Annotated in this window: 55 protein-coding genes; 36 read left to right on the top strand and 19 right to left on the bottom strand. The window is 63.2% G+C overall.

What is annotated here, in order from left to right; all coding sequences use genetic code 11:
• The coding region (gene glnS, locus IV091_RS02275) for a glutamine--tRNA ligase (protein ID WP_293464529.1) at nt 1–1,106 on the bottom strand (1,106 nt) is incomplete at its 3' end.
• Between the two features lie 126 nt (nt 1,107–1,232).
• On the opposite strand from glnS, the gene IV091_RS02270 reads away from it, so the two are divergent.
• Nucleotides 1,233–1,694: a hypothetical protein gene (locus tag IV091_RS02270; RefSeq protein WP_293464527.1), complete on the top strand. Its 462-nt coding sequence runs from the start codon at nt 1,233–1,235 to the stop codon at nt 1,692–1,694.
• A 239-nt stretch (nt 1,695–1,933) separates the two neighbouring features.
• Here IV091_RS02270 and prpR read toward each other — a convergent pair whose 3' ends face one another.
• A complete protein-coding gene (gene prpR / locus IV091_RS02265) occupies nt 1,934–3,877 on the bottom strand; it encodes a propionate catabolism operon regulatory protein PrpR (RefSeq protein WP_293464525.1) in 1,944 nt (647 codons plus the stop codon).
• A 225-nt stretch (nt 3,878–4,102) separates the two neighbouring features.
• Here prpR and IV091_RS02260 point away from each other — a divergent pair, with 225 nt between their 5' ends.
• The 4 genes from IV091_RS02260 to IV091_RS02245 are packed head-to-tail and all read left to right on the top strand — an operon-like array spanning nt 4,103 to nt 7,874.
• Complete coding sequence (locus tag IV091_RS02260) at nt 4,103–5,095, top strand: tripartite tricarboxylate transporter substrate binding protein (RefSeq protein WP_293464523.1); 993 nt, start codon at nt 4,103–4,105, stop codon at nt 5,093–5,095.
• Nucleotides 5,096–5,144: 49 nt separating this feature from the next.
• Nucleotides 5,145–6,431 (top strand): aconitase/3-isopropylmalate dehydratase large subunit family protein, encoded by a 1,287-nt coding sequence (locus IV091_RS02255; protein ID WP_293464521.1) that lies wholly within the window; start codon nt 5,145–5,147, stop codon nt 6,429–6,431.
• Nucleotides 6,424–6,939, top strand: a complete 516-nt coding sequence (locus IV091_RS02250) for a 3-isopropylmalate dehydratase (protein ID WP_293464519.1) — start codon at nt 6,424–6,426, stop codon at nt 6,937–6,939. The genes IV091_RS02255 and IV091_RS02250 overlap by 8 nt, the downstream gene beginning before the upstream one ends.
• The gene (locus IV091_RS02245; protein WP_293464517.1) at nt 6,936–7,874 is read left to right on the top strand and encodes an isocitrate lyase/phosphoenolpyruvate mutase family protein; all 939 of its coding nucleotides are present in this window, start codon (nt 6,936–6,938) and stop codon (nt 7,872–7,874) included. Before IV091_RS02250 ends, IV091_RS02245 begins: the two co-directional genes overlap by 4 nt.
• A gap of 127 nt (nt 7,875–8,001) precedes the next feature.
• On the opposite strand, the gene IV091_RS02240 is transcribed toward IV091_RS02245, so the two are convergent.
• The 3 genes from IV091_RS02240 to IV091_RS02230 form a co-directional block, all read right to left on the bottom strand.
• Complete coding sequence (locus IV091_RS02240) at nt 8,002–8,586, bottom strand: DUF3455 domain-containing protein (protein ID WP_293464515.1); 585 nt, start codon at nt 8,584–8,586, stop codon at nt 8,002–8,004.
• 297 nt (nt 8,587–8,883) lie between these two features.
• The gene (locus tag IV091_RS02235; RefSeq protein WP_293464513.1) at nt 8,884–9,438 is read right to left on the bottom strand and encodes a DUF3455 domain-containing protein; all 555 of its coding nucleotides are present in this window, start codon (nt 9,436–9,438) and stop codon (nt 8,884–8,886) included.
• Nucleotides 9,439–9,723: 285 nt separating this feature from the next.
• Nucleotides 9,724–10,362, bottom strand: coding sequence for a DUF2726 domain-containing protein (locus IV091_RS02230; RefSeq protein ID WP_293464511.1), 639 nt, complete (start codon nt 10,360–10,362; stop codon nt 9,724–9,726).
• Nucleotides 10,363–10,523: 161 nt separating this feature from the next.
• On the opposite strand from IV091_RS02230, the gene IV091_RS02225 reads away from it, so the two are divergent.
• Entirely contained in the window at nt 10,524–11,249 is a 726-nt protein-coding gene (locus IV091_RS02225; protein ID WP_293464509.1) for a 16S rRNA pseudouridine(516) synthase, read from the top strand.
• Between the two features lie 71 nt (nt 11,250–11,320).
• Here the strand turns inward: IV091_RS02225 and IV091_RS02220 are convergent, their stop codons facing one another.
• Nucleotides 11,321–12,100, bottom strand: coding sequence for an alpha/beta hydrolase (locus tag IV091_RS02220; protein ID WP_293464507.1), 780 nt, complete (start codon nt 12,098–12,100; stop codon nt 11,321–11,323).
• Nucleotides 12,101–12,271: 171 nt separating this feature from the next.
• On the opposite strand from IV091_RS02220, the gene IV091_RS02215 reads away from it, so the two are divergent.
• The 9 genes from IV091_RS02215 (at nt 12,272) to ntrC (ending at nt 21,953) form a co-directional block, all read left to right on the top strand.
• Nucleotides 12,272–13,243, top strand: coding sequence for a beta-propeller fold lactonase family protein (locus IV091_RS02215; protein ID WP_366806973.1), 972 nt, complete (start codon nt 12,272–12,274; stop codon nt 13,241–13,243).
• Nucleotides 13,227–14,042, top strand: a complete 816-nt coding sequence (locus IV091_RS02210; RefSeq protein ID WP_293464506.1) for a polysaccharide deacetylase family protein — start codon at nt 13,227–13,229, stop codon at nt 14,040–14,042. The genes IV091_RS02215 and IV091_RS02210 overlap by 17 nt, the downstream gene beginning before the upstream one ends.
• A 20-nt stretch (nt 14,043–14,062) precedes the next feature.
• Nucleotides 14,063–15,022 (top strand): sterol desaturase family protein, encoded by a 960-nt coding sequence (locus IV091_RS02205; protein WP_293464504.1) that lies wholly within the window; start codon nt 14,063–14,065, stop codon nt 15,020–15,022.
• Between the two features lie 49 nt (nt 15,023–15,071).
• Complete coding sequence (locus IV091_RS02200) at nt 15,072–15,998, top strand: EI24 domain-containing protein (RefSeq protein ID WP_293464502.1); 927 nt, start codon at nt 15,072–15,074, stop codon at nt 15,996–15,998.
• A 26-nt stretch (nt 15,999–16,024) separates the two neighbouring features.
• Nucleotides 16,025–16,849, top strand: a complete 825-nt coding sequence (locus tag IV091_RS02195) for a molybdopterin-binding protein (RefSeq protein WP_293464500.1) — start codon at nt 16,025–16,027, stop codon at nt 16,847–16,849.
• Between the two features lie 231 nt (nt 16,850–17,080).
• A complete protein-coding gene (gene glnA, locus IV091_RS02190) occupies nt 17,081–18,496 on the top strand; it encodes a type I glutamate--ammonia ligase (protein WP_293464498.1) in 1,416 nt (471 codons plus the stop codon).
• Between the two features lie 197 nt (nt 18,497–18,693).
• On the top strand, nt 18,694–19,209 hold the full coding sequence (locus tag IV091_RS02185) for a hypothetical protein (RefSeq protein ID WP_293464496.1): 516 nt from the start codon (nt 18,694–18,696) through the stop codon (nt 19,207–19,209).
• Between the two features lie 51 nt (nt 19,210–19,260).
• The gene (gene glnL, locus IV091_RS02180) at nt 19,261–20,358 is read left to right on the top strand and encodes a nitrogen regulation protein NR(II) (RefSeq protein ID WP_293464531.1); all 1,098 of its coding nucleotides are present in this window, start codon (nt 19,261–19,263) and stop codon (nt 20,356–20,358) included.
• Between the two features lie 59 nt (nt 20,359–20,417).
• Nucleotides 20,418–21,953, top strand: coding sequence for a nitrogen regulation protein NR(I) (gene ntrC / locus IV091_RS02175; protein WP_293464494.1), 1,536 nt, complete (start codon nt 20,418–20,420; stop codon nt 21,951–21,953).
• Between the two features lie 45 nt (nt 21,954–21,998).
• On the opposite strand, the gene IV091_RS02170 is transcribed toward ntrC, so the two are convergent.
• Entirely contained in the window at nt 21,999–22,139 is a 141-nt protein-coding gene (locus tag IV091_RS02170) for a hypothetical protein (RefSeq protein ID WP_293464492.1), read from the bottom strand.
• On the opposite strand from IV091_RS02170, the gene IV091_RS02165 reads away from it, so the two are divergent.
• From IV091_RS02165 to IV091_RS02150, 4 genes are all read left to right on the top strand, one after another.
• The gene (locus IV091_RS02165) at nt 22,138–23,094 is read left to right on the top strand and encodes a LysR family transcriptional regulator (RefSeq protein ID WP_293464490.1); all 957 of its coding nucleotides are present in this window, start codon (nt 22,138–22,140) and stop codon (nt 23,092–23,094) included. The two genes, IV091_RS02170 and IV091_RS02165, sit on opposite strands and share 2 nt — an antisense overlap.
• Nucleotides 23,095–23,285: 191 nt before the next feature.
• Nucleotides 23,286–24,266 carry a tripartite tricarboxylate transporter substrate binding protein gene (locus IV091_RS02160; protein ID WP_293464488.1) on the top strand — a complete coding sequence of 327 codons (981 nt, stop codon included), beginning with the start codon at nt 23,286–23,288 and terminating at the stop codon, nt 24,264–24,266.
• Nucleotides 24,267–24,277: 11 nt separating this feature from the next.
• Nucleotides 24,278–25,882, top strand: coding sequence for a gamma-glutamyltransferase family protein (locus tag IV091_RS02155; protein WP_293464486.1), 1,605 nt, complete (start codon nt 24,278–24,280; stop codon nt 25,880–25,882).
• Between the two features lie 2 nt (nt 25,883–25,884).
• Complete coding sequence (locus tag IV091_RS02150) at nt 25,885–26,697, top strand: sulfite exporter TauE/SafE family protein (RefSeq protein ID WP_293464484.1); 813 nt, start codon at nt 25,885–25,887, stop codon at nt 26,695–26,697.
• Between the two features lie 63 nt (nt 26,698–26,760).
• On the opposite strand, the gene xth is transcribed toward IV091_RS02150, so the two are convergent.
• From xth to IV091_RS02115, 7 genes are all read right to left on the bottom strand, one after another.
• Complete coding sequence (gene xth, locus IV091_RS02145) at nt 26,761–27,543, bottom strand: exodeoxyribonuclease III (RefSeq protein WP_293464482.1); 783 nt, start codon at nt 27,541–27,543, stop codon at nt 26,761–26,763.
• An 88-nt stretch (nt 27,544–27,631) separates the two neighbouring features.
• The gene (locus IV091_RS02140; protein WP_293464480.1) at nt 27,632–28,129 is read right to left on the bottom strand and encodes a dihydrofolate reductase; all 498 of its coding nucleotides are present in this window, start codon (nt 28,127–28,129) and stop codon (nt 27,632–27,634) included.
• A complete protein-coding gene (locus tag IV091_RS02135) occupies nt 28,129–28,962 on the bottom strand; it encodes a thymidylate synthase (protein WP_293464478.1) in 834 nt (277 codons plus the stop codon). The genes IV091_RS02140 and IV091_RS02135 overlap by 1 nt, the downstream gene beginning before the upstream one ends.
• A gap of 1 nt (nt 28,963) precedes the next feature.
• On the bottom strand, nt 28,964–29,278 hold the full coding sequence (locus tag IV091_RS02130) for a CcdB family protein (RefSeq protein ID WP_293464476.1): 315 nt from the start codon (nt 29,276–29,278) through the stop codon (nt 28,964–28,966).
• Nucleotides 29,279–29,280: 2 nt separating this feature from the next.
• A complete protein-coding gene (locus tag IV091_RS02125) occupies nt 29,281–29,520 on the bottom strand; it encodes a type II toxin-antitoxin system CcdA family antitoxin (RefSeq protein WP_293464475.1) in 240 nt (79 codons plus the stop codon).
• Between the two features lie 27 nt (nt 29,521–29,547).
• Nucleotides 29,548–30,969: an FAD-binding oxidoreductase gene (locus tag IV091_RS02120; RefSeq protein WP_293464473.1), complete on the bottom strand. Its 1,422-nt coding sequence runs from the start codon at nt 30,967–30,969 to the stop codon at nt 29,548–29,550.
• Entirely contained in the window at nt 30,966–31,361 is a 396-nt protein-coding gene (locus tag IV091_RS02115) for a DUF2069 domain-containing protein (RefSeq protein ID WP_293464471.1), read from the bottom strand. The genes IV091_RS02120 and IV091_RS02115 overlap by 4 nt, the downstream gene beginning before the upstream one ends.
• Nucleotides 31,362–31,395: 34 nt before the next feature.
• Here IV091_RS02115 and IV091_RS02110 point away from each other — a divergent pair, with 34 nt between their 5' ends.
• The 5 genes from IV091_RS02110 (at nt 31,396) to IV091_RS02090 (ending at nt 35,408) form a co-directional block, all read left to right on the top strand.
• On the top strand, nt 31,396–32,610 hold the full coding sequence (locus IV091_RS02110) for a YihY family inner membrane protein (protein ID WP_293464469.1): 1,215 nt from the start codon (nt 31,396–31,398) through the stop codon (nt 32,608–32,610).
• A gap of 93 nt (nt 32,611–32,703) precedes the next feature.
• Nucleotides 32,704–33,096 (top strand): thioredoxin family protein, encoded by a 393-nt coding sequence (locus IV091_RS02105; RefSeq protein WP_293464467.1) that lies wholly within the window; start codon nt 32,704–32,706, stop codon nt 33,094–33,096.
• 185 nt (nt 33,097–33,281) lie between these two features.
• The gene (locus IV091_RS02100) at nt 33,282–34,667 is read left to right on the top strand and encodes an FAD-binding oxidoreductase (RefSeq protein ID WP_293464465.1); all 1,386 of its coding nucleotides are present in this window, start codon (nt 33,282–33,284) and stop codon (nt 34,665–34,667) included.
• A gap of 90 nt (nt 34,668–34,757) precedes the next feature.
• Nucleotides 34,758–35,051 (top strand): GYD domain-containing protein, encoded by a 294-nt coding sequence (locus tag IV091_RS02095; RefSeq protein WP_293464463.1) that lies wholly within the window; start codon nt 34,758–34,760, stop codon nt 35,049–35,051.
• Between the two features lie 87 nt (nt 35,052–35,138).
• Nucleotides 35,139–35,408, top strand: coding sequence for a hypothetical protein (locus IV091_RS02090; protein ID WP_293464461.1), 270 nt, complete (start codon nt 35,139–35,141; stop codon nt 35,406–35,408).
• 45 nt (nt 35,409–35,453) lie between these two features.
• Here the strand turns inward: IV091_RS02090 and IV091_RS02085 are convergent, their stop codons facing one another.
• Entirely contained in the window at nt 35,454–36,272 is an 819-nt protein-coding gene (locus IV091_RS02085; RefSeq protein ID WP_293464459.1) for an alpha/beta hydrolase, read from the bottom strand.
• Nucleotides 36,272–37,582, bottom strand: coding sequence for an O-acetylhomoserine aminocarboxypropyltransferase (locus IV091_RS02080; RefSeq protein ID WP_293464457.1), 1,311 nt, complete (start codon nt 37,580–37,582; stop codon nt 36,272–36,274). Before IV091_RS02080 ends, IV091_RS02085 begins: the two co-directional genes overlap by 1 nt.
• Before the next feature lie 189 nt (nt 37,583–37,771).
• On the opposite strand from IV091_RS02080, the gene IV091_RS02075 reads away from it, so the two are divergent.
• Both IV091_RS02075 and aroC read left to right on the top strand, forming a co-directional pair.
• Nucleotides 37,772–38,227, top strand: coding sequence for a CBS domain-containing protein (locus IV091_RS02075; RefSeq protein WP_293464455.1), 456 nt, complete (start codon nt 37,772–37,774; stop codon nt 38,225–38,227).
• A 30-nt stretch (nt 38,228–38,257) separates the two neighbouring features.
• A complete protein-coding gene (aroC, locus tag IV091_RS02070) occupies nt 38,258–39,355 on the top strand; it encodes a chorismate synthase (RefSeq protein ID WP_293464453.1) in 1,098 nt (365 codons plus the stop codon).
• A gap of 20 nt (nt 39,356–39,375) precedes the next feature.
• On the opposite strand, the gene IV091_RS02065 is transcribed toward aroC, so the two are convergent.
• Nucleotides 39,376–40,260: a DMT family transporter gene (locus IV091_RS02065; protein WP_293464451.1), complete on the bottom strand. Its 885-nt coding sequence runs from the start codon at nt 40,258–40,260 to the stop codon at nt 39,376–39,378.
• A 141-nt stretch (nt 40,261–40,401) separates the two neighbouring features.
• On the bottom strand, nt 40,402–41,199 hold the full coding sequence (locus IV091_RS02060) for an IclR family transcriptional regulator C-terminal domain-containing protein (RefSeq protein WP_293464449.1): 798 nt from the start codon (nt 41,197–41,199) through the stop codon (nt 40,402–40,404).
• 159 nt (nt 41,200–41,358) lie between these two features.
• Here IV091_RS02060 and IV091_RS02055 point away from each other — a divergent pair, with 159 nt between their 5' ends.
• The 10 genes from IV091_RS02055 (at nt 41,359) to arfB (ending at nt 49,568) form a co-directional block, all read left to right on the top strand.
• Complete coding sequence (locus IV091_RS02055; protein WP_293464447.1) at nt 41,359–42,318, top strand: shikimate dehydrogenase; 960 nt, start codon at nt 41,359–41,361, stop codon at nt 42,316–42,318.
• Nucleotides 42,319–42,358: 40 nt separating this feature from the next.
• Entirely contained in the window at nt 42,359–43,348 is a 990-nt protein-coding gene (locus IV091_RS02050; RefSeq protein WP_293464445.1) for a tripartite tricarboxylate transporter substrate binding protein, read from the top strand.
• Nucleotides 43,349–43,416: 68 nt separating this feature from the next.
• Entirely contained in the window at nt 43,417–43,917 is a 501-nt protein-coding gene (locus tag IV091_RS02045) for a tripartite tricarboxylate transporter TctB family protein (protein WP_293464443.1), read from the top strand.
• Nucleotides 43,914–45,407: a tripartite tricarboxylate transporter permease gene (locus tag IV091_RS02040; RefSeq protein ID WP_293464441.1), complete on the top strand. Its 1,494-nt coding sequence runs from the start codon at nt 43,914–43,916 to the stop codon at nt 45,405–45,407. The genes IV091_RS02045 and IV091_RS02040 overlap by 4 nt, the downstream gene beginning before the upstream one ends.
• Nucleotides 45,408–45,459: 52 nt before the next feature.
• Nucleotides 45,460–46,353: a 4-hydroxyphenylpyruvate dioxygenase gene (locus IV091_RS02035; RefSeq protein ID WP_293464439.1), complete on the top strand. Its 894-nt coding sequence runs from the start codon at nt 45,460–45,462 to the stop codon at nt 46,351–46,353.
• 16 nt (nt 46,354–46,369) lie between these two features.
• Entirely contained in the window at nt 46,370–47,263 is an 894-nt protein-coding gene (locus IV091_RS02030) for a sugar phosphate isomerase/epimerase family protein (protein WP_293464437.1), read from the top strand.
• A gap of 48 nt (nt 47,264–47,311) precedes the next feature.
• On the top strand, nt 47,312–48,451 hold the full coding sequence (locus IV091_RS02025; RefSeq protein ID WP_293464436.1) for a lyase family protein: 1,140 nt from the start codon (nt 47,312–47,314) through the stop codon (nt 48,449–48,451).
• 23 nt (nt 48,452–48,474) lie between these two features.
• On the top strand, nt 48,475–48,642 hold the full coding sequence (locus IV091_RS02020) for a hypothetical protein (RefSeq protein ID WP_293464434.1): 168 nt from the start codon (nt 48,475–48,477) through the stop codon (nt 48,640–48,642).
• Between the two features lie 39 nt (nt 48,643–48,681).
• The gene (aroQ, locus tag IV091_RS02015) at nt 48,682–49,137 is read left to right on the top strand and encodes a type II 3-dehydroquinate dehydratase (protein ID WP_293464432.1); all 456 of its coding nucleotides are present in this window, start codon (nt 48,682–48,684) and stop codon (nt 49,135–49,137) included.
• 23 nt (nt 49,138–49,160) lie between these two features.
• A complete protein-coding gene (gene arfB / locus IV091_RS02010; RefSeq protein ID WP_293464430.1) occupies nt 49,161–49,568 on the top strand; it encodes an alternative ribosome rescue aminoacyl-tRNA hydrolase ArfB in 408 nt (135 codons plus the stop codon).
• Here the strand turns inward: arfB and IV091_RS02005 are convergent.
• On the bottom strand, nt 49,565–49,895 hold a 331-nt coding region (locus IV091_RS02005), incomplete at its 5' end, for a LysR substrate-binding domain-containing protein (RefSeq protein WP_293464428.1). The two genes, arfB and IV091_RS02005, sit on opposite strands and share 4 nt — an antisense overlap.

Here is a 49,895-nt window from a genome sequence, read left to right as displayed (position 1 = left end):
TCGGCAAACAGCTGAATCGCCTCGGGCGTGTAGCCGCGGCGGCGCAGGCCGACGATGGTGGGCATGCGCGGGTCGTCCCAGCCGCTGACTTTGTGGTCGTACACCAGCTGCGCGAGCTTGCGCTTGCTGGTGACCACATAGGTGAGGTTGAGGCGGGCAAATTCGTACTGCCTGGGGGGCGGGGCGCTCAGCAGGCCGCCGATGACACGTCCATCGGAAAGCGTGACCGTTTCCGAGAGGCGCTCCAGCAGCCAGTCGTAAAACGGGCGCTGGTCTTCAAACTCCAGCGTGCACAGGCTGTGGGTGATCTGCTCCAGTGCGTCCTCAATCGGGTGGGCAAAGGTGTACATCGGGTAGATGCACCATTTGTCGCCGGTGTTGTGGTGGGTGGCGCGGCGAATGCGGTAGATGGCCGGGTCGCGCAGGTTGATGTTGGGGCTGGCCATGTCGATTTTGGCGCGCAGCACCATGGAGCCGTCTTCATGTTTGCCATCGCGCATTTCGTGAAAGCGTGCGAGGTTTTCGGCTGCGGTGCGGCTGCGGAAGGGGCTGTCGACACCGGGCTTGCCGAAGTCGCCGCGATTGATGCGCATCTGCTCCACGGTTTGCTCGTCCACGTAGGCATGGCCGGCTTCAATCAGCTGCTCGGCTGCGCGGTACATGAAATCAAAGTAGTCGCTGGCCTGGTAGAGGTTGCTTTCAGCGCCGTTTTCCCAGCCGAAGCCCAGCCACTGCACGGCATCCTTGATGCTGTCGACGTATTCGGTGTCTTCTTTTTCGGGGTTGGTGTCGTCAAAGCGCAGGTGGCACACGCCGCCGTAGTCGCGCGCCAGGCCAAAATTGATGCAGATGCTTTTGGCGTGGCCAATGTGCAGGTAGCCGTTGGGCTCGGGCGGAAAGCGCAGGCGCACCTTGGCGGCGTCCAGCGGGCCGGCCGCGTGGTGGGCGGCGTCGCCGGGGCTGCCGCCCCAGCGCCGGCTGGCGTAGGTGCCCTCAAGCAGGTCTTTTTCAATGATCTGCCGCAGGAAGTTGCTGGGCTTGTGGGTTTCTTTGTCGGCGGCAACAGGGGCTGCGGTGGCGGCTTTGGAGGGGGCTGGGGAGGTCATGCGGTGATTCTAGGCCGTTGCAGCTTACGTTTGGCTACGCTCTTCACTGTGCAAACGGTAGGCGGTAACGCTGCTCCCGCGTTTAATACCTGCATGGGCACTTCCCGCCCTGATTAGGAGAAACAGATGAAGACAGCTATCAAGTCAAACCGCTCGATCATGCTGGGCAGTGCCACCGCCGCACTGGCCGTGGTTGCCATGGGCTTTGCGGGCGCTGCGCAGGCCAGAGACGATGTGTACTGGTCGGTGGGCGTGGGCTCTCCGGGTGTGTCCGTGAATCTGGGCAATGCGCAGCCGATCTACTCGCAACCAGCGCCGGTGTACTACCAGCCCGCGCCGGTTTACGTGCAACCTGCACCGGTTTACTACCAGCCGCGTCCTGTGTATGTCAGGCCCGCCCCCGTTTATTTCGCCCCGCAGCCGGTTTACTACGGACATCCGGGTCGTGGTCACGGGCGCCGTCATGGCCGCGGCGAACAGTACATGCAGGCGCCCCAGCAGGGTTATGGTGGGGGCTATTACGGGCCGGTGACGCAGGTGGATTACGACCGGGGTGACCGGGGTGGCCGATACGGTGACCGCCGCTAAGGATCTGGCAAACAATAACTTCCCGTCATTCCCGCGTAGGCGGGAATCCAGCAACCCGGATTGAAAGCTCCAACGAGTCTGGATACCCGCCTTCACGGGTATGACGCAGGGAAGTTATTACTGACCGTATCCTAAACAGGCCTGAGCCACTCAAAAAACCTGCCTTGTGCAGGTTTTTTGCTTTGCCTTGGCGCACCACCAAGCCATTGAAGGGTGACCGTGTCGCAGCGGGTCCGGCCTCAAGTCCGCAGCTTTCGCCAAAGCGTGGTGCGGCTGATGCCCAGCGCGCTTGCTGCGGCGTCCCGGTCGCCGCCGGCGGCTTGCAATGCGGCCTGAATTCGCTGGTTTTCGTCCTGGCGGCGCAGTTCGGTCAGTGAACCCGCCGCAGGGCTGGCCGTCGCGGCAATACGCAGGGCACCATAGCCCAGCAGCGCGACAACTTCCTCCAGCGCCGGCGCAGCCTGTGCCATCAGGCAGGCCATGGCGATGCGTTCTGCCACATTTTCAAGCTCGCGCACATTGCCGGGCCAGTTGTGCTTTTGCAACGCCGGCATGGCGGTGCGCAGTACCTGCGGCGCCAGGTGACCCATGCCTGCGCGTTCCAGGGCAGCGGGCACCAGGCCGGCCGCCAGGGCTTGCACGTCTTGCGGCCTGTCGCGCAGGGGCGGCAGCACCACCTGCAGTATGTGGATGCGGTAGAAAAGGTCTTCCCGAAAACTGCCCAGCCTCACCATGGCCGACAGGTCGCGGTGGGTGGCGGCCACGATGCGGACATCCACGGGAATGGTGTCTACCCCGCCGACGCGGGTGATTTCCTTTTCTTGCAGCACGCGCAGCAGACGGGTTTGCAGCAGCAGGGGCATTTCGCCGATTTCGTCCAGGAACAGCGTGCCGCTGTTGGCCGTTTCAAAAAGACCGGCCTTGCCGTGCCTTCTTGCGCCCGTAAACGAGCCTTCTTCGTAGCCAAAAAGCTCGGTCTCCAGCAGATTTTGCGGAAAAGCGCCGCAATTGGTGGCGACAAACGGCTGCTGCCTCCTTCTGCTGGCCTCGTGAATGCCTTGGGCGACCACCTCCTTGCCGGAGCCGCTTTCGCCCTGGATCAGCACTGTCGCGTCGCTGTTTTTCGCCAGCACGTCGCAGCGCCTGACGAGTTCCTGCATTTGCGGCGATACCGCCACGAGCTGGTCAAGCGTGTAGCGCGCCGAGCGTGACCGCCTGTGGCTGTGGGCGCGCAGCCGGCTGACGGCGTTTTCCATGGGGCCCGGTGCGTGCAGCGTAAAAACGGCCCCGGTTTGCTGGCCTGCGTCATGCAGCGGCACGCAATCCACCACCAGCGAGCGGCCCATCAACTCGTCGACCCGGCCCAGTTCTGTCGAGCCTTGCGTCAGCACGGTGCCTGGCTCCAGGCCGGCAAATATTCGCTGCAGCGGTGCGCCCAGCGCGCCGTCAATCGGCCGCCCCACCATGCGCGCGGCCGCCGGGTTGAGGGTGGTGATGCGTCCGGCCATGTCGATGGCCACTACGCCGTCGCTCAGGTGGCGCACCACGGAGTCGAGCTGCGTATGCCGCGATTTCTGGTCGCGTTGCGCCACCGCGATGGCGATGGCGTCTTCCATGGCGTCCCGAACCGAGTCGGTGGAATAAAGAAACACGCCCGCCAACCCGGCCTGCTGCGCCAGGCTGGCCACCATGCCGGCGCCCACCACCACCTCAATGCCCAGGCCCGCAAGCTCCTGAATGCGGTAGAACGCGTCATCGGCGGTTTCATAAGATCGGAATTCCAGCGCAATGCCAAAGCGATCTGCAAAGCGGCGCAGCTCGGGCGACACGGCCCGGTGCAGCACCACCGCAATCCGGCTGGACAGCGCCCGGGCATTGCAAAGCGCCGTCATCAGGTCATAGCCACCGACCTTGACCATGACGACCGGAACCGCCAGGTGGCTGCGCAGGTAGGCGCCGTTGGAGCCCGACGCCACCACCACGTCGCAGGCCTGCTGCGCAAGCTGTTCGCGCAGGTGGGCCACGGCCTCGTCAAAGGCAAGGTGCGCGACCTGGATGCGGGCACGCGACGCAAAGTCAGAGCCTACGGCGCGGAAGGTATCCACCAGCCGGTGGCCGCTGATGGCCCAAATCATGGGGTTGCTCTGGGCAGGCTGGAACGCGGAGGTGGCAATCTTGGGCATGGCAAAGGCGTTTCAAAATGGCGGTGATGTTTCAATTATGAAATAAATTTATTTCAAATATGAAACGACGCAGAGGCCGGCATGCTGGCTTCCGGCAAAAAATCCTTTGAAATCATTGCTCAATTCACGGCCTTGCCCCGCTGCGTTGCATGGCACGCATGTTGCTAAATCACATTCAAACCCGCGCATCCAGGCGGTCCGTAAAAAAAACCAGGAGACAAAGACATGAAGATTCCAGGCCGCATCGCGGTGGCGCTCTGCACCGCATTTTCAGTCGTGACGATGTCCGCATCGTCATCCGTATTCGCCGCAGACACCGACCCCTTTCCCAACCGTCCTGTCAAGCTGCTGGTGGGTTTTGCACCCGGCGGCAGTTCCGACACGGTGGCGCGCATCATGGCGCCGCGTCTGGCGGCTGCGCTTAAACAAAGCGTGGTGATTGACAACAAACCCGGCGCGGGCGGCAATATTGCTTCGGATTTCCTGGTCAAGTCGCCGCCCGACGGCTACACCATCATGCTGGGCACGATTGGTTCGCTGTCGGTCAACCAGCACCTCAACAAACTCAGCTACAACCCCTTGACCGACATGGCGGGTTTGTCGATGGCGGTGGTATTCAGCAATGTGCTGGTGGTCAACGCCTCAAGCAGCATCCGCACGCTGGAAGACTATGTCAGTCAAGCCAGGTTGCCGGAGTCAAAACTGTCTTTCGGCTCGTCAGGCATAGGCGGGAGCGGGCATCTGGCGGGTGAATTGTTGAAGTCAGCCGCAGGCCTGAACAACCAGCATGTGGCCTACCGTGGCGGCGCACCGGCCATGAACGACCTGCTGGGCGGCGTGCTGTCGTCCATCTTTTCCAGCCCCACCGATGCGCTGCAGTTCATTCAGTCGGGCAAGCTGCGGCCCATCGCCACCACGGGCAGCAAGCGGCTGGAGGCGCTGCCTCAAATACCCACCATTGCGGAGTCGGGTTACCCCGGTTTTGAGGCGATCAACTGGTATGCGTTCACAGCGCCGCAGCGCACGCCGCCAGAGGCTGTGCAGCGGCTCAATGCCGCCATCGTGGCCACCTTGAATGACCCGGCCATCGTGGCGCAACTGCGCAAGCTGGGCCTGGATCCCGCACCCTCGACACCCGAGGAGACGATGGGTTTCATGCGCAAGGAAAGTGACAAGTGGGGCGCAGTGGTGCGCAAATCGGGGATCAAGGTCGAATAAGCCAAATCAAGCCCGAATTTCAGGCGGACGACATCAACCTACACACACTATGAGTTCAACCATTGCAGAAAAAATCCTGGCCCGCCGCGCCGGGCTGGCGCAGGTCAGGGCAGGGGACATCGTCATTGCCAAGGTGGACTTTGCCATGGTGCACGATGCCCGTGCGCCCAACACCCTGCGCATGGTCGACAAAATGGGCGCGCAGCGCTTGCCTTTTGCCCGCAAAACCGCCTGGGTGCTAGACCACTACTCGCCGCCGCCCACGCTGGAAGCGGCGCAAACCCACACCGCCATGCGGCGTTTTGCCGACGAGCAGGGCAGCGTGCTGTATGACATTGGCGACGGCATTTGCCACCAGGTGCTGCCGGAAGGCGGCCACCTGACCTGCGGCGACCTGATTGTGGGCACCGACACGCATTCAACGACTTACGGGGCATTCAACGCATTTGGCACCGGCATTGAAGGCACGGACGTGACGGCCGTGATGTCGACCGGCAAGGTCTGGCTGCGGGTGCCCGAGTCGGTTCGGGTCCAGCTTAACGGCCGCCTGCAGCCCGGGGTGTGGGCCAAGGACATCACGCTTTACATGCTGGGCCGCTTCGGCGCGGAGGGCTTGAACTACCGCGCGATTGAATATGTGGGCGCCGCCGTCAGCGCCATGGAAATTGATGACCGCATGACGCTGGCCAACCACGCCGCCGAGCTGGGCGCCAAGGCCGCGCTGCTGGAGGCTGACGAGAAAACCTTTGCCTGGCTGGCAGCGCATGGCGCCAAAGCGCCGCAGCCAGTCAGCGCCGACGCCGATGCGGTGTACGCGCAACGCATTGAAATTGACGCCTCGGCGCTGGCGCCGCAGGTTGCGCGCAAGGACGCGGTGGACGACATCGTCGCGGCATCCGAAGTGATTGGGAAAAAGATCAACTTTGCCCTGATAGGCACTTGCACCAACGGCCGGCTCGACGACATTCGCCAGGCCTCCGCCATTTTGAAGGGCCGGCGGCTGGCCAGGGGCGTGCGCATGATCATTACACCGGCTTCGCGCCAGATCTACCTGGCTGCCGCGCGCGAGGGTTTGATTGAAGCGCTGACCGAAGCGGGCGCCTCGTTTGAGGCGGCCGGCTGCGGCACCTGCGTGGGCATCACCAACCACCTGATTCCGGGCGACCGCGAGGTCGTGGTTTCAAGCGCCAACCGCAACTTCAAGGGGCGTCTGGGCAACCATGACGCAGAAATATGGCTGGGTTCGGCCGCTACGGTGGCGGCCTCCGCGCTGACCGGCTACATCACCGACCCGCGCACCGTGGCGGGCGGGCAATGGGAGGCAACGCATGTCTGATTATTCAAGCGACGCCATCCGGGGCTGTGCCTTTGTGCTGGGCGACGATGTCAATACCGACCTGAACTGCTCGGGCAAGTATTTACCCGGAAAAGACGAGGCTTACATTGCGGCCCAGGCTTTCGAGGCGGTTTGCCCTGGTTTTGCCGCGCGCTTTACGCCGGGCGGCGTGATTGTGGCGGGCAAGCACTTCGGCATCAATTCATCGCGCGAGCAGGCCGTGCACATCCTGCGCCGCATGGGGGTGGCGGCCATTGTGGCGCCGTCTTTCGGCCGCCAGTTTTTCCGCAATGCCATCAACAACGGTTTGCCGGTGCTGGAGTGCGACACCAGCGGAATCAGCGAGGGCGACGCCCTGGTGCTCGACTTGAGCGGCCAGGTGCTCACGGTGGCAGGTGCCGCCAAGCGCCCGCTCCCCGCCATGCCTGCCGCCATACGCGCCATCCTGCGTGAAGGCGGTCTGATCCCCTTTTTGGCCAAGTACCCCAACTGGGAGTTGCCTGCATGAGCGCGCACGAAAATACACGGAGCGTGTCCACGGGCGCAGGGCGCACCAGCCGCTTGCGCCAGGCGTTGCGCCAGCGTTTGGCCCATGCCGGGCGCACGGCCCCGACGCTGATAGCCCCTGGTATCTATGACGGCTACGGCGCGCGCATGGTGGCGCTTGCCGGGTTTGAGGCCGCCTACATGACCGGAAACGGCGTTTCAGCGTGCCTTCTGGGCCGCCCTGATGTGGGGCTGGTGGACTTGTCGCTGATGTCCAGCCATGCCGGGAATGTGGCCGCATGCGTGGACATTCCCCTGATCTGCGATGCCGACACCGGCTATGGCGGCGTGGTGGCCGTCAGGCGTACGGTGCAGGCGTTTGAGGCCGCGGGCGTTGCCGCCATTCATATTGAAGACCAGCTGTCGCCCAAACGATGCGCCCAGTTGCCCGGCGCGCGCGAGGTGCTGCCTTTCGAGGCCGCTGTTGCAAAAATAGGGGCAGCGGTGGCGGCGCGGGACGACGCCGATTTTCTGGTCATCGCCCGCACCGACAGCGCCGCGTCGTGTGGCGTGGGGGAGGCCATACGCCGGGCCCAGGCCTTTGAGCGGGTAGGCGCCGGTGCGGTGTTTGTCGAACTCAAGGGCCACGCCGGAATTCTGGAAGACATTCGCCGGGTGGCTGACGCCTTGGCCATCCCGTGCATGGTCAATATCGATGCGGGCGGCCCGCTGGCCGGCCTGCGCAGCGACCAGTTGCACACCCACGGCATCGCCATCGCCATCTACCCGGCCCTGTTGCGCAATGCATTGGGTTTTGCCATGCGCGACGCCCTGCAGCACCTGCGGCTGGACGGCAACACCGAGGCCGTGCGTCCCCGCATGCTGAGCAGCCAGGAGTACAACGACTGCCTGGGCCTGCCGGAGGTGGAGGCGTGGGAACAGCGCTTTCCCGCGTAAAAAAGCCCGCTCGCCGGTCCATAAAAAAGGCCCGCAAACCTGGTTGGTTTGCGGGCCTTTTGTCATGGCCGCCTTGCAGCCACGCGTGCGTCAGAGGTCGCGGCTCGCGCTGCTGCCTGGCGGGCGCTTAAGCCGCTTTCCAGAAAATGTAGTCAGCCTGGTAAGGTCGGGTCAGCTTGTCGCCCATGTCGACCTGGTTGCAGGCCTTGCTCAGGTCCTGGCCGCCCTTGGTCTTGATGCGCTGGATGTAGGTCACGTTTTGCAAAATGCCTGGCGCGGCATCGGGGGTGCCCTTGGACAATTGGTTGGCGATGTTGGTTTCGCCTACACGCGGCGCAAGGGCAATCTGGGTGCCGACCACGCGGGAGCCGTCAACGTGGCTCCAGGTGGCGGGTGGGCCAGAATATTTCACGACCAGCTTGCCGGTGCGGTCAAGCAAGTCGGCCTGCGGCGTCACCAGCACCCAGCCGGTGGTGGTGGCTGTGGTGGCTTTGCATTCGTAGGTGAGGATGCCGGTGGCGGTGGTTTCAAGCGCCACGACGTTGCCTGCAGGCACCTGGATTTGCGCATCGAGCGTGACCTGCGAGTATTCCTTGGGCGGTGGTTTGATGCTGGAGCAGGCTGCCATCAGGCCGACCGTGCCGGTGACCACGGCCAGCGTGACGGCTGCGCTTTTGCCGTAGGCCCAAAGGGTGTTGTGTGTAGTTTTCATGCAGTTCCTGAAGTTGTTGTTGCATTTTTATTACAACCTCACACCGCAAGCGCGGCTGTAGGACGCCAGACGCAGTTCTTGCCAGCGCAAAGCCGGTGACGGGCGGCTTGGGTGCGATGCATAAAAAGGCCAGCAGACTCCGCCTGTTGCGGGTTCTGCGGGCCTGAAGACCGGTGCGACTTTTACGCCATCGCGGGTTTCTCACCCGGAACGTCAGCGGCGCATGTTCCGAAAATCATGGGGCACGTTCTAAGGCGTCAGGCTTGGCGGGTGTCCGTTGGCGCCGGCCGCGTGGCGTTACATAGCCTTGTAAAAAATGTAGTCGGCCTGGTACTTCACCGTTTGCCTGGCGCCCATGTTGCCTGCAGCGCACGGCGTGACGGGGGCTACGCCACCCCGGGTGTCGACGCGCTGGATGTAGGTGACGCCGCGCATGGCGCCGCTGCCCATGGCAGGGTTGCCCTTGACCAGCTGTGACGGAATGTTGCCCATGCCGTTGGGAGCCACCGCCACCTGGGTGGCGGTCAGCCTGGAGCCATCCATGCTTTCCCAGGTGGCGGGCGGGCCGTAGTACTTGCCCACCTGTTTGCCGCTGCGGTCATTGAGCGTGGCTTCGGGCCCTGCAAAGACCCATTCGAACTGGCCGGCCATGTCTTTTTTGGCGCTGCACTGGTAAGTGATTTCGCCCACGCCCACGGTTTCCATCGCGACCTTGTGGCCGGCGGGCACCTGGACGGCGGCGGGCAGCATGGCTTGTGAATACGTGGGCATCATGGGCGCCATGCTGCCGCAAGCGGCGAGCAGGGATAAGAGCAGTGCGGAAGCTGGGACGGCGGCGGTGCGTGAGATCATTTTTTACTCCTGGATTTGAAGGCGGCGGCTTGGCAAGCCGGCGGGGGCAAGACGCCTGCAGCCCGTGCGTTGCGTGCTTGGCTGCTGTCGTCTTGCAAGCTATACGCAGCGTCAGGCGGGAGTGGATTCAAAAAAAACAGCGCCATGCGTCCTGGGACCGGGCTTGATGGTCTTGGCGCCCGCGTGGCGCCGCCCGAGTTGCCTCAAGTCCGCCAAACGCCGGTCTGCCGGGGCATTTTGCGGGCCAACCCCTGCTGAGTTGACCGGGTCGCCAAGGCCGAGCCTTTAGTGCAGCCCGCCTCGGCAGCTTTCCAGCGGCATCCTGCTGCGGCTACGCTGCCCGGATTTCGGGGTGCTACCCGGGTTTGCATGGGCTGGGTGGACCTCGGTGTCATAGTCTTCGTGCTCCGATCCTCTTGCTTTGGCAACTGAGTCGCCGAGGAACTCCGCGCGAATTTTATGGGTGCTGGGAAGTCCTTCAGGCGCGAGCACGCAGTAGGCAATGCCGCACTGTGACAGCAGGCTTTGCTTGAGATGCCGGTGGCTGCTAGGCAGGCCGCGGTCACCCAGTACATCGACACAGCCAATCACCTGGCCGTCGGACCTGCAGACGGTGAGGGTGCAGTACACGCCACTGAGCACCTCGTACCAGTGCAGGCTTTGCTCTTTGGCGCTTGGCAACGTGAAACTCGTTAACGGGACCTTGATCATGACGTGGTGGTCGGAAAAACTCCGCGTCAGCCAGCGCCAGACCTTACGCTCTTCCGGGTTGGCCAGTGCGCGTGCGCTGAGCGGCCATTGCTGGGGAATCGCCCGACGCTTGCGGGCTGACTTGCTCATCCACCACTCGTAGAGCAGTGCGCCTGCAGCCGCGCCAGCGACCGCAGCGGCAAGCGGAAATATCCACACAACAAGATCGTTCAAAAGTGCACTCCCAAAGACACAATTTGTTTCCAATATACCGGGATCAATTTGTAAATCAATGGTAATTTTTCACGTAATGTGGGTTTTTCTTGTTGATTTGTAGCGCGGCTCTCTGGTCTGCAGCCCAAAGGGTCGTGGGCGACAATAGGCGGATGGTAAGCATGCATCTGGACAATATTCTTTACTCCCAGGGGTTCGGCACAAGGCGCGTTTGCGCAGGGCTGATTCAACAGGGTTTTGTGGCTGTAGCCGGCGTTCCGTGTGTGGACCCTGCTATGGAATTTGAAGTGCAGGACCTGCACTTTGCCGTGCAGGGCGTAGCGTGGGAGTTCCACGAAAAGGCCTACCTGATGCTGCACAAGCCCGCCGGGTACGAGTGCTCGCAAAAGCCCAGCACCTATCCCAGCATTTACACGCTGCTGCCCGCGCCGATTCGCCAGCGCGGTGGCGGCGCGGCGGCCGGCGTGCAGGCGGTCGGGCGGCTGGACCAGGACACGACGGGCTTGCTGCTGCTGTCGGACGACGGCAAGTTCATTCACCGCATGAGTTCACCCAAACACCATGTACCCAAGGTCTATGACGTGGTGGCCAAACATGAAGTGGATGACCAGCAGATCCAAAAACTGCTGGCGGGCGTGGTGCTGGATGATGACCCCAAGCCGGTCAGGGCGGCGGCCTGCGAAAAGACGGGCGAGTTGCAACTGAGCCTGACCCTGACCGAAGGCAAGTACCACCAGGTCAAGCGGATGATTGCCGCCGTGGGCAACCGGGTGGAGGGCTTGCACCGCGCACGCATTGGCGCGCTGCAGTTGCCGTCCGACCTCAAGCCCGGGGAGTGGCGCTGGCTGACGGCGCAGGACCTGGCCCTCATTGCCGCCAAGCCATGATTCGATTGCGGGCTCAGAAGTGTCTGTTGCCCTTTATTTGCAACAGTCAATTGCTGTAAAAAATATAGCAGTCATGCGCAGTTTTCCAGGAATTCAGTGATCGCCTGCAAGCTTGCCTCGGGCTGGTCTCGGTAGGGCGAGTGGCCGCAGCGGGCCAGCCTGACTTGCTGCGCATGCGGCACGGCCCGGGCAATTTCATCGAGTTGACGCAGGGTGCCGTAGGCGTCGTCCAGCCCCTGAATCAGCAGCAGGGGCGCACGGATGTGCTGGCACTCCGGCCGGATGTCAAAGCTGCGAAAGCCAGGCGACAGCCAGACATCGTTCCATTGCCAGAAAGCGCCGTCCACATCGTGGTGGTGGCGGGCCAGGCGCTCGCGCAGTGGTCCGCTTTCAAACGCCAGGCGCGCCTGGGCAATCGACGCAAGGGCAATGTCTTCCACCAGCACATGGGGCGCCATGGCGATGCAGGCTGAGACAGCAAACCGGCTGGCATGGAGCAGGGCAATCGTGGCGCCGTCGGAGTGGCCCAGCAGCACCGGCTCGTCAATGCGCAGTTGCTGGAGCAAGGCGGGCAGCACGTCCCAGGCTTCGCGGTGCATGTAGTCGGGCTGCAGCCGGCCCGTGCGCCGCACGTCATGCACGGCTTCAGACTGCCCGTAGCCGCGCCTTGAATAGACCAGCCCCGCCCGGCCCGTTGCCGTGCACACCGCTTGCGGCCAGTCCTGGCCGCGCTGGGCCCACAAGCTGATCGAACCGAGTCCCTCATGCAAAAAAACCAGGGGGCGCTTGTGGCTGGCGCCGGTAATACGCCGCAACTCCAGCCCGACGCCGTTTATTTCCAGAAATTTCATGCTTGCATCCTAAGCGCTGTAAACCACTTGGGTCATAGGGCGTTATTTATCGATATGAGCGCTCAAGCGGTCCGTTAAACTCAGTTGTTGATATTTGAAAGACTGCTTCTTGTGAATGTTTCTGCCCGTTTTCTAGCCGTCAGGCTGTGTGTTGTTGCCAGCCTGCTGGCTGTGAAAGCTGCTCCGGCCCTGGCGCAGCAGTCTGTCCCGGCCTCCCCGGCATTGGCCGCCGCAGCCTATCCCGTGTTTGTGCTCAATTCGCTGGAAGACAGCGTGAGCGTGATCAATCCCGTGGACTGGACCGAGACCCGGCGCATTCCCACGGGCAAGGAGCCGCACCACCTCTACATGACGCCCGACGAGAAGTCGGTCATCGTGGCCAATGCGCTGGGAGACTCCCTGACCTTCATCGACCCGCGCACGGCCGAGGTGCAGCGCACGGTGCGCGGCATTCTGGACCCGTACCAGCTGCGGTTTTCGCCCGACATGAAGTGGTTCGTCACGGTGGCCAACCGGCTCAACCACATCGACATCTACCGCTGGGACGGCAAGGAAATGACGCTGGCCAAGCGCATTTCCACCGGCAAAACGCCCAGCCATCTCTGGATTGACAGCAAAAGCACCACCATTTACGCCACCATGCAAGACAGCGACGAGCTGGTGGCTGTTGACCTGGCCACGCAAACGCTGCAGTGGCGCGTCAAAACCGGCACGATGCCGGCCGACGTGTTTGGCACACCCGACGACAAGACCTTGCTGGTCGGCCTTACGGGGGGCGACGGCGTGGAGGTGTATGACGTTTCGGTCAAGCCTGCGCGTTTGGTGAAAAAAATCCCGACCGGCCTGGGCGCGCATGCGTTTCGCGCTGCTGGTGATCGCCGCCACGTGTATGTGAGCAACCGCGTGGCCAACACCATCAGCAAGATCGACTACCAGGCCTTCAGCGTCGTGACGTCCTTTTTGGCGCCCTCGGGCCCGGACTGCATGGACGTGTCGGCCGACGGCAAGACCATCATGGTGGCCTCCCGCTGGGCCAGGAAGCTCACCGTGATCGACGTTGCCAGCGGCAAGATCGTGCGGCAAGTCAAAGTGGGTAAATCGCCGCACGGCGTCTGGACGCTGAACCATGCGGCGCGCCAGTAAAACTCGGTGTGCTATTTTTTTAATAGCTTCTCTCGCCTGTGCTACATGGGCCACGGCTCAAAATAGCTTAAAGAATAGCTGCGCCAGGCCGCTCTACCTGACGTTCGACACGGGCCACATGGACGTTGCCCCGCTGATTGCGGACGTGCTCAAGCGCCAGGACGTCAGGGTGACGTTTTTTGCCGCCAACGAGCGGACCCGGGTGGGGGATGGCAGCTTGGGCCAGCACTGGGGCCCCTGGTGGAAGGCACGCGCCGCCGAAGGCCACGAGTTTGCGTCGCACACCTATGACCACGCGTACTGGCGCGGCGATTTGCCGGGCGCCGAGCCCACGTTTCGCATCCGCCCCTCGGCCGGCAGCGACGAGGGCCGCGACCTGACCTGGAACGCGGCCAATTACTGCGCCAACATTGACCTTGCCGCCCAGCGCCTGCAGGACATCACCGGCAAAAAGCCGCTGCCGCTGTACCGCGCGCCGGGCGGCAAAACGTCACCCAGGCTGCTGGCTACTGCCAGGGCCTGCGGCTGGGCTCACGCGGGCTGGTCGCCGGCGGGCTTTCTGGGCGACGAGTTGCCGAGCGAAACCTTCAGCAACGCAGCCTTGCTGAACAAGGCGCTGAAAGACATCCGCGAGGGCGACATCCTGCTGGCCCACCTGGGCATCTGGTCGCGCAAGGATGCGTGGGCGCCGGCCGTGCTGGAGCCGCTGATCGTGGGCCTGAAAGGCAGGGGCTTTTGCTTTGAAACCCTGCGCGCCCACCCGGCTTACAAGGGCTGGATTGCCGCGCGCGGCCAATAAACACCGAAAGAGACGTCGCCGTGATTGAATGGATGCAGGACCAGTTTTCCGTGGCGCAGCAGTGGCTGTTTGAGACCGCGGTGCAGCCGCTGGCGTTTGAGCTCGGGGCCGGCAACCTGCTCGAAGTGGCTTACACCGGCACGGGCTGGCTGGTGATGGGGCTGCTGCAGATTGGCGTCCTGTTGCTGGTTATCGGGCCGCTGCAACGGCTTTGGCCCGTGGAGTCCACGACCGACCGGCGCGCCATCCGGGTGGATGTGCTCTACACCCTGATTCACCGCCTGGGACTGTTCAAGCTGGTCATGTTCTTCACGTTCGAGAACTGGCTGGAGTCGGGCATTGGCGAGTTGCGGGCGCAGGGGCTGCCCACGTTTCACCTGGACCAGCTCTGGCCCGGCGTGACCGATGGCGCGCTGCTGAGCTTTGTGCTGTACCTGGTGGTGTTTGATTTCGTGGATTACTGGTACCACCGTGCGCAGCATCATCTCAACTGGGGCTGGGCGCTGCATTCGCTGCACCATTCGCAGCGGCAGATGACGATGTGGACCGACAACCGCAATCACCTGCTGGACGACGTGCTGCGCAGCTTGATTTTTGTGGTGGTGGCGATCCTGATTGGCGTGGGCTCAGGGCAGTTCATTGCGCTGGTGGCGATCAGCCAGCTCAGCGAAAGTTTTCAGCATGCCAACTTGCGCCTGTGGTTTGGCCGGGTGGGTGAGCGGCTCTGGGTCAGTCCGCGCTTTCACCGGCTGCACCACAGCGTTGGCCTGGGCCACGAAAGCCACGGCCCGAGCACCCTGGGCGGCTACAACTTTGGTGTGCTGCTGCCCTGGTGGGACATGCTGTTTGGCACGGCCAACTTCGAGCAGCGCTACGACGCCACCGGCGTGCGCGACCAGATCGAGCAGCAGCGGGACTATGGGCGCGGTTTCTGGTCCCAGCAGTGGCTGGGCCTCAAGCGCCTGGCCGGCCGGGACTGAGCCTCTGCGTCGGGCTCGTCCGCTGTTCAATCGGGTTATCCTTCCCGTCATGAGCAAGCTTCTCGATTCCTTCTGGCGCGCCGTGATGTACTGCCTGCATCCCCGCGTGATCGCCCTGTCTGTGCTGCCCGTGGTCATCATGGGGGTGCTCTCGCTGGGTCTCGGGTATTTTTACTGGGAAAGCGCGCTGTCGTTGATGCGCGAGAGCCTGGAGAGCTTTGAGCTTGTCAACGCCATGGGCCGCTGGCTGGACGGGCTGGGCCTGGGCAGTCTGCGCCTGGTGCTGGCGCCTGCACTGCTGCTGTTCCTGGCCATTCCGGTGATCGTGATCACCACGCTGCTGTTTGTGGCGATGTTCATGACGCCGGCCATGGTGGCCATGGTGGCGGAACGGCGGTTTCCCCGGCTGGAACGCAAAAAAGGCGGCTCCCTGCTGGCCAGCATTCTTTGGTCGCTGGGCTCGACGCTGCTGGCCATCATGGCGCTGCTGGTGTCGATTCCGCTGTGGCTGGTGCCGCCGCTGATTCTGGTTTTGCCGCCCCTGATCTGGGGCTGGCTCACCTACCGTGTCATGTCCTATGACGCCCTGGCGGACCACGCAAGCATCGAAGAGCGGCGTCAGATCTTCAAGGAAAATCGCCTGACGCTGCTGGGTATCGGTGTGCTCAGTGGCTACCTTGGCACCGTGCCCAGCCTGATCTGGGCATCGGGCGCCATGTTTGTCGCCATGGCCCCTATCTTGGTGCCGGTCGCCATCTGGCTCTATACCCTGGTGTTTGCTTTTTCGTCGCTCTGGTTTGCGCATTACACGCTGGGGGCGCTGGAGCAGTTGCGCAAGACAAATAGCGTTTCCCCATCCGCCCCGATGGCATCAAATGCCGTTGACGTGATGGCCATGAAGCCGGTGCCTGAAGCGCTGCCGATTCAGGCACCGGGCGTGCCATCATCGGGTGGGCAGCCCGATGCCAGACTTTAAAACCCTAGACTTCAAGAACTCCCCGCATGACTACACATTTTGGACTCATCATCGTCGGCGACGAAATTCTTTCGGGCAAACGCGCCGACAAGCACCTGCCCAAAGCCATTGAATTGCTGGGTGCGCGCGGCTTGCAGCTCAGCTACGCCCACTATGTGGGGGACGATCCGGCCCGCATCACCGCCACGCTGGCGCAAGCCTTTGCCGCCGCGCGTCAAACCGGCGATGTGGTTTTTTCCACCGGCGGCATCGGCGCCACACCCGACGACCACACCAGGCAATGCGCGGCAGAGGCGTGGGGCGTGCCGCTGGCGCTGCATCCCGAGGCCGAGGCGCTGATCCGGGAGCGCATGCAGGACACAGCCCGGGAGCAGGGCGTGGCCTACGAGCCTGACCGGCACGACAACATTCACCGCCTGAACATGGGTGTGTTTCCGGTGGGCGCCCGGATCATTCCGAACCCCTACAACAAGATTCCGGGCTTTAGCTGCCATGCGGGCGAGGGCGCGCTGCATTTCATGCCGGGTTTTCCGGTCATGGCCTGGCCCATGCTGGAATGGCTGCTGGACACCCGATATGCCCATTTGCACCAAAAGTCAGCCTACGCCGAAAAATCGGTGATCGTTCTGGGGTCCATGGAGGCTATGCTGACACCGCTGATGATCGATATTGAAGATGCATTCAAAGGTGTCAAGGTGTTTAGCCTGCCAAGTGTTGACCACCCCGAACACGGTCGCCATATTGAATTGGGCGTGAAGGGCGCGCCGGAGGCGGTAGAGCCGGCTTATGCGGCCTTGCTGGCGGGCCTGCGCGAATTTGATCTGAATTTGGGCCCTGAATTGGTGCGTTAAATATTGCACCATAACGGTGCAATATTTAAGTGCATTTTTTTGGTGCATGGTCCGAGTGTTTTTTGACTTGGGTATTCGGCAAATGCCCGAAGTAGCTTCAGCTCACGCGACAATAGCGGCACAATCCAGCGTTGAGCTAAAAATCGGGCAAGCCCGGCTTTGGCATAAAAAGTGCATTGGCAGTGCACTAAGACAATTTTTTAACCACCTATCCAGCAACAGGAGATTCTGATGGCAAAGACCGTCGCAGACGTCATGAAAATGGTCAAGGAAAACGAAGTCAAGTTTGTTGACTTCCGCTTCACCGACACCCGGGGTAAAGAGCAGCACGTCACCGTGCCTGTGTCCCATTTTGACGAGGACAAGTTCACTTCGGGCCATGCGTTCGACGGCTCATCGATTGCAGGCTGGAAAGGCATTGAAGCCTCCGACATGCAACTCATGCCTGACCCCAACACCGCCAACATCGATCCTTTCTTTGAAGAAACGACCCTGTTGCTGAGTTGCGACGTGGTCGAGCCCAGCGACGGCAAGGCCTATGACCGCGATCCGCGCTCCATTGCCAAGCGCGCTGAGGCCTACCTCAAAGCGTCCGGTCTGGGCGATACCGCCTACTTCGGACCAGAGCCAGAATTCTTCATTTTTGACGATGTGCGCTGGAACACCGACATGTCGGGCACCTTCTTCAAGATCGAAGAATACGAAGCGCCCTGGAATTCGGGCGCCAAGCTCGAAGGCGGCAACCGTGGCCACCGTCCCACCGTCAAGGGCGGCTACTTCCCCGTGCCGCCGGTTGACAGCACGCAGGACATGCGCGCTGAAATGTCCCTGATTCTCGAATCGCTGGGCATTCCGGTCGAAGTGTTCCACCATGAAGTTGCGGGTCCCGGCCAGAACGAGATCGGCACCAGGTTCAGCACGCTGGTAGAGCGCGCCGACTGGACGCAGCTGATGAAATACGTGGTGCACAACGTGGCCAACGCCTACGGCAAGACCGCCACTTTCATGCCCAAGCCCATCGTTGGCGACAACGGCTCCGGCATGCACGTGCACCAGTCGATCTGGAAAGATGGCAAAAACCTGTTTGCCGGCGACGGCTATGCGGGCCTGTCCGATTTCGCGCTGTACTACGTCGGCGGCATCATCAAGCACGCCCGTGCCCTGAACGCCATCACCAACCCCGGCACCAACAGCTACAAGCGCCTGGTTCCTGGTTACGAAGCACCGGTCAAGCTGGCTTATTCGGCCAAGAACCGCTCGGCTTCGATCCGCATTCCCTACGTGGCCAACCCCAAGGGTCGCCGCATTGAAGCGCGTTTCCCCGATCCACTGATGAACCCTTACCTCGGCTTTGCAGCCCTGATGATGGCCGGTCTCGATGGCGTGGAAAACAAGATCCACCCGGGCGAAGCTGCCACCAAGGACCTGTACCATCTGCCGCCCGAGGAAGACGCGCTGGTCCCGACCGTGTGCCACAGCCTGGACCAGGCGCTGGACGCGCTGGACGTGGGCCGCGGCTTCCTGACCAAGGGTGGCGTGTTCACCGACAGCATGCTGGACGCCTACATTGAACTGAAGATGGGCGAAGTGACGCGTCTGCGCCAAGCCACGCACCCTATCGAGTTCGAGATGTACTACTCCCTGTAAATCAGGGCGCTGCGTTTTCCCGCCATCGGCGGGTTTTCTGCAGCTCAGGGTTAAAAAGGACGGCCAATGCCGTCCTTTTTTTATGGTTATACGGCATTATTTCCTTGCCGGCTTTGTACACTTGCCGCTTAGCCGCATGCTGGGCGGCATTTGCGCTTGTGCGCCCATCATTTGCTTGCGGGCACCCGGAGTTCCCTATGAAACACACCCTACTGTTGCCCGCTTTTTCCTTGCTGCTGGCAAGCGCGGGAAGCACTGTCTGGGCGCAGCAGATTTATCGCTGCGTCGACGCCAGCGGCGGGACGCCGGAATACATCAACAACGTCAAGGACGCCCAGATCCGCAACTGCAAGCAGGTGTCAGGGGGCAATGTTACGGTGGTGCAGCCCACGCCGGTTCCCAGAGCCTCTGTTGTCCGCGCAGCGCCAGCCTCGGCCGTGGCCAGGCCACGCAACGACGGCAACCCAGAGCAGCGTGCCCGCGACAGCGACTCGCGCCTCATTCTTGAGGCAGAGCTGAAAAAGTCCGAGGCCAGGCTGGCCGAGCAACTCAAGGAATACAACAATGGCGAGCCCGAAAAGCAGGGCATCGAAGGGCGAAATTACCAGCGTTACCTGGACCGCGTGGCCGAACTCAAGGAAGGCATTGCGCGCACCCAAAGCGATATTACTGGCCTCAAGCGCGAGATTTCTCGTTTGCCGGCTTCAAATTAGGCGCTGGCTGGGCTGTGCGGCGGCCGCTTCTGAGCCAAAATAGACGACTTGATCAAGCCTTATTTTTCTGCCGTTTCAGACATCCCCCTTGCGACCTCCGGGCCGCCCCGGTTTCAATCGTTTGACCTGCTGGCCACGTTGGTGGCGGTGGTGCGAACCGACGGCACCGTTGTGTTTGCCAACGCGGCGCTGGAAGACGCGCTAGGCATTTCCCGGCGCACCATTGAAGGCTCGCAACTGCCCGAGTGCTTCACGGAACCCCAGATTCTTCAAAATGCGCTCGAAGGTGCGTGCAGCAACGAGTTTGCCGCCCTGCGCTATGACGCGTGGCTCAGGCGGGTCAACCATGAACCCCTGCCCGTCCATGTGGTGGTGGCGCAGACCGATCAGCCCGGCGAAGCGATTGTGGAATTGCTGCCGCTGGAGCAGCAGGCCAAACAAGAGCGCGAGGAGCGCCTGATGGATCAGGCTCAGGCCAACAAGGAGCTGATCCGAAACCTGGCGCACGAGATCAAAAACCCCCTGGGCGGCATTCGCGGCGCGGCGCAGTTGCTGCAGATGGAAATCGACAAGGACCTGAGCGAGTACACCCAGGTCATCATCCACGAGGCTGATCGACTGCAAACCCTGGTGGACCGTCTGCTGGCACCGCACCGCCGTCCGCACCTCGTAGGGGATGTGAACATCCATGAAGTGTGCGAGCGGGTGCGCTTGCTGGTACTGGCCGAGTTTCCCAAGGGTCTGCAGCTGACGCGGGACTACGACACCTCGATTCCCGATTTTCGCGGCGACCGTGAGCAACTGATCCAGGCGGTGCTGAACATCACCCACAACGCGGCGCAGGCGCTGGCGGAGCGCATGGCCGCCGGGGATGCGCAGATCACCTTCAAGACACGGATTGCCCGGCAAGTAACTTTTGGCAAGCAGCGCTATCGCCTGGCACTGGAATTGCATGTGGTTGACAATGGACCGGGCGTGCCGGACTCCATCAAAGACCGGATTTTCTATCCCCTGGTATCAGGGCGTGAAGGCGGGTCGGGGCTGGGGCTGACATTGGCGCAAACCTTTGTTCAGCAACACCACGGTTTGATTGAGTGCGAGAGCAGGCCAGGCCGAACAGATTTCAAGCTGCTGATACCACTGCCTTAAGCTTGAGGTCTGTTGTTTTTCATTTTGAAAATAACGGATAGACCCAAGGGATGACAAGCATGAAACCGATCTGGATTGTTGATGATGACCAGTCCATCCGGTTTGTTCTGGAAAAGGCACTGCTGCGGGAAGGCCTGCCCACGCGCAGTTTCACCAACCCCCGCGAGGTGCTGGCCGCGCTGGAAGACGCGGGCGAGGACGAGGGGCCGCAAATCCTGGTCAGCGACATCCGCATGCCGGGCGGCTCTGGCCTGGAACTGCTCGAAAAAGTCCATCTCAAGCTGCCCGGCCTGCCGGTCATCATCATGACCGCGTTCTCCGATCTGGACAGTGCGGTGTCGGCCTTTCAGGGCGGCGCGTTCGAGTACCTGCCCAAGCCGTTTGACCTGCCCAAGGCGATCGAGTTGATCCGCCGCGCCGTCGAGGAAAGCCAGCGCGAGGAAGTGGCCGAGGAGCGCATGGCAGCCGCGCCGGAAATGCTGGGCCAGGCTCCGGCCATGCAGGACGTGTTTCGGGCTATTGGCCGCTTGAGCCAAAGCATGGTGACCGTGATGATCACCGGCGAATCAGGTTCGGGCAAGGAGCTGGTGGCGCGCGCGCTGCACAAGCATTCGCCGCGCGCCAACGGGCCTTTTGTCGCCATCAATACCGCCGCCATTCCAAAAGACCTGCTGGAGAGCGAGCTGTTTGGCCATGAGCGCGGCGCCTTCACCGGCGCCCAGACCATGCGGCGCGGCCGCTTTGAGCAGGCCGATGGCGGTACGCTGTTTCTCGATGAAATCGGCGACATGCCGTTTGACCTGCAAACGCGTTTGCTGCGGGTGCTCAGCGACGGTCATTTCTACCGGGTGGGCGGCCATAGCGCCGTCAAGACCAACGTGCGCGTGATTGCCGCCACACACCAGGATCTGGAGCAGCGCGTCAAGGAAGGCGGCTTTCGTGAAGACCTGTACCACCGCCTCAACGTGATTCGCCTGCGCCTGCCTGCCTTGCGCGAGCGGCGAGAAGACGTGTTCATGCTGACGCGGCATTTCTTGCAGCAAAGCGCCAAGCAGCTGGGCGTTGATTCAAAGCGCATCTCCGACGCAGCCTTGCAGCAGCTCAGTAATTTCAGCTTTCCGGGCAATGTGCGCCAGCTCGAAAACATCTGCCACTGGCTGACCGTGATGGCGCCTTCGCAGGTGATCGAGCCCAAAGACCTGCCGCCCGAGGTGCTGAGCGCCATGCCCGGCGTGGCCAAAGCCGTGGCGCCAGCCGACAAAACGGAGGCCGTCAAGCCCGAGTGGACTGCTCCGCAGGAAAGCGCAAGCGATGCGCCCCAGGCGGACGCCGCTATGGCCGGCGCCGCTTATCTGCCCCTGGACGGGCTTGACCACAGCGCGCCAAACTGGGAAAGCGGGCTGGAGGCCGAGGCCCAGGCCCTGCTGGCCACGGGTCGCACGGACGTGTGGGACGTGTTGACCCGCCGCTTCGAGTCCAGGCTGATCCAGACCGCGCTGCTCAACACGCGCGGCCGCCGCATCGAGGCCGCCCAGAAACTGGGCATTGGGCGCAACACCATCACACGCAAGATCCAGGAACTAAATCTTGAGTGAATAGTAGCCATAGCCCCCGTCCTGCAAGGGGTGTAAGCTGCTTTTTTAATAGCAAAAAGATTCCCGGCGAGCGGCCTGGAATTGGCTAAATATTCCCTGGATCACGGCAGTTTTCAGATCGCCCGGCAGATCACCTGCGGCGCTGTGCTTATAGTTGCCGAATCCATAACGATCAAGGACAACCATGAGCCTTTCCGGGGCGGACATTCGGGCGCGCCACCTGCAGGAAACGGCGCTGCGCTATTTCTTCGAGGTGGCCCGCTGCGGCTCCCTGACGGAGGCGTCGGAACGGCTTCATGTGGCGGCTTCGGCCATCAGTCGCCAGATTACCGGGCTTGAGCAGGCGCTGGGCACGCCGCTCTTTGAGCGGCATCCGCGCGGCATGGTGCTGAACGCGGCTGGCGAGATACTGGCCACGCACGCGCGCCGGGCCAGCCTGGATGCCGAAAGGGCGGTGAAGGAAATCATGGCCCTGCAGGGCCTGCGCTCGGGCAAGGTGCGCATTGCCGCCTCGGAGGGTTTTGCCAACGAGTTCCTGCCGCCGCTGATTGTCGCCTTCAGGGTGCAGAACGAAGGCATCGTGTTTGAGCTCAACGTCGAGCCACCCGCCCAGGTGGCGGCGCGTGTGCGCGACGGTGATGTGGACATCGGACTGAAGTTCAGCCGCGCCCCCGACAAGGAGATCAAGGTTGAGTACCGCCAACCGGCGCCCGTGCTGGCACTGATGCGCCACGACCATCCGCTGGCCAGGTCCCGGTCGGTCACGCTGGCCAGCATGAGCGCGTATCCGGTGGCGCTGCCCGCGCCGGACACCACGGTGCGCCAGATGATCGACGTGGAGTGCAGCCGCCAGCAATTGCTGATGGAGGCCGTGCTGACCAGCAACAACATGACCACGCTGCACAACTTCGTCGTGCATGGCGGCGGCATCTCCATCTCCGGCGAGGTGTCGGTGCGGCACCTGGTGGCGGCTGGTGTGCTGGTGGCGATTCCTATCCGCGATCGCGGCATGGGCTTGCGCTACATCGAGGTGCAAACGCTGGCCGGCCGCAGCCTGCCGCAAGCGGTGCAGTCCTTTCTCGGCTATTTAAAGCAACATCTGTCGGGCGAGCCTGCGCCGAATGCAGGCTTGGCGCCATGACGCCGCACCGCTGCCCGATCAGCAATCCGGCCTCCAGGGAATACTGAATTTTCAGGTTTGCCGTTTTGGCAAAGAAATATTGCGTATTCTCTTATTGTGATAAGGCGCAAGTCTTTCTATGATGCGTCCAGACCTGAATTCTCGGGCGACACTGCGGGCATCGCGTGCCTCACCAACCAAGGGAAATTTACATGCGTTTTCTACCTAACGGCCTCCGCATGCTGGGCGCTGCCGCGCTCATCGCCGCATCTGCAGCCAGCCAGGCCCAAGCCTGGCCCGAGCGGCCTGTGCGCCTTGTCGTTCCTTTTCCGTCTGGCGGCGCCACCGACCTCGTGGCACGGGTGATTGCCCAGCGCGTGTCCCGGGACATTGGTCAGCAGATCATCGTTGACAACAAGGCCGGCGCGGGCGGCACCATTGGTTCGGCTGAGGCGGCCAAGGCGGCGCCCGATGGCTACACCCTGCTGCTGACCACCAGCAGTACCCATGCCATTTCGCCGCACCTGATGCCCAAGCTGCCCTACGATCCCCTGAAGGACTTCACGCCGGTTGCGCACCTGGCCGACGCCGCGAGCGTGGTGCTGGTGACGCAGTCGCTGCCCGTCAAAACGGTGGCCGAACTGATCACCCATGCCAAAAAACATCCCGGCCAGCTTAACTACGCCAGCAGCGGCAACGGCACTATCGTGCACCTGACGACCGAAGCCTTCAAGGCCCAGGCCGGAATTTTCATGACCCATGTGCCTTACAAAGGCACGGCACTGGCCATTCCTGACGTCATTTCAGGCGCGGTGCATGTGTTGATCGATGCGATTCCGTCCGGCATGCCGCATGTCAAGAGCGGCCGCCTCCGGGCGCTGGCTGTCACGGGTGAAAAACGTTCGGCCCTGGCGCCCGAGTTGCCGACCGTTGCCGAGGCCGGTCTGCCCGGTTTCTCGTCCGTGACCTGGTTTGGGCTTTATGCGCCGCGCGGCATGAACGCGGACCTGGTGGCGCGCGTGCATGACGCGTTCGAGAAAGCAGCCCACGCCCCTGACGTGGTGGAAAGCCTGGCCAAGCTGGGCGTTGAAGCCGCGCCCACGGGCTCGCCCGCACAGTTCGCTGCGATGGTGTCTGCCGACAGCCAGCGCTGGGCGCGCATTATTCGCGACCGCAAGATCACCATTCAATAAAAGGCGCACCCATGCCCACTTCATCCCCCCTCGATTTCACAAACCCCTATCCGTCGGCCCGCTCTGCCGTGATGGGGCGCAACGTGGTCAGCACCTCGCAGCCACTGGCCGCACAGGCCGGCCTGCGCATGCTGCTGGCCGGCGGCAACGCGGTGGACGCCGCCATTGCCACGGCGATGGCGCTGACAGTCGTCGAGCCAACCGGCTGCGGCCTGGGCAGCGATGGCTTTGCGATTGTCTGGGACGGCAAGGAACTGCACGGCCTGAACGCTTCCGGCCGCTCCCCGGCAGCCTGGTCGGCCGACCGCTTTGCCGGCCACAGCGTGATGCCCGACAAGGGCTGGGACGCCATCACCGTGCCCGGCGCGGTGTCCGCCTGGAGCGCGCTGTCCCGCCGCTTCGGCCGCCTGCCGTTTGCCGACCTGGCCGTGCCCGCCATTGGCTACGCGCGCAACGGCTTTCCGGTGTCGCCCATCATTGCCCATTTGTGGGCCATGGGCGGCGTGCGCCTGGGCGACCAGCCCGGCTTTGCCGAATGCTTTTTGCCTGGCGGCCGCGCGCCGTTTGCAGGCGAGCTGTTTCGCAGTGAAGCCCATGCGAGCACGCTCGAAGCCATTGCCGACAGCCATGGCGAGGCGTTTTACCGCGGCGCGCTGGCCAGTCGCATGGCTGCGCATGCCCGGGAAAATGGCGGCGTGATGACCGAGGACGACCTGGCAGCCCACAGCGCCGACTGGTGCGGCACACTGTCGCAGCCCTTCGCCGGCTCCGTGGTGCACGAGTTGCCGCCCAACGGGCAGGGCATTGCCACGCTGATGGCGCTGGGCATGCTGGAGGCCCTGGGCATCGGCAACCAGCCGCTCGACCACGTCGACACCGTGCACCTGCAGATCGAGGCGATGAAGTTCGCGCTGGCCGACCTGCACAGGTACAACGCCGACATCGATGCGATGCAGGTCACGCCCGCCGCACTGCTGGACCCGGCCTACCTGGCCGAGCGCGCCCAACTGATTGACCGCAACCGGGCCGGCGACCCCGGCCACGGCGCGCCCAAGCAGGGCGGCACGGTCTACATTGCGGCGGCCGATGCCTCCGGGATGATGGTCTCCTTCATCCAGTCCAACTACATGGGCTTTGGCTCGGGCATCGTGGTGCCCGGCACCGGCATCAGCATGCAGAACCGGGGCTTTGGCTTTTCGCTGGAGCAGGGGCATGCCAACCAGGTTGGGCCCTCCAAGCGTCCTTCACACACCATCATTCCGGCGTTTGCCATGCATGCCGATGGCACGCCGCAAATGGCTTTTGGCGTCATGGGCGGGCCGATGCAGTCACAAGGCCATCTGCAAATGGCCTTGCGGGTGCTGCACTACGGACAGAATCCGCAGGCGGCGGCCGATGCACCGCGCTGGCGCGTGACCGGCGGCCTGAAGGTGGCGGTCGAGCCGGGCTTTGATGCCGGCGTGGTCAGTGAACTCGTTGCGCGCGGGCATGACGTCACCGTCGAGCGCGGCAATGGCGTGTTCGCCTTTGGCGGCGCGCAGCTGGTGCTCAAGCGCGGCGATGCCTACATCGCAGGCTCCGACCCGCGCAAGGATGGCCAGGCGGTGGCATTTTGATCATGAACATTGACCCTGTCCTGATCGTTGAGTTGCTCGTCATGGGCTGCATCAGCGGTTTTCTTGCCGGCTTGCTGGGCATAGGCGGCGGCATGGTGCTGGTGCCAGCGCTGACCTTTATCGGGACTGCAAAAGGCTTTCCGGCCGACTATGTCGTCAAGATGGCGGTCGCCACCTCGCTGGCCACCATTTTGTTCACGTCGCTGTCGTCGGTGCGCGCGCACCACAAGCGCGGCGCGGTGCGCTGGGACGTCGTCAAGCTGCTGGCGCCGGGCATCGTAGTGGGTTCGCTGCTCGGCGCCCAGATCGCCAAGCTGCTGTCGACCAAGTCGCTCGCGCTCGTCTTCGCCGTTTTTGTCAGCTATTCGGCGCTGCAGATGTTCATCGACAAGAAGCCCAAGCCCTCCCGGCAATTGCCGCAGGGCGGTGGCATGATTGGCGCGGGCACGGTGATTGGCACGCTGTCGGCGCTGGTGGGCGCCGGTGGCGGGTTTATTTCAGTGCCCTTCATGGCCTGGTGCAACGTCGCCATCCACACGGCCGTGGCAACCTCGGCCGCATTGGGATTCCCGATTGCGCTGGCCGGCACCATCGGCTATATCTATGCGGGCTGGAACCTGCAGGGCGTGCCAGTTGGCAGTTTTGGCTACCTTTACCTGCCAGCGCTGGTGCTGATCGCCGTGACCAGCGTGATCTTTGCACCGTTCGGTGCCAAGGCGGCCCACAAGCTCGACGTCAAGCAACTCAAGCGGGTGTTTGCCTGCCTGTTGTTCTTGCTGGCGGCCTACATGGCGAGCAAGGGGCTTGCGGCCTGACCGCCAAGCCGCCAGGCCTTTGCTGGACTTTTCCCAAGTAGCACCGGCATTCGGTGCTATTTTTTATAGTTTTTCGAGTTCCACCACGACCGGCACATGGTCGCTGGGCCGTTCGTTCTTGCGTGGCAGTTTGTCGATCACGCAACTGCGAACCAGCGGCTTGAGCGCTTCGCTGACCAGAATGTGGTCAATGCGCAGCCCGCGGTTGCGCCGGAACGCCATTTCCCGGTAGTCCCACCACGAGTAGCTTTTCTCGGGCTGGTCAAACATCCGGAAGGCGTCCGTCAGGCCGAGTTGGGTGAGCGCCTGAAAGTGCAGCCGCTCTTCGCTGGTGTGGTGAATGGTTTCGCGCAGGCTTTCCGGGTCGTAGCTGTCGCGGTCATCTGCGGTGATGTTGAAGTCGCCCACCAGCACCAGCCTGGGGTGGGCCAGCAGTTCTTCCCGCAGCCAGTCGCGCAGGCCTTCCAGCCATTTCATCTTGTAGTCGAACTTTTCGCTGCCCGGCGACTGGCCGTTGACGAAGTAGCCGTTGACCACGCGCACCTCGCCATCAGGCGTGTCCAGCGTGGCGGCAATCACGCGCGATTGCTCGTCCGCGAAGCCTGTGATGTTTTTCACAATGTCGCGCGCCGGCGTGCGGCTCAAAATGGCGACGCCGTTGTAGGTTTTCTGGCCAAACACCGCGCTGTGGTAACCCGCCGCTTGCAACTCTTTCAACGGGAACTTGTCGTCGCTGAGCTTGAGCTCCTGCAGGCACAGCACATCGACCGGATTGGCTGCCAGCCAGTCGAGTACCTGCGGCAGCCGCACCGTCAGCGAATTTACGTTCCAGGTGGAAATTTTCATGATTTGATGGTTCCAGCCCAATGAATTCGGGCGTCAGTAGCGATTAAACAAGGCGCGGGTTTGCGGCGTTCGGGCCGACTGCCCCGCCTCAGGCCGCTTCGGCTTTGCGGTAGGTGACGAAGCTGAACGTCAGCCCGCCAGCCGCCACATGGTCTTCGCGCGCAGTCGCTGTCCATTGCGGCCCCAGTGCGGGCGCGAAGGCATCACCTTCAAAGTCCTGGTCAATTTCAGTGACCTCGATGCGCTCAGCCAGCGGCTCGGCTTGCGCATAGATTTGCGCGCCACCGATGATCCAGACCTCGTCAGACTGATCACACAGCCCAAGCGCGGCCTCCAGGCTGCTGGCCGGTAGTGCGCCAGCGTCATGCCAGTCCGGCTGCCGGGTGATGACCACGTTGGTGCGGCCGGGCAGGGGGCGAAAGCGGGCTGGGAGCGAATCCCAGGTCTTGCGGCCCATGATGACGGGCCAGCCCTGCGTCAGGCGCTTGAAGTGCGCGAGGTCTTCGGGCAGGTGCCAGGGCATGGCGTTGTCCTTGCCGATCACGCCGTTGGCGGCGCGCGCGTAAATCAGGTTGATGCGGGGCATCAGACGGCTACCGGCGCCTTGATGGCCGGATGGTGCTGGTAGTCCAGGAACTCGAAGTCCTCGAACTGGTAGTCAAAGATTGATGCGGGTTTGCGCTTGATGTGCAGCGTGGGGTAGGGCAGGGGCGCGCGGCTCAGTTGCAGTTCGACCTGTTCCTGGTGGTTGCTGTAGATGTGGCAGTCGCCGCCGGTCCAGATGAAGTCGCCCACGTCCAGGTCGCACTGCTGCGCCACCATGTGCGTGAGCAGGGCGTAGCTGGCGATGTTGAAAGGCACGCCCAGGAAAATGTCGGCGCTGCGCTGGTAAAGCTGGCAGCTGAGCTTGCCTTTGCCGCCGGGCTCGGTGGCCGGCGCCACGTAAAACTGGAAAAAGGCGTGGCAGGGCATCAGCGCCATCTTGTCCAGGTCGGCCACGTTCCAGGCGCTCACGATGATGCGGCGCGAATCTGGGTTGGTCTTGAGGGTCTTGATGACCTCTGCAATCTGGTCAATGTGGCCGCCATCGGGCGTGGGCCAGCTGCGCCACTGCACGCCATAGACCGGACCCAGGTCACCGTCTTCCCGTGCCCACTCATTCCAGATCGTCACGCCGCGCTCGGTCAGCCAGTTATTGCTGCTGGAGCCGGTCAGGAACCACAGCAGTTCCTGGATGATGGATTTAACGTGCACCTTCTTGGTCGTGACCAGCGGAAAGCCTTCGTTGAGGTCAAAGCGCATCTGGTGGCCAAACACGCTTTTTGTGCCGGTGCCGGTGCGGTCGGCCTTGAACACGCCTTGCGTGTCCACAAGGCGCATGAGATCTTCGTATTGGTGGCGGATGGGTTTTGTGTGCATGTCAGTAAGATCCAAAAATACAGTCCAGCGCCGCCACGATTTCTTCTTGATGGCCTTGCAGGCTGGCGACGCTTTGGCCCAGTTCCCGTGCCGGGAAGGACGCCAGTGCTGCGGTGTCCAGCACCACTTGCTGGCCCTGGATCTCAAACACGGGGTTCAAATCCCGCAAGCGATGTCGATACAGGGCTGCTGGTCGCAACGGAATGACGATGCGGGAATCCAGGCTGTCGATGTAGTCGTTCTGGATATCCAGCAGAAAGGGCGTGCTACTGCGCAGCGAGGCATCGGGGTGCGCGTGGACGTCAAAACGAGCCACGGTCAAAAGGTCCGGTACTTGGCCAGGGGAAGGCCGTCAAGGGCCATGCGTGCGTTGTATTCGGCAACGGCATCCTTGTTTTCAGCGTTCCACTGTTCCCAGTAGCGGCGCCGAACTTCAGCCGCCAGCAAGGTGTCAACGGTTTGCGAGACGTTCATGCCCATCTCGCGGGCCATCTCCAGTACCTTGGAATTGAGCGACAGATTGGTCGATTTTTTGGGCGAGTTGTCGAATCTGAGCATGAAACATCTCCATTGACTATGCGCATATTATATGCGCACGACCCGCCCCGGGTTCATGGTGTTCTGCGGGTCCAGCGCCTGCTTGATGGCCCGCATCATGCCCAGGGCCACCGGCGATTTGTGCTGCTCCAGGTGGTCCAGCTTCAGGCTGCCCACGCCGTGTTCGGCCGAAATCGAGCCGCCAAAGCCTGCCACCGAATCGTAGACCAGCGAATTGACGTGTTCTTCATGGTCGCGCAGAAACGCCCTGGCGTCGCCGTCGGCGGGCGCTTGCACGTTGTAGTGCAGGTTGCCGTCGCCCAGATGGCCAAAATTCACCAGCCGCACGCCCGGCAGGGCTTGCTGGAGCAGCGCATCGGTCGCCTCGACAAACTCGGGAATGCGCGACACCGCAATCGAGATGTCGTGCTTGATGTTCAGGCCTTCTTCGGCCTGCGCCAGCGGAATGCTTTCGCGAATGTGCCAGAGCTGGTGCGCCTGGGCCAGGTTTTCAGCCACTACGGCGTCGCTCACGCAGCCCTGCTCGAGCGCGGTTTCCAGCAGCCGCTCGAATTGCGTGCGCGCATGGGCTTCGGATTCGGTGTCGGAGTTTTCCAGCAGCACGCAAAACGGCGTTTCCTGGTAGAGCGGCACGCGCTGCTGCGGGAAATGACTGGCCACCAGGCTCAGGGCAAACTGGCCCATCACTTCAAAGCCGGTCAGGCCCGCGCCCAGGTGCTGGTGCGCCAGGCCAAGCAGGGTGACGGCGTCCTGCATGGATGGCACTGCCGCCCAGGCCGTGAGGCGCGCGGCGGGCTGGGGGTAGAGCTTGAGCGTGGCGGCCGTGATGACGCCCAGCGTGCCTTCGCTGCCGACGAACAGGTCGCGCAGGTCGTAGCCGGTGTTGTCCTTGCGCAGTCCCGACAGCCCGTGCCACACCTCGCCCTGCGCGGTGACCACTTCCAGCCCCAGGCACAGGTCGCGCGCATTGCCGTAGCGCACCACCTGCGTGCCGCCGGCGTTGGTGGCCAGGTTGCCGCCAATGGTGCAGCTGCCTTCGGCGGCCAGGCTCAGCGGAAACAGAAAGCCGGCTTTTTCAGCCGTTTCCTGCAGGGTCTGCAGGATGCAGCCAGCTTCCACCGTGAGGGTCAGGTTGGCGCCATCGAGCGCGCGCACCGCATTCATGCGCTGCAGGCTCAGCACCACCTGCTGGCCCGAGTCGTCCGGCGTTGAACCGACCACCAGCCCGGTGTTGCCGCCCTGGGTGACGATGCTGACACCGGCCGCCGCGCAGGCCTTGACGACGGCGGCGACCTCGGCGGTGCTGCCCGGCCTGACGACCGCCAGCGCCTTGCCGCGGCTGCGCTTGCGCCAGTCTTGTTCCCAGGCTGACAGGTCGCCGTCGGTCAAGACCTGGGACGCACCCGTGATCGCCCGCAGGGCTTGAATAAGTTGTGAATGCTGGCTCATAAAGGGGTTTCCATGGGTGCAGCCGGCACAGGGGCAGCTGCCGTTTTAAGTCGGATTCGCACGTGCAGCGCGCAAGCCGCAAACAGCACCAGGCACAGCGCGACTTCGATCATCGCCAGGTAGTTGCCGGGGACCGGGTCGCTCCAGGCGCGCGTGGCGCCTTCGGTGAAATACACCCAGACCATCAGGCTGACCCAGCGGTAGGTGTACATGCGGTTTTTCAGGAAACCGGCCAGCGGAATGCACAGCGGCAAGACTTTCAGGGCCAGCAACGAGCCGCCCGGCCGAATCGGCGCCAGCCACATTTCCCATGCCAGGCCCAGCACAATCAGTCCGCCCAGGCTGCCCAGGGCCATCCAGCGGGTCATTTCAATTTGGTTTGCTTTGTTCATGGTCATCGTTTTTTCAAATGGCATGATACCGGGGATGAAAATTCCGCAGTTCCTGAAAGCCTTGTTGAACGAGCTGGCCCATTTCCCGTGGCAGCACACCGCGACCACCCTGCGCAATCGTTTCCGTGAAGACCACATGGGGCTGACCGCCAGCAGCCTTACCTTCACCACCTCGATTGCGCTGGTGCCTTTTTTTACCGTGGCGCTGGCGGTATTTACGGCCTTTCCGATGTTCTCCAAGCTGCAGGGCGCGCTGCAAAGCTGGCTGATCCAAAGCCTGATCCCTGACAACATTGCGCGTCAGGTGCTGGGTTACCTGACGCAGTTCACCCAGCAGGCCAACAAGCTGGGTGTGGCCGGCCTGGCGGTGCTGCTGGGCACGGCGATTACGCTTATTTTGACGATAGACCGCACGCTCAACGGCATCTGGCGCGTCAAGAAACCGCGCCCGCTGGCGCAGCGCGTGCTGATCTACTGGGCCGCCATCACCCTGGGGCCGCTGATACTGGCGGCCAGCCTGGCGCTGACATCGTATGTGCTGTCGGCTTCCAGGGGCCTGGTGGGCGCCTTGCCGATCAGCCTGCGTTTTTTGCTGGATGTCGTTCAGTTTTTGCTGGTGGCGGGCGGCATGGCGGCGCTGTACCGCTATGTGCCCAACACCTACGTCAAGTGGTCGCATGCCTGGGCCGGCGGACTGTTCGTCGCCGCCGGCATTGAGCTGTCCAAGAAAGTGCTGGCCTTGTACCTGGATGCGGTACCGACTTATTCTCTGGTGTATGGCGCATTTGCCACCCTGCCTATTTTGCTGGTGTGGATCTACGTGTCGTGGGTGGTGGTGCTGATGGGGGCGGTGATTGCCGCCTACCTGCCCAGTTTGCTGGCCGGCGTGGCGCGCCGCGGCAGCGCCCATGGCTGGCTTTTTCAGCTGGCCATTGAAGTGCTGCAGCAGCTGCATGAGGCCCGCACCACCATGCGCAAAGGCGTGAGCGCCTCGCAGCTGGCTGAACGGCTCCAGGTGGACGTGCTGCAGTTAGAGCCGGTGCTGGAAACGCTGGTAGCGCTCGATTGGGTCGGGCAGCTCAATGATGAGGAAGTCGACGCGGAGTCCCGCTACCTGCTGCTGGTGGACCCGGACGCCACCTTGCTGGCGCCGCTGATGCAGCAGTTGCTGCTCGACCAGGCGCCATCGCTCGATAATTTATGGAAAAAAACCTGCTTGCCCGCTCTGAAATTGCGCGACGCGCTATGAAATAGTGATCGCTCTGGCGAATTCATAATTAGGGCGCTGTGGCGGGCCCGCGCCTGCCCATACCCCGGCTTAACAACTCTGGACACCTCTTGCATGGCACGTACATCCGCATCTGACCCTTATTTGCCCGACTACTGGGTGGTCTGCTTGTGCGCCGACTGGTGCGGCCTGTGCCGCGACTACCGGGATGTTTTCGCCTCCATGGCGGCGCGCTATCCGCGCGCGCGTTTTGCCTGGCTCGACATCGAAGACCAGGCCGACCTGCTGGGCGATGTGGAGGTGGAAACCTTTCCGACGCTGCTGGCGGCCGACGCCGAAGGCCTCCGGTTTTTGGGCCCGCTGACGCCGCAAGCCCAAACGCTGTCGCGCCTGCTCGATTCGCTGGAGCGGGGCAGCCTGCAGGCCACGGCGCATGGGCCTGCCACGCAGCAACTGCTGCAGGCCTTGCAGGCGGCGCCCGAGCACTGGGTCAGGGCCGGGCGCTGAGCAGACAGTCCGCTGCTTGCGCGCCGCCCATGCGTCGCCGATGGCGTCACCTTGGGTAAGTCGTGTAAGTCATGGAAATGGGAGCCCCTGCGGGACTTGTACGGCGCGGGTGTCGGTGCTAAAAATGAACGACTTGGGTAGTTGCGTCGAACGCAGCCCGCCCTGGCACCATCAAGGAGTACGCCATGACCAAATTACAGGCCCCACGGATTGAGGCGCTCAAAGGCAAGGTGACGGGGGCCGTGATCCTTCCGGAGGACGATCTTTACGAAAGCGCCCGCAAGGTCTGGAACGCGACGATCGACAAGCACCCTGCACTGATTGTGCGCTGCGCCACCACATCGGACGTGGTTTGCGCGGTGAACTTCGCGAAGGAGAACGGCCTTGTGCTCGCCGTTCGGGGCGGCGGGCACAACATCGCGGGCAGTGCGATGTGCGACGACGGTTTGGTCGTCGATCTCTCGCCGATGAAGGCCGCGCGCATCGACGCTGGCGCCCGCCGCGCCACCATCGAGGGCGGCGCCACGCTGGCCGATCTCGACGCCGCGACCCAAGCCCACGGCCTTGCCACGCCAGTAGGCATCAACTCCACCACTGGTGTTGCCGGGCTGACGCTGGGCGGCGGCTTCGGCTGGCTCAGCCGCAAGTACGGCATGACCATTGACAACCTGGAGTCCGCCGAGGTGGTGACGGCCGCTGGCGAGGTGGTGCGCGCCAGCGCCACCGACAACCCTGATCTTTTTTGGGCGCTGCGGGGCGGCAGCGGCAACTTTGGTGTTGTCACAAGCTTTGAGTTCCGGCTCCACCCGGTCGGGCCCGGCGTCCTCAGCGGCCTGATCGTCTACCCGCTCTCAGAGGCGAAGGCCGTGCTGCGGCAGTACCGCGAATTCATGGCGAAGGCACCGGACGAACTCTCGGTATGGGCCGTTTTGCGCCAGGCGCCGCCTCTGCCCTTCCTTCCAGAGGCGGTCCATGGCCAGGGAATCATTGCGCTCGCGCTGTTTTACGCGGGTGACCCGGCGCAAGGCATGCCGCTCATCGCGCCGCTGCGCTCGTTTGGCGTACCCCTGGGCGAGCATGTCGGCGTGCAACCCTATACCGATTGGCAAAAGGCCTTTGACCCGTTGCTTACCCCGGGCGCGCGCAACTACTGGAAGTCGCATAATTTCTCGGTGCTCGATGATGGTCTGTTCGACGCCGTGATCACGGCCATCCAGACGCCGCCATCGCCCCAGTGCGAGATATTTTTTGGCGCTATTGGCGGCGCAACCTCGCGGCCCGCGCCTGACTCTGCTGCGTATGCGCACCGCGATGCCCAGTTCGTGATGAACGTCCACGGCCGCTGGGACGACTCGGCGGACGACGAGCGCTGCATACGCTGGGCCCGCGACTTCTTCAAGGCTTCTGCACCCTTTGCCAGCGGCGGCGTTTATGTCAACTTCCTGACTGCCGACGAGGGCGATCGCGTGCGAGCAGCCTACGGCCAGAACTACGAACGCCTCGCCCGGATCAAGCGCCAGTACGACCCCCAAAACCTTTTCAGCACGAATCAGAACATCCCGCCAGCCTGATTCAGGATCTCGGTGGCTTAGGTCGGCGTTTCGGAACCGCCGTCGGTCGATTCAGTGTCTGAGGTTCCAGTCGCCAAAAGGATAAAAATCATGAGAACCTACATCGCACTTTCCAGCTTTACCGACCAGGGAATCCGCAACGTCAAGGACAGCACCAAACGCGCCGAGGCTGTGCAAGATGCCGCAAAGAAGTTCGGCGCCAACATGACCCAGATTTACTGGACGCTGGGGCACTACGATTTGGTGGCCATCATTGAGGCGCCGGATGACGAGTCGGCGACCGCGTTCGCATTGGCCATAGGGGCTGCGGGCAACGTCCGCACGCAGACGCTGCGCGCCTTTTCCAAAGACGAGATGAACGGAATTCTCGGCAAGATGGTTTAGGGGCCTGGACCATTTCCATTTCCATTGACACATGCCGGTAGCGCCGCAAAGGCCCTGAACCGGCACCTCATCCAAAGGAGAACTTCAATGACCCGCTACCTTCTGATCAGGCACAAGGTGAAGGACTTCGCGGCGTGGAAGCAGGGTTACGATGCCCACCTTCCCAAGCGCACGGAGGCCGGGCTCACGGAGAAATACCTTCTTCGCGCAGACCCCGATCCAAATGAGGTCATCCTCATGTTTGAAGTGCAGGACCTCAGCCGTGCCAAGGAATTTTCCGAGTCTGCAGACCTCAGGGAAAGGATGCAACAACTGGGCGTCGTAGACAAACCCGACATCTATTTCCTCAATGGCTGAAGGGACGATGGAACACCACGCTTGGGGCGGGCAATGCGGGCCGGCTCATGATTTCAGGAAATCCCGAATGGCAAACAGCGTGGCATCAGGCGCCTCGGTCATCTGGTGGTGGCCGACCGGCAGACTGACCCGCTGCACCGTCTTGCCCGAGTCGCGGGCCGCGTTGATCAGCCCCTGCGCGGCTCTGGGCTGCGTCATCTGGTCCTGGGCACCCAGCACAAACAGCACCGGGCAGGTAATGGCTTGAATCGCCGCTTCGCCGTTGGCGTAGCTGTCGCAGGCCTTGAAACCGCGGTGGAACACGTTCACCTTGGGGTTGCTGGCCAGCACGCGTCGGCCCAGCGCCATGCTGGCGCCATAGACCCAGGTCCCGGGGCCGAGGGCCGAGGGCGGCGGGGCCAGCGTGCTGCGCGAAAACACGTTCACCATGGCCAGCGCCTTCATCGGCTCGTTCAGCGCGCTGTCCAGCAGCGCCGGCGACACCTTCATCGGGAACGCCGTGCCGACCAGCACCAGGTGGCTGACGCGCGCTTGCAGCCGGGCGGCGGCCTCCAGCGCAATCAGCGAGCCCCAGCTGTGGCCGACCAGCGCCGCGCGCTGCACCCCAGCCGCGTCGAGCAGTGCGGCGATGAAGTCCGCCGCTTCTTCAACGCTGGAAGGCGCTTCACCGCCGCTGCGGCAGTGGCCGGGCAGGTCGATGGCCAGCACGTTCCAGCCATGATGGGCGAGGTAGCGGCTTTGCAAAATCCAGACGCTGTGGTCGTTCAGCACACCGTGGATGAAGACCACGGTCGGCTGCGCCGCATCGAACGCTTTGCCGCCGGTGTAGCAGTAGGTTTTGGCGCCGTTGACGTGGAGTTCCATCACGCACCTGCCTTTTCTGCTGTTTTTAGCGCGCGCTTCAGGTCGTCGATCAGGTCGTCTGGGTCTTCCAGTCCGATGCTCAGGCGTATCGTGCCCTGGGTGATGCCCGCGCCTGCCAGCGCGTCGTCGCTCATGCGGAAATGCGTGGTGCTGGCCGGGTGAATCACCAGGCTGCGGCAGTCGCCGACGTTGGCCAGGTGGCTGAACACCTTGAGCGCTTCCACAAACGCCTTGCCTTGCGCACGGCTGCCACGAATGTCAAAGCTGAACACCGAACCGGCGCCGCGCGGCAGCAGCTTTTTGGCCAGCGCGTGGCTGGGGTGCGATTGCAGCATCGGGTGGCCGACGCGCGCCACCAGCGGGTGGCTGGCCAGAAACGCCACGACTTTTTCGGTGTTGCTCATGTGGCGCGCCATGCGCAGCGGCAGCGTTTCGATGCCCTGCAAGATCAGCCAGGCCGTGTGCGGGCTCATGCAGGCGCCAAAGTCGCGCAGGCCCTCGCGGCGCGCACGCAGCAAGAACGCGCCGACCGTGCTTTCCTCGCTGAACACCATGTTGTGAAAGCCGTCGTAGGCCTCGGTCAGTTCGGCAAACTTGCCTGCGGCCCTGGAAGAGTCCCAGTCAAAACTGCCGCCATCGACGACCAGGCCGCCAATGACCGTGCCGTGGCCGCTCAAAAACTTGGTGGCCGAGTGGTAGACGAGGTCCGCGCCGTGGTCAAACGGCTTGATCAGCCAGGGCGAGGTCAGCGTGGAGTCGACCAGCAGCGGCACGCCAGCATCATGGGCAATGGCGCTCACGGCCTCCATGTCCAGCACGTCGAGCCCCGGGTTGCCGACGGTTTCGCCAAAGAATAATTTGGTGTTGGGCCGCACGGCGGCGCGCCAGCCGTCCAGGTCGCCGGGCTGGACAAAGGTGGTGTCAATGCCAAAGCGGCGCAGGGTGTAGTGCAGCAGGTTCTGGCTACCGCCATACAGGGCGGTGCTGGCCACAATGTGGGAGCCGGCGCCCATCAAGGTGGCAACGCTCAGGTGCAGCGCGGCCTGGCCGCTGGCCGTGGCAATCGCGCCTATGCCGCCTTCGAGGGCCGAAATGCGCTGCTCCAGCACCGCATTGGTCGGGTTGCTGATGCGCGAATACACATGGCCGGCGCGCTCCAGGTTGAACAGGCTCGCGGCGTGGTCGCTGGACTCGAAGACAAAGGAGGTCGTGAGGTGAATCGGCACGGCGCGTGCGCCTGTGGCCGGGTCGGGGGCGGCACCGGCGTGCAGCGCCAGGGTGTCAAAACCGGGGTCGGAATAACCGGGCATGCGTGTGTCTCCAGAATAAAAAAGCGAAAGCAGAGGGCCAGGGTTTTTTCGGCGCCTGGCCCGGGCCGGGTGACGCAGGCGATCCGGGAAATCATTACAGCCTGCCCCCGGATTGTGGGCTATATTAAAAGTGAATTTCCCGGCGCTGCTTAGCAGGGAAACAATCGCAAAACAACCCAGGAGAAGGCGATGAAGGTTATTGACATCCTGCGCGTGAAGGGCAACACGCTCTACACGGTGCAACCCGACGAGCCTCTGTCCAAAGCGGCCCAAATCATGGCCGAAAAGGACATCGGGTCGCTGGTCGTCATGGAGCATGGCGACCTGGTCGGCATGCTGACCTTTCGCGAGGTGCTGCTGTGCATCGTCAGCAACGGCGGCGAGATGGGACGCACGCTGGTGCGCAAAGCCATGGACGACCATCCGCTGACCTGCACCACCGAGACCGACATGGACGAGGTGCGCCGCATGATGCTGGACCGCCATGCACGCTACATGCCCGTGATGAACCAGAAAATGCTGATGGGCGTGATCAGCTTTTACGACGTGGCCAAGGCCGTGGTGGACAGCCAGAACTTCGAGAACAAAATGCTCAAGGCCTATATCCGCGACTGGCCGGCCGAAGACGACGCCAAGGAAGTCTGATCAGCCGCGCGCTCAGGGATAATCCAGTCCATGAGCGGCAATACTTTTGGAAATCTTTTCGCAGTCACCAACTTTGGTGAATCCCACGGCCCGGCCATTGGCTGCGTGATTGACGGCTGTCCGCCGGGCATGGCGCTCAGCGAGGCAGACATTCAGCCCGACCTGGACCGGCGCCGCCCCGGCACCTCCAAGTTCGTGACCCAGCGCAACGAGCCGGATGCGGTCGAGATCTTGTCGGGCGTGTACCAGGGCAAGACCACCGGCACGCCGATTTGCCTGCTGATCAAAAACACCGACCAGCGCAGCAAGGACTACGGCAACATCCTGGAATCCTTCCGGCCAGGCCACGCTGACTACACCTATTTCCAGAAATACGGCATTCGCGACCCGCGCGGCGGCGGGCGCTCGTCGGCCCGCCTGACCGCGCCCATGGTGGCGGCCGGCGCGGTGGCCAAGAAATGGCTGTTTGAGCGCTACGGCACCGAGTTTCGGGGCTGCATGACGCAAATTGGCGAGTTGCCGATTGGCTTTGAGTCCTGGGACTTTGTGCCGCACAACCCTTTCTTTGCCCCCGTGGCCGACGTGTCGGAACTGGAAACCTATATGAACGAGTTGCGCAAGGGCGGCGACTCCTGCGGGGCGCGCATCCGCGTGTCGGCCTCCCGCGTGCCGGTTGGCCTGGGTGAGCCGCTGTTTGACAAGATGGACGCCGACATTGCGTACGCCATGATGGGCATCAACGCCGTCAAAGGGGTGGAAATTGGCGCCGGTTTTGCCAGCGTCGCGCAGCGCGGCAGCACGCACGGCGACTCGCTCTCGCCCGAAGGTTTCAAATCCAACAACGCGGGCGGCGTGCTGGGCGGCATCAGCACCGGGCAAGACCTGGAAGTGTCGATCGCCATCAAGCCCACCAGTTCCATCCTCACGCCGCGCGAGTCGATTGACCTGGCCGGCCAGCCGACCCAGGTCAGCACCAAAGGGCGGCACGACCCGTGCGTCGGCATTCGGGCCACGCCGATTGCCGAGGCCATGCTGGCGCTGGTGGTGATGGAGCATGCGCTGCGCCAGCGTGCCCAGAATGCAGACGTCGTGGTCAGCACGCCGGACATCATGCGCCAGCGCGACTGATTGGCGACCCCCATTGCGCATCAGGGCTCGGGCGGCGCGCCCCTGAACGGGTTGAAGCCCGTGATCAGCGCGGTGGCCGCCAGCACCAGCAAACAGCCGGGCAGCATGCTGGCGGTGACGGGTTCACCCAGAAACAGCCCGCCCCAGCTGACGCCGAACAAGGGAATCATGAAGGCCGCCGAGGTAGCCGCGCTGGCCGGGATCTCGCGCATCAGCCGCATGCTGATCCAGTACATGAAGCCCGAGGTGATGGTGCCCAGCACCGTCACCGCGATCAGCGCCGCCGGCGTGTAATGGGCCGAGGGGGCGGCGGCGCCTGCCGGAGCCAGCAAAATCAGCGCGGCCGCCACATGCACGGCGGCCGAAGCTGGCAGCGGCGCGTAGGCCATGGTGGCGCGCTTCATCAGGATGGTGCCAAAGCCATAGGCGGCCGCTGCGGCCGTGCAGGCCAGCGCGGCCAGCACCACCTGCGGCGTCACGGCGACCGGCCCCAGCTGCACCAGCAGCGCAACGCCGGCAAAGCCCACGGCGCAGCCCAGCAGGCGGCGTGTCGTCAGTTTTTCTTCACCGGCCACGGCTGCACCCAGCACGCCAAACAAGGGTGCGGTGGCGTTCAGCACGGCCGAGTAGCCAGCAGGAATCACCAGCGCCGCCCAGCTGAACAGCACGAACGGCGTGACCACGGTGAGCAGGCTCAGCAGCGCCAGCCTTGGCCAGGCGGCGCGCGGCGGCCAGCGCTCCCGCAGCGCGCGCATCAGCACGGCCAGCACCACGGCGGCCAGGGTGCAGCGCAGGCCGGCCAGAAGCCAGGGTCCGAGCGCGGGGCTGGCAATGCGAAGCAGGGGGAATGAGGCGCCCCAGAGGGCGGACATGCCGATCAGCTGGAGGAAATGTCTGGTGTGCATGTCGTGCGCGGTCAGCGGCCCTGGTGGGTGTATTTATTGATGAAATAGGCCTCTAGCCCACAATGAACGGTCGCTAATAGCTACTAAAAAAGTAGCATTTTAAGTGTTTTTGGTCAGGCTGCAGGGCCTTGCCTGTGGCGCTCAAATCAGATTGCGCATGGCGCGCGCGGTTTCCTGCAGCACTGGCAGCACCCGCGCCACCACCTCCTCAGAACTTTCCTGGCCCATCGGCGTGGTCACATTGAGCGCGCCCACCAGGTCGCCCCGGTGGTCCAGCAGCGGAACGGCGATGCCGCGGGCGCCGAGTTCGAGTTGCTGCTCTGACAGCGACCAGCCCTGCGCCCGAATGCGCGCCAGTTCCAGGCGCAGGCGGTCCTTGCTGGCGATGGTGTGCGAGGTATAGGCCTTGAGCGTTTGCGTGGCCAGCCAGTGCTCCACCCAAGCCGGATCGCCAAGCGCCAGCAGCAGCATGCCGGCGGCCGTGACCTGCGCCTGCACCCGCGCGCCCAGCACATAGCCGGTGTTCATGATGCGGCTGGAGCCGTTGCGGGCGATGTACACGATGTCGTCGCCATCGAGCACGCTGACATAGGCTGTTTCTGAGGTGCCCGCCGTGACGCGCTGCAAAAACGGCTGAACGATGCGCGGCAACCGGGCCGATTCCAGGTAGGACTGCCCCAGGCGCAGCACGCGCGGCGTGAGCCAGAACAGCTTTCCATCGGTCGCCACGTAGCCGATGTGCCGCAGCGTGAGCAGGTAGCGGCGCGCGGCGGTGCGCGTCATGCCGCAGCGCTCGCCGGCCTGGCTGGCGGTCATGCGCGGGTGGGCGTCGTCAAACGCCTCAATGATGGACAGGCCTCTTTCGAGGCCGGCAATCCAGTCGCGCTTGTCCAGCACGGGGCTGGCTGGCGTGAACGTTTCTGATGAAGATGGCGGCATGGCGGGCAATTCTGGTTCGGGCAACGGGCGCTTCACCTTAGTGATAACCCTTAATAAGATCGATGATCGATCATATTTGTTCGATCATCGATCTTGTGACGATGATTCTTGTTTTGATTCGGGCGCCTATTGGCTAAAGTTCGCATCGAAATGCTAATTATGAACGATCACCGAACAAATCTGCCAGCCAGTCCAACACTTGGCACCCGCATCCATGGCTGCACCGATGTCTACTTCATCGTGGGCGATCCGGTGGCGCAAGTGCTGGCGCCCGAGGTGTTCAATCCCCTGTTCGCCCGCTTTGGAATTGACGCGGCCATCGTGCCGGTTCAGGTGGCTCCTGCCGACCTGGCCGCATTTGTCAAAACCGCTTTCCTCGGAAAAAACATCAAGGGCATGTGGGTCACCATTCCGCATAAAACGTCGGTCATGCAGGTGCTGGACCACTGCAGCGCGCTGGCCCGCATGGCGGGCGCTGTCAATGCCATCAGGCGCAACGTCGACGGCTCCCTGGAGGGCGGTCTGTTTGACGGCGAAGGTTTCGTGGCGTCGCTGGGCTACTTCAATATCTCCTACGCAGGCCAGCGGGTGCTGATTCTGGGCGCTGGCGGCGCGGCTGCCGCCATTGGCGCGTCACTGGCGCTGGCCCGCAACGGCGTGGTGGCCGCAGAGGTGGCATTTTTTGACCCGACCCCTGGCAAGGCGGCTGAAGTCGCCGGGCGCATTGCGGCAGCCACCGGCACGCGTGTGCAGTCCGTCGCCAGCAGCGATCCAGCCGGCTTTGACCTGGTGGTCAACGCCTCGCCCTTGGGCTTGCGTCTGTCGGATGCCTTGCCGTGCGATGTGGCGCGGCTGGAGCCCTCGGCGGCACTGGTCGACATTGTGATGAAAAACCAGCCCACGCCCGTGGTGCGCGCCGCACGGGAACGCGGGTTGAACGCCCAGCCCGGCTTTGAGATGCTGATCCAGCAGGCCCACTTGTACCTCGATTTTTTCGGGTTTTCCGAGGCCGCCGCAGCGCTGCGCCACGATGCCGATGGCATTCGAAAAGTCATTTATCCAACGGCGTTGCAGGGCGAAATCCGTCCTCCGCCGTCCACCTTTTTTCCAACCCCGTGAGGCATTCGCCCACATTTTTTCCACCTGAGGAGACAATCCCATGAACTATCGTCGTCAACTGCTGGGCGCTGCCGCGCTGGCCCTTTTTGCATCCGTGGGCGCGGCCCAGACCTACCCCGACCGTGAGTTGTCAGGCGTGATCCAGTGGGGCGCCGGCGGCGCGACCGACGTGGTCGCCCGCTCCCTGGTGCCTTACGCCGAAGAAGCGCTGGGCAAAAAAATCGTGCTGCAAAACAAGGCCGGTGGCGTGGGCGCCATTGCCACCAATTTTGTCTATCAACAGGCCGCCGACGGCTACACGCTGCTGATCGGCGCCGAGAACCCGCAGTTGCACCCGGTGCTGGGCATTAGCGAGCTGGACTACTCGAAGTTTTATCCCGTCAACATCATTGGCCGTGGCAATGTGCTGGTGGTGACCACCCCGAACAAGCCGTGGAAGACCTTCAAGGACTTGCTGGCTGAAGTGCAGGCCAACCCGGGCAAGGTCAAGCAGGGCTCCACCGGCACCGGCGGCCTGCCTTTTACCGTGAGTTCCATGATTTCCACGGTGGCCAAGTTCCCGGCCACTGCCGTGCCGTTCGATGGCGACGGTCCTGGCGTCACCGCCTTGCTCGGGGGCCACGTGGACTTCATGTTTGTCGGCGCAGGCGCTGCCGCCGAGCACATCAAGGCCGGTCGACTCAAGGCGCTGGGCGTCATCAGCAGCGAAGCCTACGAGGGCATTCCGCCCATTACGGCAGACCTGCCAGCCTTGGGCAAGTACCTGCCCTGGGGTCCTTTCTACGGCGTTTTTGTCAAGCGCGATGTGCCTGATGCCGCCAAGGCCAAGCTGGTCGCTGCCTTCAAGACCGCCGCCAACAACCCCAAGTTTGTGGAGCTGATGAAGAGCCGCGGCAACGTCATGATGAATATTTCTGGCGCCGAAGCCGAGACCTTCCTGAAGAAATGGCAGTCGGTGACATCCTGGACCTATCAGGAAGTCGGCGTGGCCAAGAAGTCGCCGGCTGACCTGGGCATTGCCAAGCCCTGATGCTTGCTGCCCTCGGGCCGGCATGGCGCCGGCCCGATGGCGTTCAATCCACCCATCAGGAGATACCCATGAGTTTCCCCCGTTCACGTCTGCCCGGCGAACTGGCATTTTCGCTGCTGCTGGTTGTTTTCAGCGTCTTCATGCTCTGGCAGGCCTATGCCATTTCCAAGTTTGAGTCGCTGACCTCGGCTGGCGCTTTTCCGATGTTTGCGACCTTCGTGCTGGTCGTGACCGGCCTGATGATTGCGGGCCAGACGGCGCGCGCCAGACCGCTTCCTGGAGACGCCGGTGAATCACTATTTCAGCAGTTCGTGCGCCGCATCACGCCTGTTGTGCTGGTGCTGTTCGTGGTGGCGATTGCGGCCTACATGTGGCTGCTGGAACGTTTGGGCTTCGTGGTGTCGTCCTACCTGTTTCTGGTGCTGTCGATGGGGCTGCTCGGCAGCCGCCGGCTTGTGCTCAACCTGGGGGTCAGCGCGCTCAGCCTGGCCTGCATCTACGTTATTTTCCAGACGGCTTTCTCAGTCGTTCTGCCTTCCGGCACCTGGATTCAAGGGTGGCTCAAATGACCGAAGCACTGACTTATTTTTTCATGTCCTGGGTCGATCCGAACCTGCTGTTTCTGACGGCGGCCGGCACCTTCGCAGGCATTTACATCGGCGCCATCCCGGGCCTGTCGGTCACGATGGCGGTGTCCATCCTGATCTCGTTCACCTTCAAGTGGCACGTCAACGATGCGCTGGCGATGATCTCGGGCATCTACCTGGGCGGCGTCTACGGCGGCTCGCGCAGCGCGATTCTCCTGAATATCCCGGGTGCGCCGTCGGCCATTGCCACCGGCCTGGACGGCTATCCGCTGGCCAAGCGCGGCGAGGCGGGCGCGGCCATTGGCCTGACTACCATCGTGTCGGTGTTTGGCGGTTTCGTCGGCATTCTGGCGCTGGCGATTGCCGCGCCGGCGGTGTCGGAGCTGGCGCTCAAGTTTGCGCCGCGAGACTATTTGATGCTGGCGGTCTGGGGCATCTTGCTGGTCGGCAGCCTGTCGGGCGGCTCGCTGGCCAAGGGCATTTTTGCCGGCGCCCTGGGCGTGCTGATCGGCTCGGTAGGCCTGGATCCGATGACGGCCGAGTCGCGCTTTACCTTTGGCAGCCTGCAGCTCACGGCCGGCATCTCGTATGTGGCGGCCATGATCGGTTTCTTTGGCGTGGCCGAGGTGCTGGTGCAGCTGCATGAAATGAAGCTCAAGGCCGTCAAGCAGGACGTCAGCAAGATCATTCCGCCCTGGGCACTGGTGCGCAAGTACCTGCCGCTGGCGACCCGTACCTCGGCCATCGGCGTGGTGGTCGGGGCCCTGCCCGGTGCGGGCGGCGACATCGCGGCGCTGATGGCCTACGACCATGCCAAGCGCACCGTCAAGAACCCGTCGCGGCCCTTTGGCGAGGGCGCTTACGAGGGCCTGGTGGCACCTGAATCGGCCAACAACGCCGCCGTGCCGGGGGCCTACATTCCCATGATGACGCTGGGCATTCCGGGCGATGCGGTGACCGCCGTGATCATTGGTGCGATGTACATCCACGGCCTCAAGCCCGGCCCGATGCTGATGATCGAGACGCCGCACCTGTTCTGGTTCCAGGTTGGCGCGCTGACGCTGGCCAACTGTTTCCTGCTGATTTTTGGTCTGACCGGCATCAAGTTGTTTGCCAGGATCGTGGAAACGCCCAAGCCTATTTTGTTGCCCCTGATTCTGGTGCTGTCGGCCGTGGGCGCCTACGCTATCAACAACAACCCGGTGGATGTCTACTGGATGCTGGCTTTTGGCGTGATCGGCTACTTTCTCAAGATGTATGGTTTTCAGGTCGGGCCGGTGATTCTGGGCATGATTCTTGGGCCCATGATGGACAAGTCCTACCGCCAGGCCATGATTTCCGCCGAAGGCAACATCGGGCAGTTTGCCGGCGAATTCTTCACGGCACCGCTGTCCTTCATTATTTTGATGGCGCTCACGCTCACCATCGTCAGCCAGACCCAGTGGTGGAAACGCCTGCGCGGGCGCGCCTGAAAGCGCCTGCAAGAATACAGACATACTTGCTGTTCAAAAAAGGAAGCTACTTATGACGACCGCCACCTTGCCGGACCGCGAAGCGATTGCCGGCGCCACCAACCCTTTGGGCCTGGACGGCATTGAATTCATCGAATACGCCACCGCCAAGCCGCAGGCGCTGGGCCAGGTGCTGGAGATGATGGGTTTTCGCCCGATTGCCCGCCACCGCTCGCGCGAAGTGATGCTGTACCGCCAGGGCGGCATGAACGTGATTGTCAACGCCCACATTCCGGCCCTGCCCAATGGCGCGCCGCCAACCGACCAGCCGGTGCTGGCCGCCGTGGCCCTGCGCGTGCGCGATGCGGCTGCGGCCTATGCCCATGCGCTGGAGCGCGGCGCCTGGGCCGTGCCGCCGCGCGTTGAGGTCATGGAGCTCAACATCCCGGCAATTCACGGCGTGGGCAAGAGCCGCATTTATTTTGTGGACCGCTACGACAAGTTTTCGATCTACGACGTGGACTTTGTACCGATTCCGACGGTGGACCAGCACCCGCCCGCAGTGGCTGGTCTGCATTTCTTTGGCCTGGTGCAGTACATCGGCAACGACCGCACCGAGGACTGGGCCGAGTTCTACCGCGAACTGTTTGGTTTTGTCGACCTGCCCGCCGAGCAGCGCTTTGGCATCTTGCCCAAGGGCCGGATCCTGCGCAGCCCGTGCCCGGCGTCTTCGCGCTTTTACCTGCAACTGATCGAGCCCGAAGCGACCGTGCTCGATGTCGAGGGCGACGAAGGCCTGCAGCGCATCGGCCTGGGCAGCCCCGATGTGCTGGCGGCCGTGGCCGAGCTGGGCCGGCGCGGCGTGGAGTTTGTCGAGTCGCGCGGCGTGCACACCGAAGACCGGGGCGCGCTGACCAAGACCTGGATGGGCAGTGTCAGCTTTGAGCTGGTCCACAACGAACGTTAAGCGAGCGGCCATCACCATGATCCACAACAGCGGAAATATCGACGATTTCGGGATGGACACCATCTCGCTGGCGGGGCCGCTTGAGGCCAAGCTCAAGGCCGTGCGTGAGGCCGGCTTCACCCAAATCATGCTGGCCGCCAAAGACCTGGTGGGCCACCCCGACGGCCTGGATGCGGCCGTGGCGGCCGTGCGTGCCAGCGGCCTGCGCGTGACCGGCTTTCAGGTGCTGCGCGACTTCGAGGGGCTCTCCGGCCACCTGCACGCCTACAAGATGGACATTGCCAAGTCCATGCTGGAAATGTGCCATGCCCTGGGTTGCCACCTGTTGCTGATCTGTTCGTCGACCTCGGTGCATGCCACGGGCGACACCGCCGCGCTGGTCAGGGACTTGCGCAAGCTGGCCATGCTGGCAATTCCCATGGACATCAAGATCGCCTATGAAGCCTTGTCATGGGGCCGCACGGTCAATGAATTCCCGCAGGCCTGGGACCTTGTTTGCCAGGCCGACATGCCCAACCTCGGGCTGGGTTTTGACTCGTTTCACATGTTCGCCACCAACACCGCGCTGGACGAGCTGGACATGCTGGACCCGCAGAAAATATTCCTGGTGCAACTGGCCGACTTCATGTGGACCGAGATCAAGTCGGTCGAGGAACGCATTGCCACGGCCCGGCATTTCCGCGTGTTTCCGGGCGAGGGCGTTCACAGCGAAGCGCTGGCGTCCCTGGTGAGCAAGCTGCACAGCCTGGGCTACCGCGGCGACTACAGCTTTGAAGTCTTCAACGACGACTACCAGCAAATGCCGCTGCCCACCGTCGCCCAGCGCGCCTGGCGCTCGGCCCAGTGGCTGGGCGAGGATGTGCTGCGGCGCTCGGTACCGCTGCCCAACCAGATCCGCCTGAAGCGGTGAAGCCCTGGGCGGCCGAACGGCGGATGGATTGAACTGGACGACGACCGCATGCACAGTTTCTACGATGGTTTTTTATCCGCCTCCGATGTGTCGGAGGTCTTTAGCGAGCGCACCTTTCTGCAAGCGCTGCTGCGCTTTGAGGCCGCACTGGCGCGCGCGCAGGCCAGCGCCGGGCTGATCCCCGAGGCGGCGGCCCAGTCCATCGTCGGCACCTGCAGGATCGAGCTGTTTGACGTGGCCAAAATCGTGCGCGACAGCGCACGGGCCGGCAGCATGGTCACGCCGCTGGTCAAGAGCCTGAAGGAAGCCGTGGGCCTTTTCAACCCCGAGGCCGCCGGGTTTGTTCACCTGGACAGTACCGGCCAGGATGCGGTCGATACCGCGCTGGCCCTGGTCACGCGCCATGCGCTGGGCCTGATTGACGCCGACGTGCGCCAGGCGGTGGCGGCGCTGATGGCGCTGGCCGGGCGCCATGCGGCCGATCCGGTATTGGAGCGCAGCCTGCAGCAGCACGCCACGGCCACCAGCTTTGGGCTGCTGTGCGCGGCGTGGGCGGCGCAGCTGGTGCGCAGCCTGCAACGCTTGCAGGCTAGCAGCGGCCAGGCCTTGTGCCTCCAGTGGAGCGGCGGCGCGGGCGCGCTGGCTGCCATGAAGGGCAGGGCGCCTGACGTGATGGCGCTGATGGCGGCTGACCTGCAGCTCAAAGCGCCGCTGCCTGGCGGGCCTGCGCAGCGCGACGAATGGGTGGCGCTGGGCTGCGCGCTGGGGCTGCTGGTGGGCAGCCTGGGCCAGGTGGCCAAAGAGATTGCGCTGATGAGCCAGCCTGCGGTGGGCGAGTTGTGTGATGCGCCAGCCGCAGCGCCCGGGCGCACCGCGTTCGCCTGCATGACGGCGCTCTCGGCCAGCGGGCGTGCTCCGCTGCGGGTAGCGGCCCTGCTCGCGGCCATGCCGCACGCGCATGAGCGCGCGCTGGGCCACTGGCAGGCGGAACTGGCCGAATGGCCGGAGTTGCTGGTGTCAGTGCATGCCAGCGCGCGGGCCATGTCAGGGGCGCTTGTGGGCATGGAGGCGGACACGCAGCGCATGCGGGCCAACCTGGACCCATTGGGCGCGCAGTGGTCCCCTGAACTGGCCGGGCAGGCGGCGCAACTGACGCGCGACCAGGTGGCTGCGCTGACAGCCCCTTGATCAACCGGCTCTCAAGCCCCATCTTGCCTTGGTCCGAAGCCGTTATTGACGCCCGTATTTTTCAGCCGGCCGTGGCCCGGGCAGCGCCGATAATCACGGTGGCTGACACCCTGCAAAGCCTGCTTGCCTTGCAAGCGGTGCGCCGCTCGATTGCCACCGGGCAAACTGTGGCGCTGCAGGACTTGCGCTGAAACCCACATTGCCCCACCACTCACAGAAAGACACGCCGCATGAAAACAGTCCTGGTCCTGAACGGCCCCAACCTCAACTTGCTGGGCACGCGCGAGCCGGCCGTGTACGGATCGCAAACCCTGGCCGATGTGGAGGCGCTGTGCCTGAAGGCCTGCGCTACCCACGGCCTGGCGCTGGACTTTCGCCAGAGCAACCATGAAGGCGTGCTGATCGACGCGATCCAGGAGGCCGGGCGCGCCCAGGCCGCCGGCACGCTGGCCGGCGTGGTGCTGAACGCCGGCGCCTACACCCACACCAGCGTGGCCATCATGGACGCGATCAAGGGCGCGGGCGTGACGCTGATCGAGCTGCACATCAGCAACGTGCATGCGCGCGAGGCGTTTCGCCACCATTCCTACATCTCGCCGGTGGCCAAGGCGGTGATGGCCGGCTTTGGCATCAAGGGCTACGCGCTGGCCATTGCCGGCCTGGCCGAGCTCGCACAGCCGGCTTGATGACTCCTTTCAGGCACTGAGTCATGTCGCCCAATAAATTTCTGGTCGACGAGTGCGAGGTGGAGCTCAGCGCCATCCGGGCGCAGGGCGCGGGCGGGCAAAACGTCAACAAGGTGTCCAGCGCGGTGCATCTGCGCTTTGACATCAGGGCCTCGTCGCTGCCCGACGAGATCAAGGAGCGCTTGCTCTGCTTGAGCGACAGCCGCATCACCCAGGAAGGCGTGCTGGTGCTCAAGGCACAGCAGCACCGCACCCAGGAGATGAACCGCGCCGATGCGCTGGCGCGGCTGCAGGAGGTGGTGGATTCAGTGTCGAATCCGCCCAAGGCCAGGCGCGCCACCAAGCCGACCTACGGCTCCAAACAGCGGCGGCTGGAGGGCAAAAGCCAGCGCGCCAGCATCAAGTCGTCGCGCGGCAAGGTGCAGGACTAAGCTGGGTTCCAGGCGGGCTGCTCAAACGCCGCCGCCAGGTAGTCCACGATGCGCCGCACCTTGACCGACAGGTGCTGGCGGCTCGGGTACACCGCGTGAATGGCCAGCACTGGTGCGCGGTACTGGGGCAACACTTCCACCAGGCGGCCATGTTTGAGGTCTGCCCCCACGATGAAGTCCGGTTGCAGGATCAGCCCTTGCCCGGCCAGCGCCGCCGCCAGGCAGGTGTCGCCCGAGTTGCTGCGCAAGCGGGCCTGCGTGGTGACTTGCACCGGGCCGTTCGGGCCTTCAAAAGCCCAGACATCGCCACCCGACCAGTAGCTGTAG

It is taken from the genome of Polaromonas sp. (assembly GCF_018780625.1).
Lineage (GTDB): Bacteria > Pseudomonadota > Gammaproteobacteria > Burkholderiales > Burkholderiaceae_C > Polaromonas.
Note: the sequence above shows the minus strand (reverse complement) of the source record. Positions and strands in the feature narration are given on the sequence as shown.

Bases quoted from the DNA above. Each gene is read 5' to 3' on its own strand.
- IV091_RS02270 (WP_293464527.1), top strand. From the start codon at position 1,233: ATGAAGACAGCTATCAAGTCAAACCGCTCGATCATGCTGGGCAGTGCC.
- prpR (WP_293464525.1), bottom strand. From the start codon at position 3,877: ATGCCCAAGATTGCCACCTCCGCGTTCCAGCCTGCCCAGAGCAACCCC.
- IV091_RS02260 (WP_293464523.1), top strand. From the start codon at position 4,103: ATGAAGATTCCAGGCCGCATCGCGGTGGCGCTCTGCACCGCATTTTCA.
- IV091_RS02255 (WP_293464521.1), top strand. From the start codon at position 5,145: ATGAGTTCAACCATTGCAGAAAAAATCCTGGCCCGCCGCGCCGGGCTG.
- IV091_RS02250 (WP_293464519.1), top strand. From the start codon at position 6,424: ATGTCTGATTATTCAAGCGACGCCATCCGGGGCTGTGCCTTTGTGCTG.
- IV091_RS02245 (WP_293464517.1), top strand. From the start codon at position 6,936: ATGAGCGCGCACGAAAATACACGGAGCGTGTCCACGGGCGCAGGGCGC.
- IV091_RS02240 (WP_293464515.1), bottom strand. From the start codon at position 8,586: ATGAAAACTACACACAACACCCTTTGGGCCTACGGCAAAAGCGCAGCC.
- IV091_RS02235 (WP_293464513.1), bottom strand. From the start codon at position 9,438: ATGATCTCACGCACCGCCGCCGTCCCAGCTTCCGCACTGCTCTTATCC.
- IV091_RS02225 (WP_293464509.1), top strand. From the start codon at position 10,524: ATGCATCTGGACAATATTCTTTACTCCCAGGGGTTCGGCACAAGGCGC.
- IV091_RS02220 (WP_293464507.1), bottom strand. From the start codon at position 12,100: ATGAAATTTCTGGAAATAAACGGCGTCGGGCTGGAGTTGCGGCGTATT.
- IV091_RS02210 (WP_293464506.1), top strand. From the start codon at position 13,227: ATGCGGCGCGCCAGTAAAACTCGGTGTGCTATTTTTTTAATAGCTTCT.
- IV091_RS02200 (WP_293464502.1), top strand. From the start codon at position 15,072: ATGAGCAAGCTTCTCGATTCCTTCTGGCGCGCCGTGATGTACTGCCTG.
- IV091_RS02195 (WP_293464500.1), top strand. From the start codon at position 16,025: ATGACTACACATTTTGGACTCATCATCGTCGGCGACGAAATTCTTTCG.
- glnA (WP_293464498.1), top strand. From the start codon at position 17,081: ATGGCAAAGACCGTCGCAGACGTCATGAAAATGGTCAAGGAAAACGAA.
- IV091_RS02185 (WP_293464496.1), top strand. From the start codon at position 18,694: ATGAAACACACCCTACTGTTGCCCGCTTTTTCCTTGCTGCTGGCAAGC.
- ntrC (WP_293464494.1), top strand. From the start codon at position 20,418: ATGAAACCGATCTGGATTGTTGATGATGACCAGTCCATCCGGTTTGTT.
- IV091_RS02165 (WP_293464490.1), top strand. From the start codon at position 22,138: ATGAGCCTTTCCGGGGCGGACATTCGGGCGCGCCACCTGCAGGAAACG.
- IV091_RS02170 (WP_293464492.1), bottom strand. From the start codon at position 22,139: ATGGTTGTCCTTGATCGTTATGGATTCGGCAACTATAAGCACAGCGCC.
- IV091_RS02160 (WP_293464488.1), top strand. From the start codon at position 23,286: ATGCGTTTTCTACCTAACGGCCTCCGCATGCTGGGCGCTGCCGCGCTC.
- IV091_RS02155 (WP_293464486.1), top strand. From the start codon at position 24,278: ATGCCCACTTCATCCCCCCTCGATTTCACAAACCCCTATCCGTCGGCC.
- IV091_RS02150 (WP_293464484.1), top strand. From the start codon at position 25,885: ATGAACATTGACCCTGTCCTGATCGTTGAGTTGCTCGTCATGGGCTGC.
- xth (WP_293464482.1), bottom strand. From the start codon at position 27,543: ATGAAAATTTCCACCTGGAACGTAAATTCGCTGACGGTGCGGCTGCCG.
- IV091_RS02140 (WP_293464480.1), bottom strand. From the start codon at position 28,129: ATGCCCCGCATCAACCTGATTTACGCGCGCGCCGCCAACGGCGTGATC.
- IV091_RS02135 (WP_293464478.1), bottom strand. From the start codon at position 28,962: ATGCACACAAAACCCATCCGCCACCAATACGAAGATCTCATGCGCCTT.
- IV091_RS02125 (WP_293464475.1), bottom strand. From the start codon at position 29,520: ATGCTCAGATTCGACAACTCGCCCAAAAAATCGACCAATCTGTCGCTC.
- IV091_RS02120 (WP_293464473.1), bottom strand. From the start codon at position 30,969: ATGAGCCAGCATTCACAACTTATTCAAGCCCTGCGGGCGATCACGGGT.
- IV091_RS02115 (WP_293464471.1), bottom strand. From the start codon at position 31,361: ATGAACAAAGCAAACCAAATTGAAATGACCCGCTGGATGGCCCTGGGC.
- IV091_RS02110 (WP_293464469.1), top strand. From the start codon at position 31,396: ATGAAAATTCCGCAGTTCCTGAAAGCCTTGTTGAACGAGCTGGCCCAT.
- IV091_RS02105 (WP_293464467.1), top strand. From the start codon at position 32,704: ATGGCACGTACATCCGCATCTGACCCTTATTTGCCCGACTACTGGGTG.
- IV091_RS02100 (WP_293464465.1), top strand. From the start codon at position 33,282: ATGACCAAATTACAGGCCCCACGGATTGAGGCGCTCAAAGGCAAGGTG.
- IV091_RS02095 (WP_293464463.1), top strand. From the start codon at position 34,758: ATGAGAACCTACATCGCACTTTCCAGCTTTACCGACCAGGGAATCCGC.
- IV091_RS02090 (WP_293464461.1), top strand. From the start codon at position 35,139: ATGACCCGCTACCTTCTGATCAGGCACAAGGTGAAGGACTTCGCGGCG.
- IV091_RS02085 (WP_293464459.1), bottom strand. From the start codon at position 36,272: ATGGAACTCCACGTCAACGGCGCCAAAACCTACTGCTACACCGGCGGC.
- IV091_RS02080 (WP_293464457.1), bottom strand. From the start codon at position 37,582: ATGCCCGGTTATTCCGACCCCGGTTTTGACACCCTGGCGCTGCACGCC.
- IV091_RS02075 (WP_293464455.1), top strand. From the start codon at position 37,772: ATGAAGGTTATTGACATCCTGCGCGTGAAGGGCAACACGCTCTACACG.
- aroC (WP_293464453.1), top strand. From the start codon at position 38,258: ATGAGCGGCAATACTTTTGGAAATCTTTTCGCAGTCACCAACTTTGGT.
- IV091_RS02065 (WP_293464451.1), bottom strand. From the start codon at position 40,260: ATGCACACCAGACATTTCCTCCAGCTGATCGGCATGTCCGCCCTCTGG.
- IV091_RS02060 (WP_293464449.1), bottom strand. From the start codon at position 41,199: ATGCCGCCATCTTCATCAGAAACGTTCACGCCAGCCAGCCCCGTGCTG.
- IV091_RS02055 (WP_293464447.1), top strand. From the start codon at position 41,359: ATGAACGATCACCGAACAAATCTGCCAGCCAGTCCAACACTTGGCACC.
- IV091_RS02050 (WP_293464445.1), top strand. From the start codon at position 42,359: ATGAACTATCGTCGTCAACTGCTGGGCGCTGCCGCGCTGGCCCTTTTT.
- IV091_RS02045 (WP_293464443.1), top strand. From the start codon at position 43,417: ATGAGTTTCCCCCGTTCACGTCTGCCCGGCGAACTGGCATTTTCGCTG.
- IV091_RS02040 (WP_293464441.1), top strand. From the start codon at position 43,914: ATGACCGAAGCACTGACTTATTTTTTCATGTCCTGGGTCGATCCGAAC.
- IV091_RS02035 (WP_293464439.1), top strand. From the start codon at position 45,460: ATGACGACCGCCACCTTGCCGGACCGCGAAGCGATTGCCGGCGCCACC.
- IV091_RS02030 (WP_293464437.1), top strand. From the start codon at position 46,370: ATGATCCACAACAGCGGAAATATCGACGATTTCGGGATGGACACCATC.
- IV091_RS02025 (WP_293464436.1), top strand. From the start codon at position 47,312: ATGCACAGTTTCTACGATGGTTTTTTATCCGCCTCCGATGTGTCGGAG.
- aroQ (WP_293464432.1), top strand. From the start codon at position 48,682: ATGAAAACAGTCCTGGTCCTGAACGGCCCCAACCTCAACTTGCTGGGC.
- arfB (WP_293464430.1), top strand. From the start codon at position 49,161: ATGTCGCCCAATAAATTTCTGGTCGACGAGTGCGAGGTGGAGCTCAGC.